The following is a 56,950-nucleotide window of genomic DNA, read 5'->3' as shown; positions in this document are numbered from 1 at the left end:
CGACCATCTGCGCTGGCGGCACCACCAGGCTGCGCACGTCCTGCAGCGGATGAATGCCGTGGGCGGCCAGCCAGTAGTAGAGCCACATCGCGTGCGTGCCGGTGGGGAAGGTGTGGGCGAGGGTGAGTTGCGCACCGTTCTGGCGCACATGGCTTTGCAGTGCTTCAGCAGAGGTCACGCCGTCGCGCATCAAGGGGGCGGAAAGGTTGATCGACTGGCCGTTCTGGCACAGGCCCATGAGCACGGCCATGTCCGTGGCCGGGGCGCCGCCCAGGCCCAGTTGCAGGTCGTAGATCAGGCCGTAGAGGCTTTGCGCCGCATCGAGCGCGCCGCTCAGCAGGCGGTCGCGCAGGCCGGCCCAGGAGCTTTGGCGTTGCAGGTTCAAGGTCAGGCCGTAGGGCTGGCCGAAGCCCTGGGTCGCGGCCACCACCAGGGAGGCGGAATCGGTGAGGGCCATGAAGCCCAGGTTGAGCGCGGCCTTCTCCGGGGCATCGGAGCCGGCCACCCAGGCCAGGTCGCCCGGCAGTGCGCTGGTACTGTCGATCATCTCCACCTCTGAACGCGCGCTCATGCACGCTCAATACAAAAAGGCGCCGCTCCACCGGCCTTCGAGGGGCGGTGGCAGCGACGCCATTGTCAGAGGGCGACCCGCCGTTGGATCACCGTTTATGAAAGCGGAGCAAGGGCTGTGCCAGGGAAGCGGTAGAAAAAAGAAGCCCCGCCATGGAGAGCGGGGCGCAGAGGAAGGGAGCGCACCTCTGGAGGGTTCCACAAGGGCACCTGGGCACGGAAATCGGCAGGAGCCTGCTGTCCACCATAGACTTCGAGGCATGGGGCGCAAGCGGTCAATAAGTATTAGGCCCATTGTTAGGGGCGGGCGGCAGGCGTCTATTTCGGGATATGCAAAAGAAAAGCCCCGCACTCAGGCGGGGCTTTTCGTCACGCAGGGATCACTCAGACCTGAAGGGCCGGGATCTTCGCGTTGGCTGCCGCTTCACGGAACTCAGCGATCTGGTCGAAGCTCAGGTAGCGGTAGATATCGGCAGACATGCTGTCGATGTCCTTCGCGTAGGCCATGTACTCCTCGACGGTCGGCAGCTTGCCGATGATCGAGGAAACGGCGGCCAGCTCGGCGGATGCCAGGAACACGTCGGTGGCGTCGCCCAGGCGGTTCGGGAAGTTACGGGTCGAGGTGGAGACCACGGTCGAACCGGTCTGTACGCGAGCCTGGTTACCCATGCACAGCGAGCAGCCCGGCATTTCCATGCGCGCGCCGGCCTTGCCGTAGATGCCGTAGTAGCCTTCCTCGGTCAGCTGGTGGGCGTCCATCTTGGTCGGCGGAGCCAGCCACAGACGGGTCGGAATGCCACCCTTGACCTTGTCCAGCAGTTTGCCGGCAGCGCGGAAGTGACCGATGTTGGTCATGCAGGAGCCGATGAAGACTTCATCGATCTTGCGGCCTTGCACGCTGGACAGCAGGCGAGCGTCGTCCGGGTCGTTCGGAGCGCAGAGTACCGGCTCCTTGACGTCGGCCAGGTCGATCTCGATGACCGCGGCGTATTCGGCGTCCTTGTCGGCTTCCAGCAGTTGCGGGTTGGCCAGCCAGGCTTCCATCGCTTGCGCGCGGCGCTCCAGGGTGCGGGCGTCGCCGTAGCCTTCGCCGATCATCCAGCGCAGCAGGGTGATGTTGGACTTCAGGTACTCGGCGATGGCCTCTTCCGGCAGCTTGATGGTGCAACCGGCAGCCGAACGCTCGGCGGAGGCGTCGGACAGCTCGAAGGCTTGCTCGACGGTCAGGTCGTTCAGACCTTCGATCTCGAGGATGCGGCCGGAGAAGATGTTCTTCTTGCCCTTCTTCTCGACGGTCAGCAGGCCGGCCTGGATCGCGTAGTAGGGGATCGCATGGACCAGGTCACGCAGGGTGATGCCCGGTTGCAGCTTGCCCTTGAAGCGCACCAGAACCGATTCGGGCATGTCCAGCGGCATGACACCGGTGGCAGCGGCGAAGGCCACCAGGCCGGAGCCGGCCGGGAAGCTGATGCCGATCGGGAAGCGGGTGTGCGAGTCGCCGCCGGTGCCGACGGTGTCAGGCAGCAGCATGCGGTTCAGCCAGCTGTGGATGATGCCGTCGCCCGGACGCAGGGAGACACCGCCGCGGGTCATGATGAAGTCCGGCAGGGTGTGGTGGGTCTTGACGTCGATCGGCTTCGGATAGGCAGCGGTGTGGCAGAAGGACTGCATCACCAGGTCGGCGGAGAAGCCCAGGCAAGCCAGGTCTTTCAGCTCGTCGCGGGTCATCGGGCCGGTGGTGTCCTGGGAACCGACGGTGGTCATCTTCGGTTCGCAGTAGGTGCCCGGACGTACGCCCTGGCCTTCGGCCAGACCGCAGGCGCGGCCAACCATCTTCTGGGCGAGGGTGAAGCCCTTGCCGCTGTCGGCCGGGGCTTCCGGCTTCTTGAACAGGTCGGACGGAGCCAGGCCCAGCTCGGCACGGGCCTTCTCGGTCAGGCCACGGCCAACGATCAGCGGGATACGGCCGCCGGCGCGGACTTCGTCGAGCAGAACCGGGGTCTTCAGCTCGAAGGTGGTGACCACTTCGCCGCTGTCATGACGCACGACCTTGCCTTCGTACGGGTACACGTCGATGACGTCGCCCATGGCCAGGTTGGTGCAGTCGAACTCGATCGGCAGGGCGCCGGCGTCTTCCATGGTGTTGTAGAAGATCGGGGCGATCTTGGTGCCGAAGCAGAAGCCGCCAGCGCGCTTGTTCGGCACGTAGGGGATGTCGTCGCCGAAGAACCACAGCACCGAGTTGGTGGCGGATTTACGGGACGAACCGGTGCCGACCACGTCGCCGACGTAGGCGACCGGGAAGCCCTTGGCCTTCACGGCTTCGATCTGCTTCAGCGGGCCGACGGAGCCCGGCTGGACCGGCTCGATGCCGTCGCGGGCCATCTTCAGCATGGCCAGGGCGTGCAGCGGGATGTCGGGGCGCGACCAGGCGTCCGGAGCGGGGGACAGGTCGTCGGTGTTGGTTTCGCCGGGGACCTTGAACACGGTCAGGGTCAGCTTCTCGGCGACGGCCGGACGGGCCTTGAACCACTCGCCATCGGCCCAGGACTGCAGCACGGCCTTGGCGGCAGCGTTGCCTTTCTTGGCACGCTCGGCGACGTCGTGGAAGGCGTCGAACATCAGCAGGGTGTGCTTCAGTTGCGCGGCGGCGACTTCGGCCAGCTCGGCGTTGTCCAGCAGCTCCACCATGGTGGCGATGTTGTAGCCGCCCTGCATGGTACCCAGCAGCTCGAGGGCGCGGGTCTTGGAGATCAGCGGGGAAGTGGCTTCACCCTTGGCAAGGGCGGACAGGAAGCCGGCCTTGACGTAGGCAGCTTCGTCCACGCCCGGCGGTACGCGGTTGGTGATCAGGTCGAGGAGAAATTCTTCTTCGCCGGCCGGCGGGTTCTTCAGGAGTTCGACCAGACCAGCGGTCTGTTCGGCGTTCAGCGGCTGGGGCACGACGCCCTGGGCGGCACGCTCTTCTACGTGTTTGCGATAGGCTTCAAGCACAGTATTTCCCTCATCAGTGGTCCCGGAGGACGCGTATCCAGGAGACCTCTCCGATCCATTCGTCAGGCATGGTGGACGGTAATCCACTGACCTACGACGGCACCGGCGATCTCCGGGCAGAAGCTGTTTTCAAAGTTTTACGCCGGGGTGGCCAGGGACTGATGGGGCTGGGCGCTTGAGGGAGGCGCCCAGACCGCGCGGCTGCCGGAATCTGTGCTTCGTGACGCTTTGAAAACAGCTTCTTTCGGACAATGACGCCAAAAAGGCGCAGCCATTCTAATGGAATTAATGGGCCTTGGTAAGCCGATTTGCGGCAGCCCGAAGGGTGATCTTGCCTAGACAAAGGGCTAACATGCCCGCTTTGCCGGCTACCCGTTTCCCCATGTCATCTCAGCGCATCAAAACCCCCTGTGTCGGGCTCTGCTCGACGGTCTATGGCGACCTGGTCTGCCGTGGCTGCAAGCGTTTCCACCATGAAGTGGTGAACTGGAACCGCTACAGCGACGAGGAAAAGCGGGCGGTCTGGAGCCGTCTGGAGATTCTGCTGGCGCAGGTAATGATGGCCAAGCTGGAAGTCTTCGACGCGCCGCTCCTGCGCAGCCAGTTGGAGCAGCGGCAGATACGCTTCGTGCCCGAGCAGTCGCCGTATTGCTGGGCCTACCAACTGATCGCCCGCGGTTCACGGATGATCAACCAGGTGGAGGCCTACGGCCTGGTGCTGCTGCCGGAGTTCCGCGGCTGGACACTGCCGGACCTGCGCGACGCCATCGACAAGGAGTTCTTCATTCTCTCCGAGGCGCATTACGAGCGCTACATCGCGCCGAGCTTTCTCGCCGATGGGCTGGAGTCGCGCGTCTGACCGTCGCCTGCCAATAAAAAAGCGCCCCTCGGGGCGCTTTTTCCTTCCTGTAGAGGTGACGGTCGGGTGTCAGGGCTTGGCGGCGATTTCTTCCAGGTGGGCGATGATGTCGTCCGGCTTGAGCACCAGGATGTCGCTTTCCAGGGAGTCGAGCACCACTTCGGCGGTGTTGCCGATCAGTGCGCCGGACAACCCGGTGCGCGCCACGCTGCCGATCACCGTCACCGCCGCATCGAGGTTGTGGGACGCGCGGGGAATCAGCACGTCCGCCGGGCCCTCCTCGATGTGCAGGTGCTGGTCGTCTACGCCGTATTCGGCCTGGAACGCCTTGCACGCCTCGCGGTACTTGGCCTCGATGGTCTCGCTGAGCTGGAAGGTCGGGTCGGCGGCCGAGAGCATGGGTGACGGGTGGGCGCTGATCACGTGCAACTGGCCGTGAGCGAGCCCGGCGATGTCGTAGGCGTGGCTGACTATCCCGGCATGCAACGTGCGGTGCTCGATATCGTTGTTGCCTACGTCCACGGCGGCGAGGATGTTGCGGCCGGCCCAGGGCAGGCTGGTCTTCACCAGGAGTACGGGGGCAGGGCAGAAGCGCAGCAGCTTCCAGTCGTCCGGGGTGAGCAGGGCCTTTTTCAGCGGGTTGTCCGGGCTGTGCTGCTTGATCACCAGCCCGCACCCTTCGGCCTGCTGCTCGGCGATGACGGTCTGGTGCAGATTGTCCTTCCAGGCCTGGCGGCTGGAAGCGCTGAAACCTTCCTTGCGCAGCACCTCGGCCACTTCTTCGAGTTTGGCGCTGTAGTCGGCGCGCCGCTCGCAGGCCAGCAGGTGCAGGTGCGACTGGGTCACGCTGGCGATCAGGCGGGCCCGTTTCAGCGCGAGACCTTCCGGCTGGTCCGGGTCCACGACTACGAGGATGCTACGGATGGCTTGCATGATCGTCTCCCTTCGTGCGCGTTGTTTATGTAGAACCACTGTAGTCGGGATATCCCGTTCATGACGTTGAGGCATATCAACGCCGGAAGCTGGTTCCGCGCGGCGGCCCCCGTATAATGCTCCGCCTTTATTGCACCGGCCAGCCAGGCGCCGGTGCGCTGAGTCGTCTGGAGCAAGAAGATGCTGTCCGAAATCAGGGAATTCCTCGGTTGTGCCACGCCGGATGCGTGGGTGGAAGCCGCGCTGCGGGATCAGGCGGTCATGCTGATCGACCACAAGAACAACGAATTCAAGGCCGCCAGCACGGCCCTGGCCCTGATCGCCAAGTACAGCGCCCACGAGGAGCTGGTGAACTTCATGTCGCGCCTGGCCCGCGAGGAGCTGCGCCACCACGAGCAGGTGCTGGCGATCCTGAAGAAGCGCGGCATCCCGCTGCGGCCGATTTCCGCCGGCCGCTACGCCTCAGGCCTGCGCGCGGTAGTGCGCAACCACGAGCCGCAGAAGCTGGTGGACACCCTGATCGTTGGCGCTTTCATCGAATGCCGTAGCTGCGAGCGTTTCGCTGCGCTGGTGGATCACCTGGATGCCGACCTGGCGAAGTTCTACGGCTCGCTGCTGAAATCCGAGGCGCGGCATTTCCAGGGCTATCTGAGCCTGGCGCGCCGTTATGGCGATGACGCCGATATCGACCGCCGCGTGGCGGAGATTCGCGAGGTAGAGGCTGGCCTGATCCAGTCGCCGGACAGCGAATTCCGTTTTCACAGCGGCGTGCCGGCGGAGCTGGCGGCCTGACTCGCGCCCCGCAACAAAAAAAGCGCCCAGACGGGCGCTTTTTTCTTGGCTCTTCATAGGAGCGAGGAGTGCGCGTAGTTCTTGTTTGCGAACCAGTCCGGCAGCAGGGCTGCCGGGATATCCGTTCGCGAGCAAGCTCGCTACTACAAGTTCCGGCTCAGTCTTTTACCTTCAGGTCCAGCGCCAGGTCGCGCGCCGCTTTGGTGGCGAGCACGCCCATCAGTTGGCCGATCTCGTCCTGCCGGCTGCTGGCGCTGTTCTGTCCGCCCGCCATCATGACGCTAGGCACCGGCGCCTGGGCGGCGGCTTCAGCCCAGACCTTGTTGATGGCGATCAGCGCATCCAGCTTGGGTTGCAGTGCGCCGTCCGCCTTGATCACAGCTTCGCGGGCATAGGCATCGGCGTCAGCGGTGATCTTGGTGGCCTGCGCCGTCACGGCAGCCTTGTCGCGCAGCAATTCAGCAGTCTGCTTCTCGATCTCAGCGCGCTGCTTCTCGCGCTCGGCGTTGATGACTGCCAGCTGTTTCTCGGTTTCCGCCTGGGTAGTGCGCTCGATCTGGTCGCGCAGGGTCTCCTGGCGCTTGGCTTCCACTTCCTTCTCGCCGCGGGCGGTGACCAGCAGTTTCTCTTCCTCTTCCTTCAGGCGGTTCTGGCGGGCCACGGCCAACTCTGCCAGCGCCTGCTGCACCTTGACCATGCGCTGCTTGTACTGCGGGTTCGGGTCGACGTTAGTGATGCGTGCCTCAACCACTTCCACGCCGAACTTGCGGAACTGCTGCTGCTTGCGCACCGGGATGCCCTTGGCGTCGGTGACTTTCTCGGTGACGAACTGGCTGGCGTTGTTGTCGCCGAAGCTGCCTTGTTCGGTACCGGCCTGCAGGATCGCGGTCTGGTGTGGCACGGCGCCACGCGGGCCGCGCACTTCCTTGCGCTTGATCAGGTACAGGCCGTCGTTGAGCTGGTTCTCGAACTCCGCGGCGAACTCGCTGCGGGCGCCGGCGTAGTAGTCATCGGCGGTCATCAGTGAGGCGGTGGCCTGCAGGGTTTCCTTGATTGCCGGGACCAGCGCGGTGCGGATGAAGTTGTCCGGATTGCGGTATTCCTGGGCCATTTTCAGGAACTGATCGCCGCCAGGCAGGCGGAAGCGTGCCGAGGACTCGACCTTGGCGTCGACGTTGCCGAGGAAGACGATGGGGAAGGCTTCGATGGTGGCGCCCAGGGCGTCGTTGTCCGGGTTGTTGTCGTTCTCGTCCATGACCAGCACGGACTGCACGCTGATGGCTTTTTTCCAGGTGGTGGCACGGCCGAACCACTTGGTGGCGTAACCGACGTCGTCGACGATCTTCTCGTCGCCGAAGATGGTCCGCACGTGGGTCATGTAGCCGGCTTCGTTATAGAAGAAGATGCCGTTGAACAGGATGAAGGCGGCGGCGACCAGGGCCAACGGCAGGGCGCCGAACTTGATGAGGTTTCCCTTGCTGAACATGTCTCTTCCTTGAGTGAGCAAACCGCGAATGCTGCGTAAGGTTGCAGTTACCGGTCAAGTGGAAACGTCTGAGAGTGCCGGCGGGTTGGCGTCAAAAGGCCACTTCGGCAGTGGCTTGCCGTGTCAAAGGGGGAAGGGGGCCTGTTGCATGCCGCGGTCATCGGCCTCCAGCGCCCACCCCTGGCGATCCCAGTCGCCGAGGACGATGCGCCGAGCGGGGCGGCCGTCGATCTCCAGTTCGTGGACGGCGGGGCGGTGGGTGTGCCCGTGGATGAGGATGCGCACGCCTTTGTCGTGCATGATCTTCTCCACTTCCGCCGGCGTGACGTCGACGATCTCGCTGGCCTTCATGCGCGTCTGCGCGCGACTTTCCTTGCGCAACTTGCGCGCCAGCTTGTGGCGGGTGGTCAGCGGCAGGTTGCGCAGGATGAACAGCGTCAGCGGGTTGCGCAGCCAGCGGCGCAGCTTCATGTAGGCTACGTCGAGGGTGCACAGGCTGTCGCCGTGCATCAGCAGGATCTTCTCGCCGCCCAGGTCGATCAGGCTCGGGTCGCGCAGCAGGGTGCACCCGGCTTCGCGGCAGAAGGCCTTGCCGATCAGGAAGTCGCGGTTGCCGTGCATCAGGTAGATGCGCGTACCGCTGTCGGACAGTTCGCGCAGGGCACGGGCGATGGCGTGCTGGAACTCGTCCATGCCATCGTCGCCGATCCAGGCTTCGAAGAAGTCGCCGAGGATGTATAGCGCTTCGGCTGCGCGGGCGCGGGTGGAGAGGAAATGCAAGAACGCCCGGGTGATATCCGGGCGTTCCGCTTCGAGATGCAGGTCCGAGATGAACAGGACGCTCATCGACTCACTCGCCGATGATTTCGGCTTTCTCGATGATCACGTCGTCGGCCGGTACGTCCTGGTGGCCGGAGCGCATGGTGGTGGCGACGGTCTTGATCTTGTTGACCACGTCCATGCCGTCCTTCACTTCACCGAACACGCAGTAGCCCCAGCCCTGCACGGTCGGCGCGCTGTGGTTGAGGAAGTCGTTGTCGGCGACGTTGATGAAGAACTGCGCGCTGGCCGAATGGGGCTCCATGGTGCGGGCCATGGCGACGGTGCCGATCTTGTTGCCGACGCCGTTGTTGGCTTCGTTCTTGATCGACTTGCGGGTGCTCTTCTGTTTCATGCCCGGCTCGAAACCGCCGCCCTGGATCATGAAGTTGTTGATCACGCGGTGGAACACGGTGTTGTCGTAGTGGCCGGCCTTAACGTACTCCTTGAAGTTGGCCACGGTTTCCGGCGCCTTGTCGTCGAACAGTTCAAGGGTGATGTCGCCGAAGTTGGTCTGCAATTTGACGGTGGTAGTCATCAGGGAATTCCGCTCTTTGGAAAATTCGAAGGCCTGTCAGGGGGTTGACAGCTTCGGCTATGATAAGCGCTTTGGTTTGGCCGGCCTACCCTGGCTGAACGACGGAATGATCAAGGACACCATGAGCAAGCCTACCGCCGATACGAAAGAAGCCACTGTTGCCGCCAACTTCCTGCGCCCCATCGTCCAGGCCGACCTGGACAGTGGCAAGCACCAGAAGATCGTCACCCGCTTCCCGCCGGAGCCCAACGGCTACCTGCATATCGGTCATGCCAAGTCCATCTGTCTGAACTTCGGCCTGGCCAAGGAGTTCGGCGGTGACTGCCACCTGCGCTTCGACGACACCAACCCGGCGAAGGAAGACCAGGAATACATCGACGCCATCGAGGCCGATGTGAAGTGGCTGGGCTTCGAGTGGGCCGGGCAGGTGCGCTACGCGTCCAACTATTTCGACCAGTTGCACGACTGGGCGGTAGACCTGATCAAGGCCGGCAAGGCCTTCGTCTGCGACCTCAACGCCGAGGAAATGCGCGCCTATCGAGGCTCGCTCACCGAGCCGGGCAAGAACAGCCCGTTCCGTGATCGTTCCGTGGAAGAGAACCTGGACCTCTTTGCCCGCATGAAGGCCGGCGAGTTCCCGGACGGCGCCCGTTCGCTGCGCGCGAAGATCGACATGGCCTCGCCGAACATCAACCTGCGCGATCCGATCCTCTATCGCATCCGTCACGCGCATCACCACCAGACGGGCGACAAGTGGTGCATCTATCCCAGCTACGACTTCACCCATGGTCAGTCGGACGCCATCGAGGGCATCACCCACTCCATCTGCACCCTGGAGTTCGAGGATCACCGCCCGCTGTATGAGTGGTTCCTGGCCAACCTGCCGGTCCCGGCCCAGCCGCGCCAGTACGAATTCGCGCGCCTGAACCTGAACTACACCATCACCAGCAAGCGCAAGCTCAAGCAGCTTGTTGACGAGGGGCATGTGAACGGCTGGGACGACCCGCGCATGTCGACCCTGTCCGGTTATCGCCGTCGCGGCTATACCCCGGCGTCGATCCGTACCTTCTGCGACATGATCGGCGTGAACCGCGCTGGCGGCGTGGTGGACATCGGCATGCTGGAATTCGCCATCCGCGACGACCTGGACGCCAACGCCGGCCGCGCCATGTGCGTGCTCAAGCCGCTGAAGGTGGTCATCACCAACTACCCGCAAGGCCAGGTCGAGAACCTCGAACTGCCGCGCCATCCGAAGCAGGACATGGGCGTGCGCGTGCTGCCGTTCAGCCGCGAGATCTACATCGACGCCAGCGACTTCGAAGAAGTGCCGCCGGCCGGCTACAAGCGCCTGATCCCGGGTGGCGAAGTGCGCCTGCGCGGCAGCTACGTGATCCGCGCCGATGAAGCCATCAAGGACGCCGCCGGCAACATCGTCGAACTGCGCTGCAGCTACGACGAGAACACCCTGGGCAAGAACCCCGAGGGCCGCAAGGTCAAGGGCGTGATCCACTGGGTGCCGGCCGCCGAGAGCGTCGAGTGCGAAGTGCGCCTGTACGACCGCCTGTTCCGCTCCGCCAACCCGGAGAAGTCGGAAGAGGGCGGCAGCTTCCTCGACAACATCAACCCCGAATCCCTGGTGGTGCTCAAGGGTTGCCGCGCCGAGCCGTCGCTGACCAGCGCCACCGCCGAGGACCGCTTCCAGTTCGAGCGCGAAGGCTACTTCTGCGCCGACGCCAAGGATTCCAAGGCTGGCGCCCTGGTCTTCAACCGCACCGTGACCCTGCGCGACTCCTGGGGGCAGTAAGGGATGGCTGACTTGCAGATCTACAGCACGCTGTCCAAGACCAAGGACAGCTTCAAGCCTCTGGTCGGCAACCAGGTACGCATGTACGTGTGCGGCATGACCGTGTACGACTTCTGCCACATCGGCCACGCCCGCGTGATGGTGGCCTTCGACGTCATCGCCCGCTGGTTGCGCCATCGCGGCTATGACCTGACCTATGTGCGCAACATCACCGACATCGACGACAAGATCATCCGTCGCGCCCAGGAGAACGGTGAATCGTTCGAAGAACTGACCGCCCGCATGATCGCCGCGATGCACGAGGACGAGGCGCGCCTGTCGGTCCTGCGTCCGGACATCGAGCCGCGCGCCACCGGTCACATCGCCGGCATGCACGAGATGATCCAGACCCTGATCGACAAGGGCTACGCCTACGCGCCCGGTAATGGCGACGTCTACTACCGGGTCGGCAAGTTCGCCGGCTACGGCAAGCTGTCGCGCAAGAAGATCGAAGACCTGCGCATCGGTGCGCGCATCGAGGTCGACGAATCCAAGGAAGACCCGCTGGACTTCGTGCTCTGGAAAGGCGCCAAGCCGGGCGAGCCGAGCTGGGAGTCGCCCTGGGGTGCCGGTCGTCCGGGCTGGCACATCGAGTGCTCGGTGATGTCCACCTGCTGCCTGGGCGAGACCTTCGACATCCACGGCGGCGGCCCGGACCTGGTGTTCCCGCACCACGAGAACGAAATCGCCCAGAGCGAGGCAGCCACCGGCAAGCTCTATGCCGCTAGCTGGATGCATGCCGGCGCGGTGCGCGTGGACGGCGAGAAGATGTCCAAGTCCCTGGGCAACTTCTTCACCATCCGCGAAGTGCTGGAGAAATATCACCCGGAAGTCGTGCGTTTCCTGTTGGTGTCCAGCCACTACCGCAGCCCGATCAACTATTCCGAAGACAACCTGAAGGAAGCCAAAGGCGCGCTGGAGCGTTTCTACACTGCGCTGCGTGGCTTGCCGCTGGTGGCTGCCGCAGGTGGCGAAGAATTCGTCGAGCGTTTCGGCGCGGCGATGGATGACGACTTCGGTACGCCGGAAGCGGTGGCCGTGCTGTTCGAGATGGTCCGCGAGGTCAATCGTCTGCGCGACAGCGATCCGGCAGCGGCCGCTGCGCTGGCGGCGCGCGTTCGTGAACTGGGCGCTCTGCTGGGCGTGCTGCAGATGGATGCCGACGAGTTCCTCCAGGCTGGCGCGGCCGGCAAGGTCGATGCGGTACAGGTCGAGGCGCTGATCCAGGCGCGCCTGGATGCCCGCGCGGCGAAGAACTGGGCCGAATCCGACCGCATTCGCGACGAGCTGACCGCTCTGGGCGTGGTGCTGGAAGACGGCAAGGGCGGCACTACCTGGCGTCTTGCCGAGTAGTAGCTTCCCTGGAAATGAAAAAGGCCGCTGATCAGCGGCCTTTTTCTTGTTCGTCGAAAACCTGTCAGGTGTGCAGGTGTTCGGCGGCGTACAGGGTGTTTTCCAGCAGGCAGGCGCGGGTCATCGGGCCGACGCCGCCCGGAACCGGGGTGATCCAGCTGGCGCGCTCGGCAGCCACATCGTATTCCACGTCGCCCACCAGCTTGCCGTCTTCCTGGCGGTTGATGCCCACGTCGATGACGATGGCGCCTTCCTTGATCCATTCGCCCTTCACCAGGCCGGGTTTGCCGGCGGCAACCACGACCAGATCGGCACGGCCAACGTGGTCGGCCAGGTCGCGGGTGAAGCGGTGGGTGACGGTGACGGTGCAGCCGGCCAGCAGCAGTTCCAGCGCCATGGGGCGGCCGACGATGTTGGAAGCGCCCACGACGACGGCGTCCAGGCCGTACAGGTCGACACCGGTGCTCTGCAGCAGCGTCATGATGCCCTTCGGCGTGCAGGGGCGCAGCAGTGGGATGCGCTGGGCCAGTCGGCCAACGTTGAAGGGATGGAAGCCGTCCACGTCCTTGTCCGGGTTGATGCGCTCCAGCAACTGGGATGCATCGAGGTGGGCGGGGAGGGGCAGTTGTACCAGAATGCCGTCGATGGCCGGGTCGGCATTCAGGCGGTCGATCAGCGCGAGCAGCTCTTCCTGGGTGGTGCTGGCGGGAAGGTCGTACGCCTGGGAGAGGAAGCCGACCTCTTCACAGTCCTTGCGCTTGTGCGCGACATAGACCTGAGAGGCGGGGTCGCTGCCGACCAGGATCACTGCCAGGCCGGGGATGCGCAGTCCTTGCTGGCGGCGTTCGTTGACGCGTTGGGCAATCTGCTGGCGGAGGCTGGCGGCGATCGCTTTGCCGTCGATCAGTTTTGCAGTCATGTCGGGGGGATAACCATTAAGGCGGGTGAAAAGAAGGCGCGCATTTTCGCACGCTGCCTCCATAAGGCAAAGGCGGATGCCCCTGATTTGCCGTAACTCCTTTATCTCTTTGAATTTTTTTTAAAAAAGTTGTTGACGGGGTAGGGGCTCATCGATAACATGCGCCCCGCTTGCCGAGCACAGCCTGAAACACGAAAGAGGCGGTGCCAACCGATTCAGTGGTTTCACTGAGTCTGCTTAGCAAGGGTTGCCGCCACTTAAAGCGCCCGTAGCTCAGCTGGATAGAGCATCCGCCTTCTAAGCGGATGGTCGCAGGTTCGAGTCCTGCCGGGTGCGCCATGTGGCGTTCGGTACAAGCAAGTGTAATATGGTGGGCGTAGCTCAGTTGGTAGAGCACAGGATTGTGGCTCCTGGTGTCGTGGGTTCGATTCCCATCGTCCACCCCATATTCCGAAGCGCCAGGCCAAGAGCCTGGCGTTTTCGTTTCTGCGGTACCCTGCGGACGTGGTGAAATTGGTAGACACGCTGGATTTAGGTTCCAGTGGCGCAAGCTGTGAGAGTTCGAGTCTCTCCGTCCGCACCATCTTCTTTCCATAAGCTCTCGCATCCGTGAATTTCCGCAGCTTCCACTCAGGGTGACTTCTGCATTTCTAGCTACTAGAATGCTTGCCCTTGATTCTGGGAGCCGGAAGGACCGGCTTACGTCTGTGCCACGAGGAATATCCATGCAAGTTTCCGTTGAAAGCACCTCCGCTCTTGAGCGCCGCATGACCGTTGGCGTGCCGGCCGAGCGTATCGAGACCGAAGTCAACAAGCGTCTGCAGCAGACCGCTCGTCGCGCCAAGGTTCCTGGCTTCCGTCCCGGCAAGGTGCCGATGAGCGTGATCCGTCAGCGCTACGAAGCCGCCGCTCGTCAGGAAGCCCTCGGTGACCTGATCCAGGAAACCTTCTACGAAGCCGTGGTCGAGCAGAAGCTGAACCCGGCTGGCGCTCCGTCCGTCGAGCCGAAAGTGTTCGAGAAGGAGAAGGGCCTCGAGTACATCGCTACCTTCGAAGTCTTCCCCGAATTCCAGGTTGCCGGTTTCGACGGCATCAAGGTTGAGCGTCTGCAGGCCGATGTGGCTGATGCCGATCTCGACAACATGTTGGAAATCCTGCGCAAGCAGAACACCCGCTTCGAAGCCGTTGATCGCGCCGCTCAGAACGACGACCAGGTGAATATCGATTTCGTCGGCAAGATTGACGGTGAAGCCTTCGCTGGCGGTTCCGCCAAGGGCACCCTGCTGGTGCTGGGCTCCGGCCGCATGATCCCGGGCTTCGAAGAAGGCCTGGTCGGCGCCAAGGCCGGTGAAGAGCGCGTGCTGAACGTGACCTTCCCCGAGGACTACCAGAACCTGGACCTGGCCGGCAAAGCCGCCGAGTTCACCGCTACCGTCAACAGCGTTGCCGAGCCGAAACTGCCGGAACTGAACGAAGAGTTCTTCGCTCTGTTCGGCGTGAAGGAAAGCACTCTGGAAGGCTTCCGCACCGAAGTTCGCAAGAACATGGAGCGTGAGCTGCGTCAGGCCATCAAGTCCAAGGTGAAGAACCAGGTGATGGAAGGTCTGGTCGAGACCAACCCGATCGAAGTTCCGAAGGCCCTGATCGGCAACGAAGTCAACCGTCTGCGCGTGCAGGCTGTCCAGCAGTTCGGTGGCAACATCAAGCCTGACCAACTGCCGGCTGAGCTGTTCGAAGAGCAAGCCAAGCGCCGCGTCGTGCTGGGCCTGATCGTCGCCGAGCTGGTCAAGCAGCACGAGCTGAAGGCCGATGAAGCCCGCGTTCGCGAAATGATCGAAGAAATGGCTTCGGCTTACCAGGAGCCGGAACAAGTTGTTGCCTGGTACTACAAGAACGACCAGCAACTGAACGAAGTCCGTTCGGTTGTACTGGAAGAACAAGTTGTAGATACTGTCCTGCAGAAGGCCAATGTGACCGACAAGCAGGTATCCTACGAAGACGCGGTCAAGCCTGCAGAAGCTCCGCAAGCGGCCTGATCCAGCGCTTCGTTCGATTGTCACAAGCCAGCCTTCGGGCTGGCTTGTGCGTCTATAGAGACATGACTTTTTATTAGGGAGTGATCGTCGGACATGCATAATCCTTATATGCCGCAAGTTCCGAACATTCAGGCCGCTGGTGGTCTGGTGCCGATGGTGGTGGAGCAGTCCGCCCGCGGTGAGCGTTCCTACGACATCTATTCGCGCCTGCTGAAGGAGCGGATCATCTTCCTGGTCGGCCAGGTCGAGGACTACATGGCCAACCTCGTGGTGGCCCAGTTGCTGTTCCTCGAGGCCGAGAACCCGGACAAGGACATCCACCTCTACATCAACTCTCCGGGCGGCTCCGTGACTGCTGGCATGTCGATCTACGACACCATGCAGTTCATCAAGCCCGACGTGTCCACCATCTGCGTGGGCCAGGCGTGCAGCATGGGCGCCCTGTTGCTGGCTGGCGGCGCCGCTGGCAAGCGCTACTGCCTGCCGCATTCGCGGATGATGATCCACCAGCCGCTGGGCGGCTTCCAGGGCCAGGCCTCGGACATCGAGATCCATGCCAAGGAAATCCTCTTCATCAAGGAGCGCCTGAACCAGGTGCTGGCGCATCACACCGGCCAGCCGCTGGATGTCATCGCCCGCGACACCGACCGTGACCGCTTCATGAGTGGTGACGATGCTGTCAAGTACGGTCTGATCGATCAGGTCTTCACTCAGCGTCCTTCTGCCGCCTGAGTCTCTCCGCTGTACTGCGGCCGGTAATCCGGCCGCTCGCGGGCTTGAAAATGCCTGCGAATGCCTTCATCTTGTCCTTCACGTATATCCCCGATTGGAACGATCGAATGACTGACACCCGCAACGGCGAGGACAACGGCAAGCTGCTGTATTGCTCCTTCTGCGGCAAGAGCCAGCACGAAGTGCGCAAGTTGATTGCCGGCCCCTCGGTCTTTATCTGCGACGAGTGCGTCGACCTGTGCAATGACATCATCCGCGAGGAGGTGCAGGAAGCACAGGCAGAGAGCAGTGCGCACAAGCTTCCGGCGCCGAAAGAGATCCGCACCATCCTCGATCAGTACGTGATCGGCCAGGAACGTGCCAAGAAAACCCTGGCAGTAGCGGTGTACAACCACTACAAGCGCCTGAATCAGCGCGAGCGCAAGGACGACGTCGAACTGGGCAAGAGCAACATCCTGCTCATCGGTCCGACGGGCTCGGGCAAGACCCTGCTCGCCGAGACCTTGGCGCGTCTGCTCAATGTTCCCTTCACCATCGCCGATGCCACCACCCTCACCGAGGCGGGCTATGTGGGCGAAGATGTCGAGAACATCATCCAGAAGCTGCTGCAGAAGTGCGATTACGATGTCGAGAAGGCCCAGATGGGTATCGTCTACATCGACGAAATCGACAAGATCTCGCGCAAATCCGACAACCCGTCGATCACCCGCGACGTGTCCGGCGAAGGCGTTCAGCAGGCCCTGCTGAAGCTGATCGAAGGCACCGTGGCTTCCGTACCGCCCCAGGGCGGCCGCAAGCACCCGCAGCAGGAGTTCCTGCAGGTCGACACCCGCAACATCCTGTTCATCTGCGGTGGCGCGTTCGCTGGCCTGGAAAAGGTCATCCAGAACCGTTCCACCAAGGGCGGCATCGGCTTCAATGCCGAGGTTCGCAGTCAGGAAGCGGGCAAGAAGGTCGGCGAAGCGCTGCGCGAAGTCGAGCCGGAAGATCTGGTGAAATTCGGTCTGATCCCCGAATTCGTCGGCCGCCTGCCGATCATCGCGACCCTCGACGAGCTGGACGAACCTGCGCTGATGCAGATTCTGACCGAGCCGAAGAACGCGCTGACCAAGCAGTACGCCAAGCTCTTCGAAATGGAAGGCGTGGACCTCGAGTTCCGTCCGGACGCGCTCAAGGCTGTCGCCCGTCGCGCGCTGGAGCGCAAGACCGGTGCCCGTGGCCTGCGTTCGATCCTCGAAGGCATCCTGCTCGACACCATGTACGAGATCCCCTCGCAGAACGACGTCAGCAAGGTGGTGATCGACGAAAGCGTCATCGAGGGCTCCTCCCAGCCGCTGCTGATCTACGAGAACAGCGAGCAGCCGGCCAAGGCTGCACCTGACGCCTGAAATCAGAAGGGGCCCTAGGGCCCCTTTTTTCTTCCCATCTACCGCGCTTGTTTTTTCCTAGTCCTAACCCCATCTTAGGCCGAAGGGTCCAATCCCATCGTTTTGGCCAAGTGCCGCTGTAGAGCCGAATATCATGAAAACACTCGTCGAGTTGCCCCTGCTGCCCCTGCGTGACGTAGTGGTGTATCCGCACATGGTCATCCCGCTGTTCGTCGGGCGTGAGAAATCCATCGAGGCCCTCGAGGCCGCCATGACCGGCGACAAACAGATCCTGTTGCTGGCACAGAAGAACCCGGCTGACGATGATCCGGGTGCAGACGGCCTGTACCGCATGGGCACCGTGGCCACCGTCCTGCAGCTGCTGAAGCTGCCCGATGGCACCGTCAAGGTGCTGGTCGAAGGCGAGCAGCGCGGCCAGGTAGAGCGCTTCATCGATGAGGACGCCTACTGCCGCGCCGAAGTTTCGATCATTGACGAGGTTTCCGTCGGCGAGCGTGAGTCCGAAGTCTTCACCCGCAGCCTGCTCAGTCAGTTCGAACAGTACGTGCAGCTGGGCAAGAAAGTGCCCGCCGAGGTCCTGTCCTCGCTCAACAGCATCGACGAGCCCGGCCGCCTGGTGGACACCATGGCCGCACATATGGCCCTGAAGATCGAGCAGAAGCAGGAAATCCTCGAGATCACCGAGCTGTCCGCCCGCGTCGAACACGTGCTGGCCATGCTGGACGCCGAGATCGACCTGCTGCAGGTCGAGAAGCGCATCCGTGGCCGCGTGAAGAAGCAGATGGAGCGGAGCCAGCGCGAGTACTACCTCAACGAGCAGATGAAGGCCATCCAGAAAGAGCTGGGTGACATCGACGAGGGCCACAACGAAGTCGAGGAGCTGAAGAAGCGCATCGATGCCGCTGGTCTGACCAAGGAAGCCCTGGCCAAGGCCACTGCCGAGCTGAACAAGCTCAAGCAGATGTCGCCGATGTCCGCCGAAGCGACCGTGGTGCGTTCCTACATCGACTGGCTGGTGAATGTGCCTTGGAAGGCCGAGAGCAAGGTGCGCCACGACCTGGACAAGGCCGAGGATATCCTCGATGCGGACCACTACGGCCTCGAAGAGGTCAAGGAGCGCATCCTTGAGTACCTCGCCGTGCAGAAGCGCGTGAAGAAGCTGAAAGGCCCGGTACTCTGCCTGGTCGGCCCACCCGGCGTCGGCAAGACTTCGCTGGCCGAGTCCATCGCCCGTGCGACCAATCGCAAGTTCGTGCGCATGGCCCTGGGGGGCGTGCGTGACGAGGCCGAGATTCGCGGTCACCGCCGTACCTACATCGGTTCCATGCCCGGTCGTCTGATTCAGAAAATGACCAAGGTCGGCGTGCGCAACCCGCTGTTCCTGCTGGACGAGATCGACAAGATGGGCAGCGACATGCGTGGCGACCCCGCGTCTGCGCTGCTGGAAGTGCTCGATCCGGAGCAGAACCACAATTTCAACGACCACTACCTCGAAGTCGACTACGACCTTTCCGACGTGATGTTCCTCTGCACGGCGAACTCCATGAATATTCCGGCGCCGCTGCTGGACCGCATGGAGGTCATCCGCCTGCCGGGTTACACCGAGGACGAGAAGATCAACATCGCCTCGAAATATCTTGTACCGAAACAGACTGCGGCCAATGGTCTCAAGAAGGGCGAGCTGGTCTTCGAGGAGGCGGCTACCCGTGACATCATCCGCTATTACACCCGCGAAGCCGGTGTGCGGAGCCTGGAGCGCCAGATTGCCAAGGTCTGCCGCAAGGCGGTCAAGGATGGCGGCAAGGCCAAGCGTATCGACGCCGTGGTGACGCCGGACTCGCTGGAGAACTACCTGGGTGTGCGCAAGTTCCGCTACGGCCTGGCCGAGCAGCAGGACCAGATCGGCCAGGTGACCGGCCTCGCCTGGACGCAGGTGGGCGGCGAATTGCTGACCATCGAATCGGCCATGGTTCCGGGTAAGGGCGCATTGACCAAGACCGGCTCGCTGGGCGACGTCATGGCGGAGTCCATCACCGCCGCGCTAACCGTGGTTCGCAGCCGTTCGAAGAGCCTGGGCATCGCTCCGGACTTCCACGAGAAGCACGACATCCACATCCACGTGCCCGAAGGCGCGACGCCCAAGGACGGCCCTAGCGCGGGCATCGGCATGTGCACTGCATTGGTGTCGGCGATCACCCAGATTCCCGTTCGCGCCGACGTTGCCATGACCGGCGAAATCACCCTGCGGGGTCAGGTGCTGGCCATTGGTGGCCTGAAGGAAAAACTTCTGGCTGCGCACCGGGGTGGAATCAAGACTGTGATCATTCCCGAGGAAAACGTGCGAGACCTTAGGGAAATTCCGGATAATATTAAGGCCGATCTCGTTATTAAACCGGTTAAATGGATTGACGAGGTCCTGCAAATTGCGCTGCAATACGCCCCGGAGCCCTTGCCCGATGCGGCTCCCGAGATGGTTGCAAAGGATGAGAAGCGCGAGTCTGATTCCAAGGAGCGAATCAGCACGCATTAGTTGGGGGGCTTTCTTGACACTGTTTTTGAGCCCTTGTTATAAAGCGGCACTTGCTTTGTCAGTTGGCAAACCAGCACCTGCTTTTGCTTACACCTAACACATAGAAACATACTCAACAGAAATAAGGGGACTTAGAGTGAACAAGTCGGAACTGATCGATGCTATCGCCGCATCTGCTGATATCCCGAAAGCTGTTGCCGGTCGCGCTCTGGACGCGGTGATCGAGTCCGTAACTGGCGCCCTGAAGGCTGGTGACTCCGTCGTACTGGTCGGCTTCGGCACCTTCGCTGTCAAAGAGCGTGCTGCTCGCACCGGTCGCAACCCGCAAACCGGCAAGCCGATCAAGATCGCTGCTGCTAAGATCCCGGGCTTCAAGGCCGGTAAAGCCCTCAAGGACGCTGTCAACTAAGCGTCTTTTTGGACTTGACCTGGACCGGTTCAACTTCGGTTGGGCCGGTCACGGAGCGATGACCCGGCTGGCGTAGGTCGGTTGGAATCATCAGGGGTCACGGGCTCAACGCCCGCAAGCTCCACCAGTTACGAGAAGGCGCATCCTCGGATGCGCCTTTCTTATATCCGCTTTTTTTTCCACGCCGCGCCGCCATTGACGGTGGGCCGTGGCCGCGTCGGGGGCCGCATGCTGCAAAACATCAGGGACAATTCCCAAGGCTGGATCACCAAGACCATCCTGGGCGTGATCGTTGTCCTCATGGCTTTGACCGGGTTCGATCAGATCATTCGCGCAACCCACCACGAGAACGTCGCTGCTCAGGTCAACGGTGAGGACATCAGTCTGCCGGAACTGCAGCAGGCTGCGGACATGCAGCGTCGCCAGCTGATGCAGCGCCTGGGCAAGGACTTCGATTCGTCCATGCTCGACGACAAGCTGCTCAAGGATTCCGCGCTGAAGTCGCTCATCGAGCGCAAGCTGGTCCTGCAGGCCGCCCAGAATGACAAGTTCGCGTTTTCCCAGCAGGCGCTGGACCAACTGATCCTGTCGACTCCCGAGTTCCAGGTGGACGGCAAGTTCAACGCCGACCGTTTCGACCAGGTCATCCGCCAGATGGGCTATGACCGCATGCAGTTCCGTCGCATGTTCGGTGAGGAAATGCTGATCGGCCAACTGCGCGCCGGCATCGCCGGTACCGGCTTCGTCACCGATGACGAACTGAACGCCTTCGCTCGCCTGGAGAAGCAGACCCGTGACTTCGCTACCCTGACCCTCAAGGCCGACCCGGCCAAGAGCAAGGTCGAGGACAGCGAGATCAAGGCGTACTACGCCGCCCACAGCACCGAGTTCATGACGCCTGAACAGGTCACCATCGACTATGTCGAGCTGAAGAAGTCCGCCTTCTTCGACCAGGTCGAGGTGAAGAAGGAAGACCTCGATGCCCTCTATCAGAAGGAGATCGCCGGCCTGGCCGAGCAGCGCGACGCCGCGCACATCCTGATCGAGGTGAACGACAAGCAGAACGACCAGCAGGCCAAGGCCAAGATCGACGAGATCAAGGCGCGCCTGGACAAGGGCGAGGACTTCGCCAAGCTGGCCAAGGAGCTGTCCAACGACACCGGCTCCGCCGCCAATGGCGGTGACCTCGGCTTCGCCGGCCGTGGCGTGTATGACCCGGCCTTCGAAGAGTCGCTGTACTCGCTGAAGAAGGGCGAAGTTTCCGCTCCGGTGAAGACTTCCTACGGCTGGCACCTGATCAAGCTGCTGGGCGTCGAAGCGCCGGAGGTTCCGACCTTCGACAGCCTGAAGGCCAAGCTGGAGCACGAAGCCAAGACCCAGCTGGTCGAGCAGCGTTTCGTCGATGCCACCAAGCAGCTGGAAAGCTCTGCCTACGAGGCTTCAGATCTGGCCCAGCCGGCCCAGGACATGGGCTTGAAGGTGCAGACCAGCAAGCCGTTCGGCAAGGAAGGCGGCGAAGGTGTCACGGCTAACCGCCAGGTCATCCAGTCCGCTTTCAGCCCTGAAGTGCTGGAAGAGGGGGCCAACAGCGGCGCCATCGAACTGGATCCGGACACCGTGGTCGTGCTGCGCGTGAAGGCGCACCACAAGCCTGAGCAGGAAACCCTGGAGCAGGTCAGTGCCGATATCCTCAAGCGCCTGCAGGTCGAGCACGCTGCAGTCGATGCCAAGTCCCGCGGTGAAACACTGCTGGCTGGCCTGCGCGACGGCAAGATCCCGCTGACCCAGGCCCAGGAAGGCCAGCAGTGGAAGGTCGTGGAAGCGGCCGCCCGTGGTCAGGAAGGCGTCGATCCGGTCGTGCTGCAGAGCGTGTTCCGCATGGTTCGCCCGGAAGGTGCCGACAAGCCCAGCCTGGGCGGTGTCGCGTTGCAGAACGGCGACTTCGTGCTGGTCAAGCTCAGCGGTGTGAGCGAGCCGGAGGCCAAGCCGACCGAGGAGGAAAAGGCGATGTACCGGCGCTTCCTCGCCTCGCGCAGCGGCCAGGATGATTTCTCCGCCTTCCGCCGTTACCTGCAGGATCAGGCGAAAGTCGAGAAATTCGACGAAGCCAAGAAGTAAGAAACTGGGGCCGCGCAAGCGGCCCTCGTTTTATCCGGTAAAGGAAAAAGGCCGCAATCGCGGCCTTTTTCTTTGCCTGGAGCAAAGCCTCAGTCGTCGCTGAGCGGCCCCATCGCCGTGGTGTTGAAGCCGCCATCGACATAGAGGATTTCGCCACTGATGCCACTGGCCAGGTCCGAGCACAGAAATGCACCGGCGTTGCCGACTTCCTCGATGGTCACATTGCGCCGCAGCGGTGTCTGGCGTTCGTTGGCGGCGAGCATCTTGCGGAAGCTCTTGATGCCCGAGGCGGCGAGCGTGCGAATGGGGCCTGCGGAGATGGCGTTGACGCGAATGCCCTCCGGGCCGAGGCTGCCGGCCAGGTAGCGCACGCCGGCTTCCAGGCTGGCCTTGGCCATGCCCATGACATTGTAGTTGGGCATCGTGCGCTCGGCGCCCAGGTAGGAGAGGGTGAGCAGGCTGCCGTTGCGGCCCTGCATCAGCTCGCGGCCGGCCTTGGCCAGGGCGATGAAGCTATAGGCGCTGATGTCGTGGGCGATCCGGAAGCCTTCGCGGGTGGTGACCTCGGTGAAGTCGCCGTCGAGTTGGTCGCCTGGTGCGAAGCCCACCGAGTGGACAATACAGTCAAGCCCATCCCACTGCTTCCCCAGCTCGGCGAACACGGCTGCGATGTCCGCGTCGTTGGCGACGTCACAGGGGAAGCACAGCTCCGCGCTGGAGCCCCAGCCAGCAGCGAACTCTTCCACGCGGCCCTTGAGCTTGTCGTTCTGGTAGGTAAAGGCGAGTTCGGCGCCTTCCCGGTGCATCGCCGCGGCGATGCCGGAGGCGATGGACAGTTTGCTGGCGACTCCGACGATCAGTACGCGCTTGCCTGCGAGAAATCCCATATTCACTCCTTGATCATGTGAGGTCAGGTCGGTGCCGGGACCATGAAGGCTGCTTCCAGCAGTTGCTGTGTGTACGCATGCTGCGGCGCGGCGAAGACATCCTCGGCCATGCCCTGTTCGACCACCTTGCCATGGCGGATCACCATCAACTGGTGGCTGAGGGCTTTCACTACAGCCAGGTCGTGGCTGATGAACAGGTAGGTCAGGTTGTACTTGGCCTGCAGGCCGCGCAGCAGCTCGACAACCTGGCGCTGCACGGTGCGGTCCAGTGCCGAGGTCGGTTCGTCCAGCAGGATCAGCGCTGGCTTGAGCACCAGCGCTCGGGCAATGGCGATGCGCTGCCGCTGGCCTCCGGAGAACTCGTGGGGGTAACGGTGCCGGGTGTCCGGGTCGAGCCCGACTTCCCTGAGCGCTTCGATGATCGCCTGCTCGCGTTCCTCGGCCGTGCCCATGCCATGGATCTCCAGGCCTTCGCCGACGATCTGGCCCACCGACATGCGCGGGCTGAGGCTGCCGAACGGATCCTGGAAGACTACCTGCATCTCGCGACGCAGGGGCCTGACTTCCGCCTGGTTCATGCCTTCGATGGCCTGGCCCTCGAAGCGGATGCCGCCCTGGCTGTTGATCAGGCGCAGGATGGCCAGGCCGAGGGTCGACTTGCCTGAGCCGCTCTCGCCGACGATGCCCAGGGTCTGACCACGCGGCAGGCTGAAGTCGATGCCGTCCACGGCCTTGACGTGATCGACGGTCTTGCGGAACACGCCTTTCTTGATCGGGAACCACACGCGCAGGTCGTCGACCTCCAGCAAGGGCGCTCCTGGCTCGTTCTGTGCGGGGGTGCCACTGGGCTCGGCTCCGAGCAATTCGCGCGTGTAGGGGTGCTGGGGGGCCTCGAAGAGGGCTTCGCAATCCGCTTGCTCGACAATGCAGCCGCGCTGCATCACGCAGACGCGGTGGGCGATGCGCCGCACCAGGTTGAGATCGTGGGTGATCAGCAGCATGGCCATGCCCAGCCGTTGCTGCAGGTCGCGCAGCAGGTCAAGGATCTTCAGCTGCACGGTGACGTCCAGTGCCGTGGTCGGTTCGTCGGCGATCAGCAGTTCTGGCTCGCAGGCCAGGGCCATGGCGATCATCACCCGCTGGCGCTGGCCGCCGGAGAGTTCGTGCGGATAGGCCTTGAGGCGGCTGGCCGGGTTGGGGATGCCCACCAGCTCCAGCAGCTCCAGCGTGCGCGCGCGTGCCTGGACGCCGTTCATGCCCTTGTGCAGGGCCAAGACTTCACCGATCTGCTTCTCGATGCTGTGCAGCGGGTTCAGCGAGGTCATGGGTTCCTGGAACACCATGGCGATGCGGTTGCCGCGGATACCCCGAAGTTTGCGCTCGGGCAGCTTGAGCAGGTCCTTGCCGGCGTAATGGATGCTGCCCGAAGGATGGCTGGCGGTGGGGTAGGGCAGCAGGCGCAGGATCGAGTGCGCGGTCACCGATTTGCCGGAGCCGCTTTCGCCCACCAGTGCCAGGGTTTCGCCCTTGCGGATGTCGAAGCTGATGTGTTCCACCGCGCGCACCTGCTCGTCGCCGCAGAGGAAATCGACGGACAGGTCGCGGACTTCGATGAGGTTCTCGTTCTGGTTCATCTCACTTCCTCGGGTCGAAGGCATCGCGGGCGGCTTCGCCGATGAACACCAGCAGGCTCAGCATCACGGCCAGCACCACGAAGGCGGTGATGCCCAGCCAGGGCGCCTGCAGGTTGGACTTGCCCTGGGCGACCAGCTCGCCCAGCGACGGCGCGCCGGCGGGCAGGCCGAAGCCGAGGAAGTCCAGGGAGGTCAGGGTGCCGATCGCGCCAGTGAGGATGAAGGGCATGAAGGTCAGGGTGGAGATCATCGCGTTGGGCAGGATGTGGCGGAACATGATCGCCCCGTTGCGCATGCCCAGGGCGCGCGCGGCGCGCACGTACTCGAGGTTGCGGCCACGGAGAAACTCGGCGCGGACCACGTCCACCAGGCTCATCCAGGAAAACAGCAGCATGATTCCCAGCAGCCACCAGAACCCAGGCTGCACGAAGCTGGCGAGGATAATCAGCAGATAGAGCACCGGCAGACCCGACCAGATTTCCAGGAAGCGCTGGCCGAGAAGGTCGATCCAGCCGCCATAGAAGCCCTGCAGCGCACCCACGACGACGCCGACGATGGAACTGAGCACGGTGAGAATCAGGGCGAATAGCACCGATACGCGGAAGCCGTAGATTACCCGCGCCATGACATCGCGGGCCTGGTCGTCGGTACCCAGCCAGTTCTCCGCACTGGGAGACGAAGGCGCCGGCACGCGCAGGTCGTAGTTGATGGTGTCGTAGCTGTAGGCGATCGGCGGCCAGAGTATCCAGCCGTCCTTCTGCGCGATCTGCTCGCGCATGTACGGGCTCTTGTAGTTGGCTTCCATGGGGAACTCGCCGCCGAAGGCGGTTTCCGGGTAGCGCTTGACCACCGGGAAGTACCACTGGCCGTCGTAGTGGATCGCCAGGGGCTTGTCGTTGGCGATCAGCTCGGCGCCCAGGCTGAGGATGAACAGCGTGAGGAACAGCCAGAGCGACCACCAGCCACGCTTGTTGGCCTTGAAGCGCGCCCAGCGGCGCAGATTGATGGGAGATAGGCGCATCGGATTACTCCCGGTTCTCGAAGTCGATGCGCGGATCGACCAGCGTGTAGAGGACGTCGCTGACCAGCTTCATGATCAGGCCGAACAGGGTGAAGATGAACAGCGTACCGAACACCACCGGGTAGTCGCGGTTCAGCGCCGCCTCGAAGCTGAGCAGGCCCAGGCCGTCGAGGGAGAAGATCACCTCGATCAGCAGCGAGCCGGTGAAGAAGATGCCCAGCAGGGCCGAGGGCAGGCCGGCGATGATCAGCAGCATGGCGTTGCGGAACACGTGGCCGTAGAGCACGCGGCGCTCGGTCAGGCCCTTGGCGCGGGCGGTGACCACGTACTGCTTGCCGATCTCGTCGAGGAAGCTGTTCTTGGTCAGCAGGGTGATGGTGGCGAAGTTGCCGATCACCAGCGCGGTGATGGGCAGCGCCAGGTGCCAGAAGTAGTCGCGGACCTTGCCGGCCCAGGTCAGCTCGTCGAAGTTGTTGGAGGTCAGCCCTCGCAAGGGGAACCAGTCCCAGTAGCTGCCGCCGGCGAACAGCACTACCAGCAGGATGGCGAAGAGGAAGGCGGGGATCGCGTAGCCGACGATGATCGCCGAGCTGGTCCAGACGTCGAAATGGCTGCCGTGGCGCACCGCCTTGGCGATGCCCAGCGGGATCGACACCAGATACATGATCAGTGTGCTCCAAAGCCCCAGGGAGATGGAGACGGGCAGCTTCTCGACGATCAGGTCGGTGACCTTGGCATCGCGGAAGAAACTCTGGCCGAAGTCCAGGTGCACGTAGTTCTTGAGCATGATCCAGAAGCGTTCGGGTGCCGGCTTGTCAAAGCCGTACATCTTCTCGATTTCCTTCACCAGCTCCGGGTCCAGGCCCTGGGCGCCGCGATAGTGCGTGCCTGCCGCAGCAACTTCCCCGCCGCCACCGGAGATGCGTCCGGTGGCGCCGCCGCTGGCGGCATCGAAACCTTCCAGCTTGGCGATCATCTGCTCCACCGGGCCGCCGGGGGCGGCCTGGATGATGATGAAGTTGATCAACAGGATGCCGAACAGGGTGGGAATGATCAGCAGCAGGCGCCGCAGGATGTAGGCCAGCATCAGTTGGCCCCTTGGGCGACGGCGCCGTCAGCTGGCGCTTCGGCTGCAGCCTTGGCGGCGGTCTTGGTCGGCTCGGCCTTCTCGCGGGCCTGCCACCAGGTTTGCAGCGCATAGCTGTAGGGCGGCAGCTTCTCCGGGTGGGCGATGCGGTTCCAGTAGGCGATGCGCCAGTTGCCCAGGTACCAGTTGGGCACCACGTAGTGGCCCCAGAGCAGCGCGCGATCGAGGGCGCGGGCGTGGCGCACCAGGCTTTCGCGGGAGCCGGCGTTGATCAGGCCTTCCACCAGCGCGTCGATGCCCGGATCGCGCAGGCCGATGAAGTTGCGGCTGCCCGGCTTGTCGGCGCTGCTGGAGTGCCAGAACTCCCGCTGCTCATTGCCCGGCGAGCTGGATTGCGGCCAACTGCTGACGATCATGTCGTAGTCCCGCGAGCGCAGGCGGTTGATGTATTGCGAGACGTCGACCCGGCGCAGTTGCATGTCGATGCCCAGCTCCGCGAGGTTGCGCTTGAAAGGCAGCAGTACGCGCTCGAAGTCGGCCTGGGCGAGCATGAATTCGAAGCTCAGCTGCTTGCCGTCCGGGCCGACCATCTTGTCGTTCTCGATCTTGTAGCCAGCCTCCAGCAGCAACTGGTAGGCCTTGCGCTTCTGCTCGCGGATGATGCCGCTGCCGTCGCTGGTGGGCGGCACGTAGACCTGGGTGAAGACCTGCGGTGGCAGCTTGTCGCGCAGCGGTTCGAGGATTTTCAGCTCTTCCGCGTCAGGCAACTCCTTGGCGGCCATCTCGGAGTTCTCGAAGTAGCTGCCGTCGCGCAGGTAGGAGCCGAAGAACAGCTGCTTGTTGGTCCACTCGAAGTCGAACAGGTTGGTGATCGCTTCGCGCACGCGCGGGTCCTGGAACACCGGGCGGCGGATGTTGAAGGCGTAGGCCTGCATGCCCCACGGATTTCCGTTCACCGGCTCCTCGCGGACGATGCGGCCGTCACGCACGGCGGGCGAATCGTAGGCGGTCGCCCAGTTCTTCGCGATGCGCTCGTCGTTGAAGTCGAATTGCCCGGCCTTGAAGGCTTCCAGGGCGACGGTCAGATCGCGGTAGGACTCCACCACCACGGCGTCGAAGTTGTTGAAGCCGCGGTTCACCGGCAGCTTGTCGCCCCACCAGTCCTTGACCCGCTCGTAGCGGATCGAACGGCCGGCCTCGACCTTGGCGATGCGGTACGGTCCGCTGCCCAGCGGCGGTTCCATGTTGGTCTTGTTGAAGTCGCGGCTGGCCCACCAGTGCTTGGGCAGGATCGACAGCTGGCCAAGGATCAGCGGCAGTTCGCGGTTGTCGCCGTGCTTGAAGTCGAAGCGCACGCGCAGCTTGTCCTCGGCCACCACCTTGTCGACGTCCGCGTAGTAGTTGCGGTACATCGGGTCGCCGTCCTTCATCAGCGTCTCGAAGGTGAACACCACGTCTTCGGCGGTGACCGGCGTGCCATCCTGGAAGCGCGCCTGGGGACGCAGGTAGAAGCGTACGAAGCGATGCTCCGGGTCCTTCTCGATCTTCTCGGCGAGCAGGCCGTACTCGGTGAAGGGCTCGTCGAGTGAGTGGAAGGTGAGGGTGTCGTAGATCAGGTTGATCTGCGGCGCCGAGTTGCCCTTGGCGATGAAGGGGTTGAGGCTGTCGAAGCCGCCGAAGTCGGAGAGACGCAGCGTGCCGCCCTTGGGCGCATCGGCATTGACGAAGTCGAAATGCTTGAAGTTCGCCGGGTATTTCGGTGCCTCGTCATACAGGGTGATGGCGTGCTGCGGCGCTGCCTGCGCGCTGCCCAGCAGTCCCAGCAACAGGCCGGCGCAGAGCGCGGCGCGGCGGGGGCTTTTCATAGGGTGTTCTCCTGGTCTTTTTGCCACCACGCGCGCAAGCCCAAGGTGTAGGACGGCGTGGTGACGAAGGCGAAGCGGTTGCGGTACGCCAGTCGATGCTTGTTCAGGTACCAGTTGGGAATGCTGTAGTGCTGCCACAGCAGTACCCTGTCCAGCGCGCGGGCGGCGGCCTCCTGCTGGTCGCGGTCAGGGGCGCCCAGCAGTTTTTCGAGCATCGCGTCCACCACGGGATCGGCGATGCCCGCATAGTTCTTGCTGCCCTTGACCGCCACCTGGCTGGAGTGGAAGTACTGCCATTGTTCGAGGCCGGGGCTGAGGGTCTGGGGCAGGGTCATCAGAATCATGTCGTAGTCGAACTGGTCCAGACGCTGTTTGTACTGGGCGCGGTCCACGGTGCGCAAGCTCGCATCGATACCGATGCTGGCTAGATTCTCGCGATAGGGCTGGAGTATCCGCTCCAGGCTGGGATTGACCAGCAGGATTTCGAAGCGCAGCTGTTTGCCGTTGGCGTCCAGCAGGCGATCGCCGGAGAGCTTCCAGCCGGCTTCGCCCAATAGACCCAATGCGTGGCGCAGGGTTTCCCGCGGGATGCCGGCGCCCTTGGTCACCGGCACGCTGAAGGGGCGCTTGAATAGAGCTTCAGGCAGTTGCTGGCGATACGGAGAAAGCAGCAGCCACTCCTTGCCTTGGGGCGCCCCGGTGGCGGCGAAGGTGCTGTTGGGGTAGTAGCTGCTGGCGCGTACGTAGGCGTCGTTGAACAGGGCGCGGTTGGTCCACTCGAAGTCGAACATCATCCCCAGCGCTTCGCGCAGGCGGCGGTCGGCGAAGGTCGCCCGGCGGGTGTTGAGGAACAGAGCCTGGGTCTGGGTGGGGATCTGGTGGGGGATTTCCACCTTTACGACCTCGCCCCGGCGCACCGCCGGGAAGCGGTAGTTGCTGCGCCAGTTCTTCGCCTGGTGCTCGATGTAGATGTCGAACTCACCGGCCTTGAAGGCTTCGAAGGCGATACCGGCGTCGCGGTAGAAGTCCACCTCGACGCGGTCGAAATTGTACTTGCCACGGTTCACCGGCAGGTTCGCCCCCCACCAATCCTTGACCCGCTCGAACACCAGGCGACGTCCCGGCACCACCTCGGTGATCCGATACGGGCCGCTGCCCAGCGGTGGCTCGAAGGTGGTGGCCTGGAAGTCGCGACCTTTCCAGTAGTGTTGCGGCAGCACCGGCATCTCGCCCAGGCGCAGGATCAGCAACGGGTTGTTGTGGCGCTTGAAGACGAAGCGGATGCTCCGAGCAGAAAGGATGTCGACCCGCTGCACTTCCTGCAGGTTGGTGCGGTACATCGGGTGGCCGTGTTTGAGCAGGGTGCGGTAGGAAAATGCAACGTCGTAGGCAGTGATCGGCTTGCCGTCGTGGAAGCGTGCTTCCGGGCGCAGGTTGAACACCACCCAGCTGCGGTCCTCGGCGTATTCCACGCTGCGGGCGATCAGGCCGTAGCTGGAGGCGGGCTCGTCACCGGAGGGGTCATACAGGCCGGTACCGACCATCAGCGGCTCGTTCAGCTCGCTGACGCCGTACTGCAGGAAGTCCGCGGTGCTCACCGGCGGGCTGCCCTTGAAGGTATAGGGGTTGAGTGTGTCGAAGGTGCCCAGGCCCATCAGCCGCAGCAGGCCGCCCTTGGGGGCGTTGGGATTGACCCAGGCGAAGTGGTCGAAACTGGCCGGGTATTTGAGGTCGCCGAATTGCGCGTACCCGTGGCTTTCGGTGATCTGGGCGGAGGCGGGGACGCCCAGGAAGAGTCCCAGGAGCAGGAGAGACAAGCGACGCATCAGGCGTAGGATCCGATCCTGGCTGGCTGAGGGGTAATTGCGTCGTACAGTAGCAGCTTGTCCCTGTCGCCAGAAGTCATGCAGCCGGGGCATGCAGGCCCCGGCGCAGAAGTGGGATCAGCGGCTCGCGGTGTCGAGGTACAGCGTGATGGTCTGGCCAGGCTTAAGAGCCTTGCCACTGCGTGGGTTCCAGCGCTTGATGTGCTGCATCTCGACGTTGAAGCGCTTGGCGATCAGGTACATCGAGTCGCCTTGCTTGACCTTGTAGTAGGTCGCGGTGTCCTGCTTGGCCTTGGCCTTGGCTTTGCTGTTAGCCGCCAGTTGGGTGGCGGCGGGGCTCTGCAGCTTGAGGGTCTGGCCGGGTTTTACGCCGTGGCTGTCCAGTCCGTTCCAGCGCTTGAGGTCGGCCACGTCGACGCCGTTTTTCTTGGCGATCTGCCAGAGTGTGTCGCCATTCTTCACGGTGTAGCTGCGGGTGGCGACACGCGCGCTGGCGGTGGTCTTCGAGCTTTCCACCTGAGCCAACTGGCGCGGGCTTTCCGGCTCGATGACCGGGCGGCCCGGCTGGCCGGGGATCACCAGGGTCTGGCCGTTGCGCAGGCGGTTGGCGCTCAGGCGGTTGGCTGCCTTGAGTTCGGCGACGCTCAGGCGGTAGCGCTGGGCGATGCTGTGCAGGCTGTCGCCCTTGCGTACCCGGTAGCGGCTACCGGAGCTGGTTGCCACGGTTGCCGCCAGCGGCTTGAGTTCGACAGGCTGCAAGTTGGCGACGCCAGCCTTGAGCGAGTCGGCCTTGTTCAGCGGCACCAGTAGGTGGTGCGGGCCGTCGAGAGTCACACCGCGCTTGAAGGCTGGGTTGAGCTGCTGCAGTTCGTCCTGGTCCAGGTCGGCGACGGCGGCGACCTGGGAGAGATCCAGGCCCGGCTTGACGCGGATCGAGGTGAAGTAGGGCTGGTTGGCGATGGGGCTGAGGTTGATGCCGTAGATGGTCGGGGCATTCACCAGTTGCGACAGGGCCAGCAGCTTGGGCACGTAGTCCTGGGTTTCCTGCGGCAACGGCAGGTTCCAGTAGTCGGTGGGCAGGCCGAGGCGCTCGTTGCGCTCGATCGCCCGGCTGACGGTACCTTCGCCGGCGTTGTAGGCGGCCAGGGCGAGCAGCCAGTCGCCATTGAACATGTCATGCAGACGGTTCAGGTAGGTGAGCGCGGCGTTGGTCGACGCGGTGATATCGCGGCGGCCGTCGTAGAAGTTGGTCTGGCGCAGGTTGAAGTGCGTGCCGGTACTGGGGATGAACTGCCACAGGCCCACGGCCTGGGCGCGCGACACGGCCATCGGGTTGTACGAGCTCTCGATCATCGGCAGCAGCGCGAGCTCCAGTGGCATGTCGCGCTCTTCCAGGCGCTCGACGACGTAGTGCATATACGGTGCGCCGCGCTCGCTGGCGTTCTCCAGGAACGACTGGTTGCTCATGAACCACAGGCGCTGACGCTCGATACGCGGGTTGGTGTTGAGCTGGTCCTGCAGCTGGAAACCGCCACGCATGCGTTCCCAGATATCGTTCTGGGACGCCGTCCAGGCAGGATTGAACTGCACATCGACGGCGCGGGATGCGTTGCGGATCGGGCCGTTGCTGGCTACTTGGCTGGTCGACTGGCACCCAGCCAGGCCCGCGGCGAGAAGGACAATAGAGACTCGGATGGCTCGTGCCAATGCGTCTAGATCGGAGGTATTTCTGGTCTTGGGCGGCATTGGTTGATGACTTTGTCCGGGGCAAAAATTTCGGCGATTCTAGAAACCGAGCCTGCCCTGGTCAAGATTTCGCCAGGCCTCAGAACTGGTCCTTCCAGCGGCGAATGGTCGCAAAGACCTCTTCCGGCGTGCGGATTTGCTGGCCATTCCGCTCGTCGGCCATTTTCTTAACGGATGTTTCTGACACGCGAAGGAAAGGATTCGTCGCCCTCTCCAGGTCAATGGAAGAAGGCAGGCTGATCTTCCCCTGTTCGCGCCAGCGGCTGACTTCTTCGAAGCGCGCCAGGACGACCGGGTTTTCCGGCTCCACCGCACAAGCGAAGCGCAGGTTACTCAAGGTGTATTCGTGGGCGCAGTACACAGCAGTGTGGCCGGGCAGGGCGGCCAGCCGGCTCAGCGAGGCATGCATCTGGGCCGGCGTGCCTTCGAACAGGCGGCCGCAGCCCGCCGCGAACAGGGTGTCGCCGCAGAACAGCAGCGGCTGCTCTTCTTCCTCGATGCTGTCTGCTGCATGGAAAAAGGCGATGTGGCCCAGGGTATGGCCGGGTACGTGGATGACCTCGAAATCCAGTCCGAGCACCTCCACATGGTCGCCGTCCACCAGCGCCACGTCGCGCCCTGGAATCTTCTCCCCTGCAGGCCCCAGCACGCGGGCGCCGGTCTCGGACTTCAGGCGGGCAACGCCACCGACATGATCGGCATGGTGATGGGTAATCACGATGTCGGTCAGCTTCCAGCCAGGATGGGCCAGCAGCCATTGCTCGACCGGTGCGGCATCACCCGGATCGACCACGGCGCATTCGCGGCGGGTCACATCCTGCAACAGCCAGAGGTAGTTGTCGGAAAAGGCGGGCAGGGCATCTATCTGTATCATGGGTCGAAAGTCGCCAAGTGGTGGGCATTGGCGCATAGTAGTGCGGATACGCACTTTTGTGTCGCGCTGTGCCACAGGGGGACGTGATGATCGAAGAACCCTTCGCCCAGGCCGATGCCGACTGGCTGGAGCTGATCGACCAGGCTCGCCATTGGCTGTCCGGGCCGATTGGCGGAATGATGCTCGCCGAAGAGCAGCAGTTGCTGATCGACGAACTGGAGCGCTATTTCGGCGGTTACCTGGTCCATTACGGGCCGCATGCGGAGTTGCCGGCCAGCGTCGGCAACATCCAGCGCGGCGTGCGCCTCGGGCCGCCGCTGCCCGGCGTGGAGATCGCCTGCGACGAAGCGGCCTGGCCGCTGGGCGAGCACGCCGCGGACGTGGTGCTGCTGCAGCATGGCCTGGATTTCTGCCTGTCGCCGCACCGTTTATTGCGTGAAGCGGCGCGCAGCGTGCGTCCCGGAGGGCACCTGCTGGTGGTCGGGGTGAATCCCCGGAGCGCCTGGGGTATTCGCCACTACTTCGCTCGTGATGCCTTGCGCCGCGCCCGCTGCATCTCGCCCGGTCGGGTCTGCGACTGGCTCAACCTGCTGGGCTTCGCGCTGGAGAAACGCCGCTTCGGGTGTTATCGTCCGCCGCTTGCATCGGCGAAATGGCAGGGCCGTCTGGCCCGCATGGAAACCTGGGGCCCCGTGCTGCAGGGCTCCGGCGCCGGCTTCTATCTATTGGTGGCGCGCAAGCTGGTGGTCGGTCTGCGGCCCCTGCGTCAGCCCCGTCGTGAACCGCGCGGCCAACTGGTGCCGCTGCCGGTGGCCAAGGTCAGTCGTCGCGATTCCGAGTCCTGAAAGCGAGCCAAATGAGCGAAGAGAAAGTCGAGATCTACACCGACGGCGCCTGCAAGGGCAACCCGGGGCCGGGTGGCTGGGGCGCCGTGCTGTTCTACAAGGGTGCCGAGCGCGAGTTGTGGGGCGGCGAGGCCGAAACCACCAACAACCGCATGGAACTGATGGCCGCCATCATGGCCCTCGCCGCGCTCAAGCGGCATTGCGACGTGCGCATCGTCACCGATTCGCAGTACGTCATGCAGGGCATCACCGAGTGGATGGTCAATTGGAAGAAGCGTGGCTGGAAGACTGCCGCCAAGCAGCCGGTGAAGAATGCCGACCTGTGGCAGGCGCTGGACGAGCAGGTGAACCGGCATACTGTCGAATGGCGCTGGGTGCGCGGCCACACCGGCCATCCCGGCAACGAGCGTGCCGACATGCTCGCCAACCGCGGCGTGAGCGAACTGCCGCGCTAAGCGTCCCGCTATCAGCATCAAGCTCGCCCGGATCAGCCCGGGCGAATCAACCGCAAGAAGGTTTCTCACAGAATGCGCAGCGTCGTACTCGATACTGAAACGACCGGTATGCCGGTCACCGACGGCCACCGGATCATCGAGATCGGTTGCGTCGAACTCGAAGGCCGCCGCCTGACTGGCCGGCACTTCCACGTCTACCTGCAGCCCGACCGCGAGATCGACGAGGGCGCCATCGCCGTCCACGGCATCACCAACGAGTACGTCAAGGACATGCCGCGCTTCCGCGAGGTGGCCAATGACTTCTTCGAGTTCATCAATGGCGCGCAGCTGATCATCCACAATGCGGCGTTCGACGTTGGCTTCATCAACAACGAGTTTGCCCTGATCGGTCAGAGCGAGCGCGCCGAAGTCGCCGACTACTGCTCTATCCTCGACACCTTGCTGATGGCCCGCGAGCGCCATCCGGGCCAGCGCAACAACCTCGATGCGCTGTGCAAGCGCTATGGCGTCGACAACTCCGGCCGTGATTTGCACGGCGCGCTGCTCGATGCCGAGATTCTGGCCGACGTCTACCTGGCAATGACCGGTGGCCAGACCAGCCTGTCGCTGGCGGGCAATGGCGCCGAAGGTGACGGCAGCGGGCGCGCCACGGCCACGGCGATTCGCCGCCTGGCGGCCGAACGTGGGTTGACCCGGGTGATCCGCGCCACCGATGCCGAAATCGAGGCGCATGTCGCGCGCCTGGCGGTGATCGAGAAGTCCGCTGGCGGCCCGTCGCTGTGGGCGCAGATGGAAGCACCGAAGGAGTGATCCTCCGCGTTGACCGAGAAAAGGCCCCTGAACAGGGGCCTTTTCATTTCTGTGGGCGCTAGCCAGAGCAAATCGCTCGAGGTGAGCGTTCCTGTCAGCCACGCGACGTTTTCGTACAGCCGTCAGTCCAGCGCATTCCCCTACATTCCGTGAGTCCATACTCTGAAGAGGATCGACGCCAGTCGTACGTCTTTTCAGGGGTTCACAATGTACAAAGACCTGAAGTTCCCCATCCTCATCGTTCACCGCGACATCAAGGCCGATACCGTGGCCGGCGACCGGGTGAGGGATATCGCGCGGGAGCTGGAGCAGGACGGCTTCAGCATCCTCTCCACTGCGAGCTCCGCGGAGGGGCGCATCGTCGCCTCCACCCACCATGGTCTCGCCTGCATCCTGGTTGCCGCCGAGGGGGCGGGGGAGAACCAGCGGTTGCTGCAGGACGTGGTGGAGCTGATCCGCATGGCGCGGGTGCGCGCGCCGCAGCTGCCGATCTTCGCCCTGGGCGAGCAGATGACCATCGAGAATGCGCCGGCCGAGTCCATGGCCGACCTGCACCAGTTGCGCGGCATCCTTTATCTGTTCGAAGACACCGTGCCGTTCCTCGCGCGCCAGGTCAGCCGTGCGGCGCGCAAATACCTGGAAGGCCTGTTGCCGCCGTTCTTCCGCGCGCTGGTGGAGCACACCGCGCAGTCCAACTATTCCTGGCACACGCCCGGCCATGGCGGTGGCGTGGCCTATCGCAAGAGCCCGGTGGGGCAGGCCTTTCACCAGTTCTTCGGCGAGAACACCCTGCGGTCGGACCTCTCGGTCTCAGTGCCCGAACTGGGCTCGCTGCTCGATCACACCGGCCCGCTCGCCGAGGCGGAGGCCCGCGCCGCGCGCAATTTCGGCGCCGACCACACTTTCTTCGTGATCAACGGCACCTCCACGGCGAACAAGATCGTCTGGCATTCCATGGTCTGTCGCGATGACCTGGTGCTGGTCGACCGCAACTGCCACAAGTCGATTCTCCACTCGATCATCATGACCGGCGCCATCCCGCTGTACCTGACGCCGGAGCGCAACGAGCTGGGCATCATCGGGCCGATCCCGTTGTCCGAGTTCAGCCGCGAATCCATCGCCGCGAAGATAGAGGCCAGCCCGCTGGCGCGTGGCCGCGAGCCGAAAGTGCGGTTGGCGGTGGTCACCAATTCCACCTATGACGGCCTCTGCTACAACGCGCAGATGATCAAGCAGGCCCTGGGCGACAGCGTCGAAGTACTGCATTTCGACGAAGCCTGGTACGCCTACGCGGCGTTCCATGAGTTCTACGGCGGCCGCTACGGCATGGGCACCCGCCGCGATGACAGCGGCCCGCTGGTGTTCACCACTCACTCCACGCACAAGATGCTCGCGGCGTTCAGCCAGGCCTCGATGATCCACGTGCAGGACGCAGGCTCCCGGCGCTTCGAACAGGCGCGCTTCAACGAAGCCTTCATGATGCACATCTCCACCTCGCCGCAGTACGGCATCATCGCCTCGCTGGATGTGGCCTCGGCAATGATGGAGGGCCCGGCGGGGCGTTCGCTGATCCAGGAGACTTTCGACGAGGCCCTGAGCTTCCGCCGGGCGCTGGCCAACGTGCAGCAGAACCTCGCCGAGGACGACTGGTGGTTCTGCGTCTGGCAGCCGCCGGGTGTCGAGGGGACCGACGAGGTGAAGACCCGCGACTGGGTGCTGGAGCCCAATGCCGACTGGCACGGTTTCGGCGACGCGGTGGAAGATTACGTCCTGCTCGACCCGATCAAGGTGACCCTGGCCACACCGGGCCTGACCGCTGGCGGCCGGCTGGATTCGCGGGGAATTCCCGCCGCGGTAGTCAGCCGCTTCCTCTGGGAGCGTGGGCTGGTGGTGGAGAAGACCGGGCTGTATTCCTTCCTCGTACTCTTCTCCATGGGCGTGACCAAGGGCAAATGGAGCACCCTGGTCACCGAGCTGCTGGAGTTCAAGCGCAGCTACGATGCCAACCAGCCGCTGGCGGATGCCCTGCCCAGCGTCGCCCAGGCCGGCGGCGCGCGGTATGCAGGTATGGGCCTGCGCGACCTGTGCGATGAACTGCACCGCTGTTATCGCGACCACGCCACGGCGAAGGCGATGAAGCGCATGTACACGGTGCTCCCGGAGATCGCCATACGCCCGGCCGACGCATACGCGCAACTGGTGCGCGGCGAGGTCGAGGCGGTACCTATCGATCGGTTGGAGGGGCGCGTTGCCGCGGTGATGCTGGTGCCTTATCCGCCAGGAATCCCGCTGATCATGCCGGGCGAACGGTTCACCGAATCCACCCGTTCCATACTCGATTACCTGGCCTTCGCCCAGAGTTTCGAGCGCAACTTCCCCGGCTTCGATTCGGACGTCCATGGCCTGCAGGTCCGCGAGGTAGACGGGCAGAAGCGTTACACCGTGGAGTGCTGCAAATGACCGTCCGGCTTCTGATAGAAGTGACATACATCACTGTATGAAAAGTGGAACTATTCTTGTGCGCACCGGTAAAGGGAGAACTTGAGGAAAAAGGGAGGTTTCCCCTATGCGCTGTCCCATGACGTTGCCGAATGAGAGTGAGCGCCTGAGCGCACTCGCCGACTATGGATTCGACGACGAAAGCCTGCTGCCCAGCCTGGACCCGGTGGTGCAGATTGCGGTCCGCATGTTCGGCATGCCCGTTGCGGCGGTGAACATGATCGGCAGTGACCATGTGTTCTTCGCCGCCGCCACAGGCATCGGCGAGGTGGACATGGGGCGCGACGTATCCTTCTGCGCCCATGCCATCGCCCAGGACGGGGTGATGGTGGTGGGCGACGCCAGCCGCGACGAGCGCTTCCAGGACAATCCGCTGGTGACCGCGCCCAATGGCGTGCGCTTCTATGCCGGCGTGCCGCTGCTTTCAGTGGAAGGGCAGGCGCTGGGGGCTCTCTGCATCATCGACAGCAGGCCCCACGAGGACTTTTCCGGTGAGGACCGCGAACGCCTGGTCGAGCTGGCGCGCATGGCGTCGGACCGGCTCGAGTTGCGGCGCATCGAAGTCGCCTCGTCGCGCACCCGGCCATTGTTCGAGGAATACGCCGGTACCTCACCCACGCCCGTGGTGTGGTTCGACTGCTGGGGTGAGATCGGCGCCTGGAACGAGGCGGCGGCCAACCTGTTCGGTTACGACCTGGTCGAAGGCAGCGGGCAGGCTTTCGAGCTGCTGTTACCTGAGCGTGAGCGTCCGTCATTCCGCGCGCTGATCAGCGGGGCCAGCGATGCCACTTCGCTGGATGGCGTGGCCGTGCCGGGGGAAATCACCGGTGTGCGCAAGGACGGTTCCGAGCTGTCCCTGGGCCTGACGCTGTTCAGTTGGTCGGAGAAGGGCAAGCTCAAGTTCGAGGCCGTACTCAAGGATCTCACCGCCCGCCATCAGGAGGAAGAAGCGCTGCGCCAACTGGCCAGCGTCGACGTGCTCACCGGATTGGCCAACCGTGGCCAGTTCTATCGCCGAACCGAGGAACTGCTGGTGCAGTCGCGGCCGGCGACGGTGCTGATGATCGATCTGGATGGTTTCAAGGACGTCAACGACTCCCTTGGCCATGCGGTCGGTGACGGCATCCTGCGGCAAGTGGCCGAACGGCTGGAGCGTCTGGCAACCGACGGCGCCACGGTCGCGCGAATCGGTGGCGACGAGTTCGCCATCCTCGAGCCCAACCTGCTTTCGCCGGAACACGCCATGCGTTTCGCCCAGGCCGTGATCGCCAGCATCGCCGAGCCGATCCTCATCGATGCCCATGAAATCCATGTTGCCGCCAGTTGTGGCGTGGCGCTGGCGCCGCTGCATGCCCAGGAAGCGCTGGAGCTGGTCGGTGACGCCGACCTGGCCTTGTTCAAGGCCAAGATCAGCGGGCGCAGCCATGCCTTCGTGTTCGTCCCGGCGCTGAAGATGGAGGCAGCGGCGCGGCACCTTTACGGCATGGAGCTGCACCGCGCGGTGGCCAATGGGGAGTTCCTGCTGTTCTACCAGCCCCAGGTCAGTCTGCGCGACGGCTCGCTGCGCGGCGCCGAAGCGCTGATCCGCTGGCAGCATCCGCAGCGCGGCCTGCTGTCGCCGGCGGCTTTCCTGCCGTCGCTGGAAGGCGGGCCGCTGGCGGCCATCGTCGGCGCCTGGATCCTGGACGAGGCCTGCGCCCAGGCGGCCTACTGGCGGCGCAACGGTGCGCCGGACCTGCGCATGGGCGTCAACCTGTTCGGCGCACAGTTTCGCATGGGCAACCTGGTCACCCAGGTGCTGGAGGCGCTGGAGCGTCATGGCCTGCCGGCCGAGGCGCTGGAGCTGGAAATTACCGAGAACATCGTGCTCAACCACGACGACAGCGTGCTCAGCACCCTGCAGAGCCTGCGCTCCTATGGGGTCGGCATCGCCTTCGACGATTTCGGCACCGGCTACGCATCGCTCAGCCTGCTCAAGACCTATCCGCTCTCGCGGATCAAGATCGACCGCAGCTTCGTCAACGGCATGCTGGAAACCCAGCAGGACTTTTCGGTGATCCGTGCCATCCTCGACATGGCGCGCAGTTTCGACCTGGAAACCATCGCCGAAGGCATCGAGACCACCGCGCAGCGCGACCGCCTGCGTGCCGAGCGCTGCAATGAAGGGCAGGGCTACCTGTTCGCCAAGCCGATGCCAGCGCTGCAGTTCGAGCAGCTGTACGGCCTTGGCGGGCGCCAGGTCGGCCGGGCCTGAGCGACGGATTTTCTGCAGCGACATTGACCTTACGGGGCGAAACCGTTCGAAACGGGCGGTGTCGCCTCGCAAATCGGTTTCCTCCTTTGCCCGGCGCTGTCTACCCTGTAGGACAGATCGCCGCTCTGCGTCTTCGCAAGGGGCAGGGCAACAAAATGAAAAGTACGGGTCGCGGGCTTCTAAGGAGCGCAGATGGCGGAAGCGAAAAAGGGCAGCATGGGGTTCTGGAGCTGCACTGCGCTGGTGGTCGGCAACATGGTCGGGTCTGGGGTATTCCTGCTGCCGTCGAGCCTGGCGGCGTTCGGCGGGCTCAGTCTGTTCGGCTGGCTGGTATCGAGCACCGGGGCGGTGATCCTGGCGTTTACCTTTGCCCGGCTCGCCCGGCTCAACCCCGGTGCGGGCGGCCCCTATGCCTACACCCGTGACGGCTTCGGCAGCTTTGCCGGCTACCTGTGTGCCTGGACCTACTGGAAAGCCGCATGGATCGGCAACGCCGCCATTGCCGTCACGCTGGTGGGCTACCTGCGGGTGTTCATTCCGGCGCTGGCCGATCCGCTGCTGATGGTCGCCACGGCCATTGGAGCGATCTGGCTGTGCACCCTGATCAACCTGCGCGGCATCACCGCCTTCGCCGTGGTGCAGAACTGCCTGACCGCGCTCAAGCTGATTCCGCTGCTGCTGGTCGGCATTCTTGGCTGGTTCCACTTCAATCCGGATTACCTGACTATCCCGGCGCCGAGCGAACTGCCGAACATGGGGTATGCCCAGGCCATCGCCACCACGGCGGCGCTGACGCTCTGGTCGTTCATCGGCCTGGAGTCGGCAACCGTGCCGGCGGACGATGTGCGGGACCCGAAGAAGACCATCCCCCGCGCCACACTGTTCGGCACCCTGGCGGCCGCCTCGGTGTACATCCTCTCGATCACCGCCGTGCAGGGCCTGATGCCGCCGGAGGTACTGGCCAAGTCCACGTCGCCGTTCGCCGATGCCGCGCGCATCCTGCTGGGCAACTGGGGTTACTACCTGGTCGCGGGCGGTGCGGTGATCGCCTGCCTGGGCGCGCTCAATGGCTGGGTGCTGCTGCAGGGCCAGATTCCGGTGGCGCCGGCCCGTGACGGGCTGTTCCCCGAGTCCCTGGGCAAACTCAACAAGAACGGCGCGCCGGCCAATGGGCTGCTTTCTTCCGGGCTGCTGGTGACGGCACTGGTGATGGTCGATGGTCACGGCGAGCTGGTGGAGGTGTTCAACGTCATCATCCTGCTCGGCACCATGACCGGTGTCGTGCCCTACGCCTTCTGCACCGCGGCGCTGCTGCAGCTGCTGGCGACCAAGCCGGAATCCTTCTCTCCACGCTCGCGCCCGCAGGTGCTGGCCATCGGTTGCCTGGGCTTCCTCTATTCGCTGTGGGCGCTCTATGGCACCGGCGAACAGGCGATCTTCTGGGGCTTCCTGGTGTTCATGGCGGGCATCCCGATGTACACCTGGCGGCAGTACCGCAATCGCGCCCAGGGTTTACCGGTGGCGGCTGGCGACTGATTGTCGCGTACCGGGCCTTGCTGCCAGATCAAGCACTTGCTGGCCGATCTGCGAGCCAGTTCCCGCCCGATGCCGTGGGCTGCGTCACAGACCACGGCATCGACTTTTAGTTTCGCCTTGTTATAGTGACGCGATTTCCAAAATCTGATTCCCAGCACGAATAAGAACTGTTGGCCCGGGCTCCAGCGGCACTGCGCCGCACCCAGACGAGAAGCAGGGCATACCCGAGGACATCCCCGTGAAAGAATACAAAGCCTTCCGCATCGAGCTGGCGGACAAGATCGCCCATGTGCAGATCAACCGTCCGGAAAAACTCAACGCGATGAATGCCGATTTCTGGAAGGAAATCATCGATATCTTCCAGTGGGCCGATGAAACGGATGAAGTCCGGGTAGTCGTCCTCAGCGGCGCCGGCAAGCACTTCTCCGCCGGTATCGACCTGGCGCTGCTGGCCCAGGCTGCCAGCCAGCTGGGCAAGGACGTCGGCCGCAATGCCCGCGCCCTGCGCAAGACCATCCTCCAGCTGCAGGGCTCCTTCAACGCCGTGGACAACTGCAGCAAGCCGGTCCTCGCGGCGATCCAGGGCTACTGCATCGGCGGCGGCATCGACCTGATCTCCGCCTGCGACATGCGCTACTGCAGCGCGGACGCGCAGTTCTCCATCAAGGAAATCGACATGGGCATGGCTGCCGACGTCGGCACCCTGCAGCGCCTGCCGCGCCTGATCGGCGACGGCATCATGCGCGAACTGGCCTACACCGGGCGCAACGTCAATGCCGAGGAAGCCCAGCGCATCGGCCTGGTCAACAACGTCTACCCCGACCACGCCTCGCTGTTCGACGGCGTGATGGAGCTGGCCCGGCAGATCGCCGCGAAGTCGCCGATCGCCATCCGCGGCACCAAGGAAATGATCGGCTACGCCCGCGACCACCGCGTCGAGGACGGCCTGGAATACATCGCCACCTGGAACGCCGCGATGCTGCAGTCCGCTGACCTGCAGGCCGCCATGATGGCGCACATGAGCAAGAAGACCGCCGAGTTCGCCGATTGATGTCCGTCCACTCTTCTTGCGCGCAGGAGGCGCACTAGGCCGATGGTTACTGGAGCCACGTCCCTCAGTCTGGTCCGCGACGAGCTGTTCGCCACGATGGAGGAGGCCGAGCAGAACCTCGAGCACTTCATCGCCGAGCGTCAGAACGGCAGCCTGCTGCAACATTCCGTCGATTGCCTGACACAGATTCGCGGCACGCTGAACCTGATCGAGCTGGCGGGTGCCGAGCTGCTGGCGCAGGAAGCGCTGGACCTGGCCACCGACATTCCCACCGGGGTCAGCGAAGACCGCGACGGCCAACTGGCTGCGCTCGGCAATGCGCTCTATGTGCTGCGCCGCTACCTGGAAAACCTCGAGGCGCACCGCCAGGAAATCCCCGAGCTGCTGCTGCCGGCGATCAACGACGTGCGCCAGGCCGCTGGCCAGCCCGCGCTGCCGGAGAGCTTCTTCTTCAGTGCGCGCCTGGACCTGCCGCGCCCGCTGCGTGCCGTTACCGCGCCGCAAGTGGACGACCCAGCGCGTGAAGTCCGCCGCTTGCGGCAGATGTATCAGGTCGGCCTGGTAGGGCTGATCCGCGAACAGAATCTCTATCCGAGCCTCAAGCTCATGGGCCGCGCGCTGGGCAAGCTCGACGTGCTGCTGGGCAGTGCCGCGCGCACCCGCCTGTGCTGGGTCGGCGCCGGCGCGCTGGAAGCGCTGGTCGACGCGCAGATGCTGCCGCGCAAGACGCGCAAGCTGGTGTTCTCGCGCCTGGATCGCGAGCTCAAGCAACTGATCGCCAACCCGCAGTACGAAGCGCCGCGGCAGTTGCTCAAGGAACTGCTCTATCTCACTACACTGGCGGACACCGGCGGCGTGCGCGCCACCGAGCTGCGCCAGGTGTTCGGCCTGGCACCGCTGCCGTTCACCGATCACCTGCTCGAAGACGAGTCGCAACGCCTGTCCGGCCCCGGCCAGTCGGTGATGCGTTCGCTGTCGGTGGCGATCCGCGAGGAGCTCACGGCGGTGAAGGACCAGCTCGACCTGATCGAGCGCGGCGTTTCCCAGGCCGATGCGCTGGGCATCCTGCACACCCAGTTGGGCAAGCTGGCCAAGACCCTGGGCATGGTGGGCCTGAATTCTGCCGCCACTTCGCTGCAGCACCAGCATGGCGTGGTCGCCGGCTGGGTCGCCAAGGGCGCGGTGGACGATCCGGCTGCGCTCAACGCGCTGGCCGACGCGCTGTTGTACGTCGAAAGCATGGTCGGCAACCTGGAGCGTGGCGAGCGCATGAGCGCGCGCCCGGCGCCGATGGGGGAGGACGATTCCTTCGCCGTTCATCAGCTCGCCGAAGCACGCATCGTGGTCATCGACGAGGCCCAGGCCGGCCTGGCCCTGGCCAAGCGCGCGATCACCGCGTACCTGGAATCCAACGGCGACAAGCTGCACCTGGCCAACGTCCCGATCAGCCTGCAGGCAGTGCGCGGCGGCCTGTGGTTCCTCGGCCAGGAGCGTGCGGCATTGCTCGTGGGTGCCTGTGCCGATTACATTCAGGGGCAGATGATCGAGACGACCCAGATGCCGTCCGAGCAGATGCTGGAAACCCTGGCCGATGCTCTGACCGGCCTGGAGTATTACCTGGAGGGTGGAGCCATGATGCGGCCTGAAGGCCAACCCGACGTCCTGGACGTCGCCAGCGAGAGCGTCAAGGCCCTGGGCCTGACGGTGGCTGCCTGATGCGTACCGGGCGTTGGGAATCCTCGATGTTCGAGGTGGCTCCGAACGGTGGTTGGGCGCTCGCCCATTGCCAGCAGCAGTTCCTTGCCGACAGCAACGGCGTGCTGTTCCCCCGTGACTGGCTCAAGCGCCAGGATCTTTCCGTGCTTTCCGAGCACGCCGTCGGGCAGTTCGATGGCGAGCCGGTGTACCTGCTGGAAGTCGATCGTACCGACCCGCTGGAGGGTGCCAGCTGGATCGGCCTGCGCCAATTCATGATGCAGGCCGAGGAAGACATCTTCGCCATGCTCGGCTTCGCCAGCCAGATCGGCATCTGGTGGCGGCAGAACCGCTTCTGCGGCAGCTGCGGGCAGCCCAATCAGTGCATGCCCCGCGACCGCGCCATGCAGTGTGAAAGCTGCGGCATCCAGCGTTACCCGCTGCTGTCGCCGAGCATGATCGTGCTGGTGACCCGTGGCGATGAGGTGTTGCTGGCCCGTTCGCCGCGCTTTGTGCCGGGGATGTACAGCACCCTGGCGGGTTTCGTCGAGCCGGGCGAGTCGGTGGAGCACTGCGTCGCGCGCGAAGTGCGCGAAGAGGTGGGCGTCGAGATCGGCAATATCCGCTACATGGGCAGCCAACCCTGGCCGTTCCCGCATTCGCTGATGTTTGGCTACCACGCCGAGTACGTCAGCGGCGAGATCGTCATGCAGCCGGACGAGATCGAGGATGCCCGCTGGTTCCACGTCGACGAGCTGCCGCGCCTGCCGGCCGAGCGCTCCATCGCCCGCTACCTGATCGAGGTCTACCTGGCACGCCGCGCCGGTCGTCCCGATCCCGTCCTGCCCGGCGGCGCCTGACTCCAGGCGCCGTATCGGCCGACTTCAGGCCGCGGCAGTGAACCAGTGCTGCCAGGCCAGGCGCACGGTCAGCGCCAATACCACCAGGATGAACACCGGGCGGATGAACTTGGCGCCGCCGCCAATCGCCGTGCGCGCGCCGAAGTAGGCGCCGACCATCAGCGAGCTGCCCATGCACAGCCCCAGCAGCCAGACCACCTGGCCCGAGGCGATGAACACCGCCAGCGCAACGATATTGCTGACGAAGTTCATGCTGCGCGCCACGCCGCTGGCGCGTACCAGGTCCAGCGGGTACATCAGCAGCGTGCTGACGGTCCAGAAGGCGCCGGTGCCGGGCCCGGCCACGCCGTCGTAGAAGCCCAGGCCCAGGCCCTGCGGCCACTGCCGGCCCTGGGCGATCTGCGGGTTGGCGTCCAGCGGCGCTTCGGGCGTCTTGCCGAACAGCAGGTACAGGCCACAGCCGAACACCACCACCGGCAGCATGCGGTTCAGCCATTCCGCCGGCATCAGGTGCGCGGCCCAGGCGCCGAGCGCTGCACCGATGGCGGTGGCGATCAGCCCTTTGCGCCACTGGCGCGGCTGGAACAGTTTGCGGCGGTAGAAGGTATAGCTGGCCACGGCGGCGCCAAAGGTCGAGCTGAGCTTGTTGGTGCCCAGCGCCAGGTGCGGCGGGACGCCGGCGGTGAGCAGGGCAGGGATGGTCAGCAGGCCACCGCCGCCGGCAATGGCGTCGATGAAACCGGCGAGGAAGGCGACGCCGGCGAGGATGATGAGGGTGGTCGGGTCTACGACGAGTTCGAAGGGCATTGGGTTCGCCTTGATCAGGGGCCCGTCCAGCCACTCTTTTGTAAAGAGCGGGTGGCATAGGAAACGTTAACGGACCCGAAAGCTGCGACGGTCTGGCTGGCCGCGCAGGTACGCGGTGCGCATAATGCCGGCAATTCTACGAGGAAGGAAATCATTCGATGCAGTACGACGGTCTGGCCTGGGTCGTTGCCATCCTGGCGCTGTTGGCCCTGGCGGTAGCCGCCCGAATCCTGTTCGACCGTCACTGGTTCCTCGGCTGGTTGCGCGGTACGGCGGGAATGCTGTTCGTGGCCTTGGCCGCGTTGGTGGCGCTGGTGGCCTGGGACCTGCGCAGCTATGACGCGCTGCCGGCAGAGCGGCCGCTGGCGACCCTGAGCTTCCACAAGGTCGGCGAGCAACGCTATGACGTGACGCTGCTGCAGGGCGACGAGGAGCGTCGCGTGGAGCTGGCCGGCGACCTCTGGCAACTGGATGCGCGGGTACTGGAGTGGAAAGGCCTGGCACGGCTGATCGGCATGGCGCCCGGTTATCGCCTGCAGGATCTGTCCGGCCGCTTCCTGGCGGTTGAGCAGCAGTCCCTCGGGCGCAAGGTGTCGCTGGTTTCCGATGCGCCGGGGATCGACCTCTGGCGCTGGCTGCGCGATGGCCAGCACGATCTGCTGACCTTCGTGCCGAAAGCCGGGCGGGTGAATTATCTGCCAATGGCCGACCAGGCGGTATTCGCGGTGCGCTATGGCGCGGGTGGGTTGACCGCCGAGCCGATGAATGCGGCGGCGAACCAAGCGCTCAAGGAGTGGCAGTAGCCGCTTTTCTATAGGAGCGAGCCTGCTCGCTCCTGCAAAAAGCAGAAAAGGGAGCCGGATGGCTCCCTTTCTTGTTTCCGCGATAGCGCTCAGGCGAGGAAGCCGCCGTCCACGTTCAGCGTCACGCCGGTGGTGTAGCTGGAGGCATCGCTGGCGAGGTACAGCACGGCGCCGGCCATTTCGCTCGGGTCGGCTACGCGCTTGAGCGGGATGCGCTGCAGGGCAACGTTGCGGATGGCATCGTTGCTCACCAGGGCCGAAGCGAACTTGGTGTCGGTCAGGCCCGGCAGCAGGGCGTTGCAGCGGATATTGAACTGCGCGCATTCCTTGGCGAAGACCTTGGTCATGCTGATCACGGCGGCCTTGGTCACCGAATAGATGCCCTGGAACTCGCCCGGGGTAACGCCGTTGACCGAGGCAACGTTGATGATGCTGCCGCCACCGTTGGCCTTCATCAGCTTGCCGCCTTCGATGGACATGAAGTAGTAGCCGCGGATGTTCACGTCGACGGTCTTCTGGAAGGCCGACAGGTCGGTGTCCAGCACGTTGCAGAACTGCGGGTTGGTAGCGGCGTTGTTGACCAGGATATCCAGGCGGCCGAACTGCTCGCGGATCTGCGCGAAGACGGCCTGGATCTGCTCCATTTCACCGATGTGGCAGGCAATCGCGGTGGCCTTGCCGCCGGCGGCGACGATCTCGTCAGCCACGGCCTGGCAGCCGTCAATCTTGCGGCTGGAGACGATCACGTGGGCGCCCTGTTGGGCCAGCAGCTTGGCGATGGCCTCGCCGATGCCGCGGCTGGCGCCGGAGACGAAGGCGATCTTGCCATCGAGGTCGAACAGTTGGGTCTTGGACATGGGGAGTTCTCCTTATTCTTTAGCGCCGTTACAGGCGAGACTTGCCGATGACCTGCAGGCTCACCTGTTCCAGCAGCTTGTTGGCGTGGATGAAGGTGGCGAAGCGCTTGTCCTGGGTCTGGCCGTGGAAGAAGCGGTAGTAGATCTGCTGCATGATGCCGGCCAGGCGGAACAGGCCGTAGGTGTAGTAGTAATCGAGGTTGTCGATCTGGATGCCGGCGCGCTCGGCGTAGTAGTCGGCGAATTGCTGGCGCGTGAGCATGCCCGGCTCGTGGCTGGGCTGGCGGCGCAGCATCTGCATCGGCTGCGGGTCGCCCGCTTCGATCCAGTAGGCGAGGGTGTTGCCCAGGTCCATCAGCGGGTCGCCGAGGGTGGTCATCTCCCAGTCGAGCACGCCGATGATCTGCATCGGGTTGTTCGGGTCGAGGATGACGTTGTCGAAGCGGTAGTCGTTGTGGACGATGCCCGGCTTGTGGTGGTCGGCCGGCATCTTCTCGCGCAGCCATACCTTCACCTGTTCCCAGGCCGGCGCATCGGGGGTCAGGGACTTCTCGTAGCGATCGATCCAGCCGCCGATCTGGCGCTGCACGTAGCCCTCGGGCTTGCCCAGGTCACCCAGGCCGCAGGCGTTGTAGTCGACGTTGTGCAGGTCGACGAACTTATCGATGAAGCTCTTGCACAGCGCGGTGGTCTGCGCCGCGTCGAGGTTGAGTTCCTTGGGCAGGTCGCTGCGCAGGATGATGCCGTTGACCCGTTCCATGACGTAGAACTCGGCGCCGATCACCGATTCGTCGGTGCAGTAGGCGTACGCCTTGGGGCAGTAGGGGAAGCCGTCCCTGAGCTGGTTCAGGATGCGGTATTCGCGGCCCATGTCGTGGGCGGACTTGGCCTTCTTGCCGAACGGCGGGCGGCGCAGGACCAGCTCCTGGTTGTCGTACTGGATCAGGTAGGTCAGGTTCGACGCGCCGCCGGGGAACTGGCTGATGCGCGGCTGGCCCTGCAGGCCGGGAATGTGGTCCTTGAGGTAGCCGTCGATCACGGCGGCGTCGAGTTCTTCACCTTCGCGGGAGCGGATGGTCTGGTCGGTCAACGACATGCTGGTCCCTTCTTGTACTGGGCTTGTACGGGTCATCGCACCGCAGCGAGAGCGGCGGGCAAGGGTGGCGCGCAAGGTGGCGTCGTGCTCTTGCCTGATGGGTTGCGGCAGAATCAGGCAAAGCAATGATGGCGCCGGGTGATCATTGGCTAATCTAATGTCGACGTCTGCCGCTCACAAGCACGGCGGGACGTTATTGGCGTCCGTGTTGCACCCCGATCAAGCTGCCTGATTCGCGGGCCGGAGCGGGGCGCGGGCATAAAAAAACCGGAGCCAGGGACTCCGGTTTTTCGTGCTGCGCGGGTAGGTTTGCCTCGGATCAGACCGGGAACAGTTCGCCCAGCTTCATCGCCAGCATCATGTCGCCTTCGGCGCGCAGCTTGCCGGCCATGAAGGCCTGCATGCCGTCGGTTTCGCCGCTGGTGATGCCCTTGAGGGTCTCGCTGTCCATGATCAGGGTGACGTTGGGGGACTCGGCGTCGCCCTGTACCACTTCGCAGGTACCGTCCTTGACGACCAGGTAGTGGTTGTCGCCGTCTTCGATGTTGAACTGGAACACCAGATCCAGGCCGGCGGCCGCGCTGGCGTTGAACTTGCTCTTCATGGTGGAAACGATGTCAGCAACACTCATGGTTCTATTCCTTTTCTAGGTTTTCTCGCGCGGCGCTCGGCGCCGCATTGGGCCGGTACTCAACGATAGGTGATGAGTTCCGGCGCCCTCAACAGTTCCAGATGCACGTGACTGTTGAAGGAAGCCAGGGCCACTTCGCTGCCGCGGAACTTCAGGCGGTTGAGCGAAGTGTTGACGATCTGCCAGTTGAGCTCGAAGGCGTTCAGCGCCGGAATGCCGGTCACCTGCTGGAGCACCGCGGTGATGGTGCCGCCGGAGGTGAACACGCCGATGTTGTCCTTGCCGCTGGCCGACTCCAGCAGGCGCTTGAGGCCGCCGTGCACGGTGTCGAGGAACTCGGCCCAGCTGACCAGGCCGTCCTTGTCGTGATCGCCGGAAACCCAGCGGGCGATCACGGTGGAGAACAGGCGCTGGAACTCGGCGCGGTGGTCGGCGGCGTTGCGCAGGATGTGCAGCGCCTGCGGTTCGATCTCCAGCAGGTCCGGCAGGTGGGCGCGGATCACTGCGTCGGCTTCGAATTCGTTGAAGGCGGAATCGATTTCCAGGGTGGGCGTATCGATCCCGGCCTCGTTCAGCCGGCCCATCACCGCTTCGGCGGTGTGGCGCTGACGGCGCAGGTCGCCGGCGACGCAGCGGTCGAAACGCAGGCCGAGGCTGGCCAGGTGCTCGCCGAGGATTTGCGCCTGGCGCACGCCGGTGTCCGAGAGCACATCGTAGTCGTCGGCACCGAATGAAGCCTGGCCATGTCGAATCAGGTAGATGCTTCCCACGCGCGCGGTCCCGGCAGGGCTGAAAGTTCCGGCGAGGTTATGAGGATCACCTGGGGCTGTCAACGAAAAAACATACGCTTGTTTGAATGCTATTCGCTGGACTGATACAGCGCTTTGCCAGCGCTGGTGGCGGGCCGGCGGCGTGGGTATGCTTGCGGGATTCACAGCGCTTGTCACGCGTGCGCGTACAGAATTGTAAAAGGGGATGTGAGTGGAGTTTCTAGCGGATTACGCGGGTTTCCTGGCCAAGACCTTCACCGTGGTGGTGGCCATCGTCATCGTCCTGGTGGTGATCGCCGCTCTGCGCGGCCGCGGCCGTCGTGGCGGCAGCGGGCACCTGGAGGTGCACAAGCTCAACGACTTCTACAAGGAACTGCGCGAGCGCCTGCAGCACAGCGTGCTGGAGAAGGCCAAGCTCAAGGCCCTGCGCAAGTCCGAGGCGAAAACGCTGAAGGAAGCGAAAAAGAAGAAGGGCGGCGAGAAGAACCGCGTCTACGTGCTCGACTTCGATGGCGACATCAAGGCCTCGGCCACCGAGCAACTGCGCCATGAAGTGACTGCGCTGCTGACCCTGGCTACCCCGCGTGACGAAGTGGTACTGCGCCTGGAGAGCGGCGGTGGCATGGTCCATGGCTACGGCCTGGCTGCTTCCCAGCTGGCACGCATCCGCCAGGCCGGCGTGCCGCTGACCGTCTGCGTCGACAAGGTCGCGGCGAGCGGCGGCTACATGATGGCCTGCATCGGCGAGCGCATCCTCTCCGCACCCTTCGCCATTCTCGGCTCCATTGGCGTAGTGGCGCAGCTGCCCAACATCCATCGTCTGCTGAAGAAGCACGACGTCGATTTCGAAGTGCTCACCGCCGGCGAGTACAAGCGCACCCTGACCGTGTTCGGCGAGAACACCGAGAAGGGCCGGGAGAAGTTCCAGGAAGACCTGGAAACCACCCACGAGCTGTTCAAGCGTTTCGTCGTCCACTACCGCCCCCAGCTGGCCATCGACGAGATCGCCACCGGCGAGGTCTGGCTGGGCCAGGCGGCGCTGGGCAAGAAACTGGTCGACGAGCTGAAGACCAGTGACGAATACCTGGCCGAACGCGCCCGTGAGGCGGATGTCTACCAGCTCAGTTATGTGCAGAAGAAGTCCATCCAGGAGCGCTTCGGCGTCGGTGTCAGCGGCGTGATCGATCGCGTGCTGGTGACCTGGTGGGACCGCCTGGGTCGCAGCCGTTTCTGGCAGTGACTCTTCTGGCAATGATTGGGCGTCGGGCGCCGGGATCGCGCCCGTTTATCGAATTCGAAAGAGGAGGGTCGAGATGAGTGCATTCAAGGCGTTGTGGGTCACGGAGAGCGCGCATGGCGTGCATGACCTGCAGGTGGCCGAGCGGCAGGTTGCCGATCTGCCGGCGGGTGAGGTGCTGGTGCGGGTGAAGTATTCCTCGCTCAACTACAAGGATGCGCTGTCCGCCAGCGGCAACCGTGGCGTCACCCGCAAGTACCCGCACACTCCCGGCATCGACGCCGCCGGCGTGGTGGAAGAGTCCTCGGTGGGCGAATTCGCCGCCGGCGATGAAGTCATCGTCACCGGCTATGACCTGGGCATGAACACCCCGGGCGGCTTTGGCCAGTACATCCGCGTGCCTGCCGCCTGGCTGATCAAGCGCCCGCAGGGCCTGTCGCTGCGCGAATCGATGATCCTCGGCACCGCCGGCCTGACTGCCGCGCTGTGCGTCGACAAGCTCGAGCGCGCCGGCCTGACGCCGTCCGCCGGCCCCATCCTGGTCACTGGCGCCACCGGCGGCGTGGGCAGCATCGCGGTGATGCTGCTGGCGCAACTGGGCTACACCGTGGCTGCCGCCACCGGCAAGCTGGAACAGGCCGAGCTGCTGAACCGCCTTGGCGCGCGGCAGATTCTCGACCGTGCCACTGTCTCCGACGGAGTCGACAAGCCGCTGCTGCGCGAGCAGTGGGCCGGCGCGGTGGACACCGTGGGCGGCGACATCCTGTTCAACGTGGTCAAGTCGCTGCAGTATGGCGGCAGCGTCGCCTGCTGCGGCCTGACCGCCGGCGCCGCGTTCAAGGCCACCGTGCTGCCGTTCATTCTACGCGGCGTGAACCTGCTGGGCGTGGACTCGGTAGAGCTGCCGCTGGTGGTCAAGGCTTCCATGTGGGACAAGCTGTCCCTGCAATGGAAGCTCGACAACCTCGAAGCAGCCGTCCGCGAGGTCAAGCTCGATGACCTGCCGGCCGCCATCCACCAGATCCTGGCCGGCAAGCTGGTGGGCCGGGTGCTGGTCAACCTGGATTGATGCCCGTGCCGGGCCTGGGTGTCAGCCCAGGTCCGGCAACAGGTAATCCGCCCACAGCGAATCGGCGAACTGGCTTCTGAAAAAGCCGAAGTGGCCAATGCGCTTCACGCCGATATCCTCCGGCGCGATTCTCTTCAGCGTCTTCGGCGAGCCACGGTAGAAACCGTGCAGCGACTCGGTATTGCGCCCGGACATCATCTCGTCGTCGGTGAAAGAGATGGAGGTAATCGGTGTGCTCACCGAGGAATACGCCTCGCGCACCGCGCCGCCTTCCGCGCCCACCGAGTACTCCGGGTCCAGGCACCAGCGCCGCCATTGCTCGATCACCCCGCGTGGCAGGTCGCCGACCACGCCCAGGCGCTTGCCGGGGAAGTAGCCCAGCAGCGGCGTGATCGTCGGTGCCAGCAGGTACCAGAGCAGCCAGGCCTTGTGCCGCAAGCCCTTGGTGTTCTCGCGCCAGTAGCCGCTGCCGGTGGCAATGGTGAAGGCGCGGTGGATGCGCTCGGTACCCCGCACGAAGGGCAGTATCTGCCCGCCGAGGCTGTGGCCGATCCAGTACACCGGCAGCTCGCCGGCCGCGGCGACTACGGCATCGAGCATGGCGCTGCAGTCGTGGTTGCCCCAGGCGAGGATGTCGACGTCCAGATCACGCAGGGAGCCGGCGCGGGATTTACCCATGCCGGCATAGTCGAAGGTGACTGTCAGGTAGCCGCGCTCGGCCAGCCAGTTGGCGAAGGCCGTGTAGAAGCGCTGCTCGACGCCCATGGCAGGAACGATCAGCACCGCTCCGCGGGCTTCGCCGGGTGGGTAGTACCAGTGGCTGGAGAGGCTTTGGCCATTGCCGTTGTCCAGCGGGCGGGGAAGCGGTGTGATCATGGCGCGGTCCCTCAGGCCTGACTGATGTACATGGTGATGTCGGCGCGGAAGACCTTCTTGTCACCGACGTAGGCGAGCACCGGGACGATGACGTCGCCTTCCTGATTCCAGTCCACGGCACGGCCATCGGCCACGGCGCGTACGTCGCCGTCGGCCTTGGCCAGGTATTCCACGGTCATGCCGCGGGGAATCCAGCGGCGGCCCTTGGGGATCGACACGTCGGTCATGGTCCCGGCGGCCAGTTCGGCAGCGTTGCACAGGGCGATGGCGTGCACGGTGCCGATGTGGTTGAGCACTTCGCGGCGCTTGGGGAAGGTCACTTCCGCGTAGCCTGGGCGCAGTTCGACGAACTGCGGGGCGATGCTGGCGAAGTAGGGGGCGACCTGGCCGATCATGGCGCTGAACTGCGCGGGGCCGGCCTGCTGGTACATTTGCATCATCTGACTCATGGCAACTCCGGGGCAAAGCGGATTGAAGATGGATGCGCGCCCAGGCAGTATACGAAGACTAGAAATTAATTCTAGAAAAATATTCTAGAATTATGTTCGAGCGGTTTTTCCAACAGGAACCCCATGGCCCGACCTTCCCGCAAAGACGACATCCTCCAGGCCGCGCTGGCCTGCTTCAGCGAATCCGGCGTGGATGCCACCACCATCGAGATGATCCGCGACCGCTCCGGCGCCAGCATCGGCAGCCTCTATCACCATTACGGCAACAAGGAACGCATCATCGGCGCGCTCTACCTCACAGGCGTTGGCCAGTACGCGGCGCTGCTGGACGCCGGAATCGAGGAGGGCATGAGCGCGGAGGCCTGCGTGAAGCTGTTCGTCACCTGCTACGTCGATTGGGTGGCGGCCAACCCGGAGTGGGCGCGTTTCATCCTGCACAGCCGAGGCCGCGTCGAAGCGGGAGAGGTGGGTGAGGCGTTGCGCGAGGCCAACCGCGAACAGGGTCGCCGCATTGCCGGGCTGCTCTCCGAGCACCGCAAGGCCGGGGCGTTCAAGGAACTCGCACCGGAGCTGTTCAATTCGGTGGTGATCGGCCCGAGCCAGGACTACGCGCGCAACTGGCTGGCCGGGCGCACGCGGGTGGACCTGATCGATTGTCGCGATCAGTTGGCGCAGATTGCCTGGGAGAGCGTTCGCGCTTGAGTGTGGCCTCCCTGTAGGAGCGAGCTTGCTCGCGAACGGATTTGCCGGCGGCACTGAAGCTGGGGGTTCGCGAGCAAGCTCGTTCCTACGAAGAGCCAAAGAAAAAACCCCGCGATGCGGGGCTTTTTCATATCGGCCAGATCAGGCCAGCTGGCGGCGACGGAACAGCGGTTGCGGCTGGGTCACCGAGGTCTGGTAGACCTCGCTGAAGTCGTCCAGGCCCGCCAGCGCTGCTTGCGGATCGCGGTCGGCGCGGATGGCGTAGGCGTCGAAGCCACAGCTCTGCATGAAGAACAGCTGGTCACGCAGGACATCGCCGATGGCGCGCACTTCGCCCTTGTAGCCGAAGCGCTCGCGCAGCAGGCGCGCGGTGCTGAAGCCGCGGCCGTCGGTGAAGGCCGGGAAGTTCACGGCGATCACCTGGAAGTTGTCCAGGTCGCCGGCGATGGCTTCGGGCTCTTCGTCCGCATCCAGCCAGACGCCCAGGCCGCCGTCGCGACCGCGCAGGGCAGGGCCGTGTTCCAGCCACAGGTTCAGCGGGATGATCACGTCGTCGCAGTTGGGCACGGTTTCCAGGGTCGCGTCCTTGGGCAGCAGGTGCCAGCGGTCGTCGACGACCTCGCGGTGTTTAATGATTCGCTGCATATACGCGCTCCTTGAAGGGGTCGATGCCGATGCGACGGTAGGTATCGAGGAAACGTTCCTCTTCGGTGCGCTGTTCCACGTAGACCTTGATGATCTTCTCGATCACGTCGGCCATCTGCTCCTGGGCGAAGGACGGGCCGAGGATCTGCGCCAGGCTGGCGTCGCGGCTGGCGCTGCCGCCGAGGGAGACCTGGTAGAACTCCTCGCCCTTCTTGTCCACGCCGAGGATGCCGATGTGGCCGACGTGGTGGTGGCCGCAGGCGTTCATGCAGCCGGAGATGTTCAGGTCGATGGCGCCGATGTCGAACAGGTAGTCCAGGTCGTCGAAGCGACGCTGGATGGCTTCGGCCACCGGGATCGACTTGGCGTTGGCCAGGGAGCAGAAGTCGCCGCCCGGGCAGCAGATGAGGTCGGTCAGCAGGCCCACGTTCGGGGTGGCGAAACCGTTCTCGCGCAGTTCGCCCCAGAGGGTGAACAGCTGAGCCTGCTCGACGTCGGCGAGGATGATGTTCTGGTTATGGCTGTTGCGCACTTCGCCGAAGCTGTAGCGGTCGGCCAGGTCGGCGACCACGTCCAGCTGCTTGTCGGTGATGTCGCCGGGCGCCACGCCGGTGGGCTTGAGCGACAGGGTCACGGCGACATAGCCGGGCTTCTTGTGGGCGAAGGTGTTGCGGCTACGCCAGCGGGCGAAGCCGGGGTTCTCGGCGTCGAGCTGGGCGAGGGCGGCGTCCTGGTTTTCCAGGGCCTGGTAGGCCGGGTCGACGAAGTGCGCGGCCACGCGCTGCAGCTCGGCGTCGGTCAGGGTGCTCGGGCCGTCCTTCAGGTTCGCCCATTCGGCGTCGACCTTCTGGGCGAAGACTTCCGGCGTCAGCGCCTTGACCAGGATCTTGATGCGCGCCTTGTACTTGTTGTCCCGACGGCCATAGCGGTTGTACACGCGCAGGATGGCGTCCAGGTAGGACAGCAGGTGCTTCCACGGCAGGAATTCATTGATGAAATTGCCGACGATCGGGGTACGACCCAGGCCGCCACCGACAGAGACGCGGAAGCCCAGCTCGCCGGCTTCGTTCTGCACCGCTTCCAGGCCGATGTCGTGCACCTCGATGGCGGCACGGTCGCTCACGGCGCCGTTGACGGCGATCTTGAACTTGCGCGGCAGGTGGGCGAATTCGGGGTGGAAGGTCGACCACTGGCGGATGATCTCGCACCAGGGGCGCGGATCGACCAGCTCGTCATGGGCGACGCCGGCGAACTGGTCGGTGGTGGTGTTGCGGATGCAGTTGCCGCTGGTCTGGATCGCGTGCATCTGCACGGTGGCCAGCTCGGCGAGGATTTCCGGCACGTCTTCCAGTTCCGGCCAGTTGTACTGGACGTTCTGGCGGGTACTGATGTGCGCGTAGCCCTTGTCATAGTCGCGGGCGATCTGCGCCAGCTTGCGCACCTGCCGGGAGGACAGCAGGCCGTAAGGCACGGCCACGCGCAGCATGGGCGCATAGCGCTGGATGTACAGGCCATTCTGCAGACGCAGCGGGCGGAATTCCTCGCCGGTCAGTTCGCCCGCCAGGTAGCGGCGGGTCTGATCGCGGAACTGCTTGACGCGATCCTCTACGATCCTTTGATCGTATTCGTCATATACGTACATGAATCATCCTGCTGTCAGGCTATAGCGCTCAGGGCGTACTGCGTTTCCCAGCGCGCACGGCAACGCGCTCCACGCGGAGTGGGGCGCACGATACCAGTTCGG

Annotated in this window: 47 protein-coding genes and 3 tRNA genes (1 of these 50 only partly in view); 26 read left to right on the top strand and 24 right to left on the bottom strand. The window is 64.0% G+C overall.

The features are described 5' to 3' along the window. Both PNI01S_RS21870 and acnB read right to left on the bottom strand, forming a co-directional pair. Nucleotides 1–547: the beginning of a CmpA/NrtA family ABC transporter substrate-binding protein gene (locus PNI01S_RS21870; protein ID WP_084359176.1), read on the bottom strand. It extends 656 nt beyond the left edge of the window; the window shows 547 of its 1,203 coding nt (coding positions 1–547); the start codon lies at nt 545–547; the stop codon falls past the left edge of the window. A gap of 407 nt (nt 548–954) precedes the next feature. Next, nucleotides 955–3,564 (bottom strand): bifunctional aconitate hydratase 2/2-methylisocitrate dehydratase, encoded by a 2,610-nt coding sequence (acnB, locus tag PNI01S_RS21865; RefSeq protein WP_084359102.1) that lies wholly within the window; start codon nt 3,562–3,564, stop codon nt 955–957. 382 nt (nt 3,565–3,946) lie between these two features. On the opposite strand from acnB, the gene PNI01S_RS21855 reads away from it, so the two are divergent. Then, nucleotides 3,947–4,423, top strand: coding sequence for a DUF1289 domain-containing protein (locus PNI01S_RS21855; RefSeq protein ID WP_065084156.1), 477 nt, complete (start codon nt 3,947–3,949; stop codon nt 4,421–4,423). A gap of 69 nt (nt 4,424–4,492) precedes the next feature. On the opposite strand, the gene uspL is transcribed toward PNI01S_RS21855, so the two are convergent. Then, nucleotides 4,493–5,356 (bottom strand): universal stress protein UspL, encoded by an 864-nt coding sequence (uspL, locus tag PNI01S_RS21850; protein WP_084359100.1) that lies wholly within the window; start codon nt 5,354–5,356, stop codon nt 4,493–4,495. A gap of 180 nt (nt 5,357–5,536) precedes the next feature. On the opposite strand from uspL, the gene PNI01S_RS21845 reads away from it, so the two are divergent. Next, nucleotides 5,537–6,148 carry a MiaE family protein gene (locus PNI01S_RS21845; protein WP_065084157.1) on the top strand — a complete coding sequence of 204 codons (612 nt, stop codon included), beginning with the start codon at nt 5,537–5,539 and terminating at the stop codon, nt 6,146–6,148. A gap of 157 nt (nt 6,149–6,305) precedes the next feature. Here the strand turns inward: PNI01S_RS21845 and PNI01S_RS21840 are convergent, their stop codons facing one another. The 3 genes from PNI01S_RS21840 to PNI01S_RS21830 form a co-directional block, all read right to left on the bottom strand. Then, nucleotides 6,306–7,634, bottom strand: coding sequence for an SPFH domain-containing protein (locus PNI01S_RS21840; protein WP_024765726.1), 1,329 nt, complete (start codon nt 7,632–7,634; stop codon nt 6,306–6,308). Between the two features lie 123 nt (nt 7,635–7,757). Further along, nucleotides 7,758–8,480, bottom strand: coding sequence for a UDP-2,3-diacylglucosamine diphosphatase (lpxH, locus tag PNI01S_RS21835; RefSeq protein WP_084359098.1), 723 nt, complete (start codon nt 8,478–8,480; stop codon nt 7,758–7,760). 4 nt (nt 8,481–8,484) lie between these two features. Next, entirely contained in the window at nt 8,485–8,991 is a 507-nt protein-coding gene (locus PNI01S_RS21830; RefSeq protein WP_024765728.1) for a peptidylprolyl isomerase, read from the bottom strand. Nucleotides 8,992–9,112: 121 nt separating this feature from the next. On the opposite strand from PNI01S_RS21830, the gene PNI01S_RS21825 reads away from it, so the two are divergent. Both PNI01S_RS21825 and cysS read left to right on the top strand, forming a co-directional pair. Further along, the gene (locus tag PNI01S_RS21825; RefSeq protein ID WP_084359174.1) at nt 9,113–10,795 is read left to right on the top strand and encodes a glutamine--tRNA ligase/YqeY domain fusion protein; all 1,683 of its coding nucleotides are present in this window, start codon (nt 9,113–9,115) and stop codon (nt 10,793–10,795) included. Between the two features lie 3 nt (nt 10,796–10,798). Beyond that, a complete protein-coding gene (gene cysS / locus PNI01S_RS21820; RefSeq protein WP_084359096.1) occupies nt 10,799–12,187 on the top strand; it encodes a cysteine--tRNA ligase in 1,389 nt (462 codons plus the stop codon). A gap of 64 nt (nt 12,188–12,251) precedes the next feature. On the opposite strand, the gene folD is transcribed toward cysS, so the two are convergent. Then, nucleotides 12,252–13,106, bottom strand: coding sequence for a bifunctional methylenetetrahydrofolate dehydrogenase/methenyltetrahydrofolate cyclohydrolase FolD (gene folD, locus PNI01S_RS21815; RefSeq protein WP_038803695.1), 855 nt, complete (start codon nt 13,104–13,106; stop codon nt 12,252–12,254). Nucleotides 13,107–13,368: 262 nt separating this feature from the next. Between folD and PNI01S_RS21810 the strand changes: the two genes are divergently transcribed. The 9 genes from PNI01S_RS21810 to PNI01S_RS21770 all read left to right on the top strand — a co-directional run bounded on the left by PNI01S_RS21810 (nt 13,369) and on the right by PNI01S_RS21770 (nt 22,319). Then, nucleotides 13,369–13,445 (top strand) — tRNA-Arg (locus tag PNI01S_RS21810). Nucleotides 13,446–13,476: 31 nt separating this feature from the next. Next, nucleotides 13,477–13,552: transfer RNA gene (locus PNI01S_RS21805), tRNA-His, on the top strand. 52 nt (nt 13,553–13,604) lie between these two features. After that, nucleotides 13,605–13,689 (top strand) — tRNA-Leu (locus PNI01S_RS21800). Nucleotides 13,690–13,831: 142 nt separating this feature from the next. Next, the gene (tig, locus tag PNI01S_RS21795; RefSeq protein ID WP_037010414.1) at nt 13,832–15,142 is read left to right on the top strand and encodes a trigger factor; all 1,311 of its coding nucleotides are present in this window, start codon (nt 13,832–13,834) and stop codon (nt 15,140–15,142) included. A gap of 93 nt (nt 15,143–15,235) precedes the next feature. Next, nucleotides 15,236–15,874: an ATP-dependent Clp endopeptidase proteolytic subunit ClpP gene (clpP, locus tag PNI01S_RS21790; protein ID WP_024763281.1), complete on the top strand. Its 639-nt coding sequence runs from the start codon at nt 15,236–15,238 to the stop codon at nt 15,872–15,874. A gap of 107 nt (nt 15,875–15,981) precedes the next feature. Further along, nucleotides 15,982–17,262, top strand: coding sequence for an ATP-dependent Clp protease ATP-binding subunit ClpX (gene clpX / locus PNI01S_RS21785; protein ID WP_017519553.1), 1,281 nt, complete (start codon nt 15,982–15,984; stop codon nt 17,260–17,262). A gap of 133 nt (nt 17,263–17,395) precedes the next feature. Next, nucleotides 17,396–19,792, top strand: coding sequence for an endopeptidase La (gene lon, locus PNI01S_RS21780; RefSeq protein ID WP_024763282.1), 2,397 nt, complete (start codon nt 17,396–17,398; stop codon nt 19,790–19,792). 136 nt (nt 19,793–19,928) lie between these two features. After that, nucleotides 19,929–20,201 (top strand): nucleoid-associated protein HU-beta, encoded by a 273-nt coding sequence (hupB, locus tag PNI01S_RS21775; RefSeq protein WP_003087931.1) that lies wholly within the window; start codon nt 19,929–19,931, stop codon nt 20,199–20,201. 228 nt (nt 20,202–20,429) lie between these two features. After that, entirely contained in the window at nt 20,430–22,319 is a 1,890-nt protein-coding gene (locus PNI01S_RS21770) for a SurA N-terminal domain-containing protein (protein WP_084359094.1), read from the top strand. An 89-nt stretch (nt 22,320–22,408) separates the two neighbouring features. Here the strand turns inward: PNI01S_RS21770 and fabI are convergent, their stop codons facing one another. The 8 genes from fabI to gloB form a co-directional block, all read right to left on the bottom strand. Then, nucleotides 22,409–23,206: an enoyl-ACP reductase FabI gene (gene fabI, locus PNI01S_RS21765; protein WP_038803140.1), complete on the bottom strand. Its 798-nt coding sequence runs from the start codon at nt 23,204–23,206 to the stop codon at nt 22,409–22,411. A 23-nt stretch (nt 23,207–23,229) separates the two neighbouring features. Next, nucleotides 23,230–24,840, bottom strand: a complete 1,611-nt coding sequence (locus tag PNI01S_RS21760; protein ID WP_065084159.1) for an ABC transporter ATP-binding protein — start codon at nt 24,838–24,840, stop codon at nt 23,230–23,232. A 1-nt stretch (nt 24,841) separates the two neighbouring features. Further along, nucleotides 24,842–25,861, bottom strand: coding sequence for an ABC transporter permease (locus PNI01S_RS21755; RefSeq protein ID WP_038803141.1), 1,020 nt, complete (start codon nt 25,859–25,861; stop codon nt 24,842–24,844). 4 nt (nt 25,862–25,865) lie between these two features. Then, the gene (locus PNI01S_RS21750; protein WP_024763285.1) at nt 25,866–26,948 is read right to left on the bottom strand and encodes a microcin C ABC transporter permease YejB; all 1,083 of its coding nucleotides are present in this window, start codon (nt 26,946–26,948) and stop codon (nt 25,866–25,868) included. Further along, nucleotides 26,948–28,813 carry an extracellular solute-binding protein gene (locus PNI01S_RS21745; RefSeq protein WP_065084161.1) on the bottom strand — a complete coding sequence of 622 codons (1,866 nt, stop codon included), beginning with the start codon at nt 28,811–28,813 and terminating at the stop codon, nt 26,948–26,950. The genes PNI01S_RS21750 and PNI01S_RS21745 overlap by 1 nt, the downstream gene beginning before the upstream one ends. Continuing rightward, a complete protein-coding gene (locus tag PNI01S_RS21740; RefSeq protein ID WP_084359092.1) occupies nt 28,810–30,639 on the bottom strand; it encodes an extracellular solute-binding protein in 1,830 nt (609 codons plus the stop codon). Before PNI01S_RS21740 ends, PNI01S_RS21745 begins: the two co-directional genes overlap by 4 nt. A 117-nt stretch (nt 30,640–30,756) precedes the next feature. Then, nucleotides 30,757–32,385, bottom strand: a complete 1,629-nt coding sequence (locus tag PNI01S_RS21735; protein ID WP_084359090.1) for a LysM peptidoglycan-binding domain-containing protein — start codon at nt 32,383–32,385, stop codon at nt 30,757–30,759. 79 nt (nt 32,386–32,464) lie between these two features. Next, nucleotides 32,465–33,259: a hydroxyacylglutathione hydrolase gene (gene gloB / locus PNI01S_RS21730; protein WP_084359088.1), complete on the bottom strand. Its 795-nt coding sequence runs from the start codon at nt 33,257–33,259 to the stop codon at nt 32,465–32,467. A gap of 89 nt (nt 33,260–33,348) precedes the next feature. Here gloB and PNI01S_RS21725 point away from each other — a divergent pair, with 89 nt between their 5' ends. The 9 genes from PNI01S_RS21725 (at nt 33,349) to nudC (ending at nt 45,264) form a co-directional block, all read left to right on the top strand. Beyond that, entirely contained in the window at nt 33,349–34,104 is a 756-nt protein-coding gene (locus PNI01S_RS21725) for a class I SAM-dependent methyltransferase (protein ID WP_024763290.1), read from the top strand. 11 nt (nt 34,105–34,115) lie between these two features. Then, nucleotides 34,116–34,559 carry a ribonuclease HI gene (gene rnhA, locus PNI01S_RS21720; RefSeq protein WP_024763291.1) on the top strand — a complete coding sequence of 148 codons (444 nt, stop codon included), beginning with the start codon at nt 34,116–34,118 and terminating at the stop codon, nt 34,557–34,559. Between the two features lie 72 nt (nt 34,560–34,631). After that, complete coding sequence (gene dnaQ, locus PNI01S_RS21715; RefSeq protein ID WP_037011876.1) at nt 34,632–35,369, top strand: DNA polymerase III subunit epsilon; 738 nt, start codon at nt 34,632–34,634, stop codon at nt 35,367–35,369. Between the two features lie 207 nt (nt 35,370–35,576). Then, on the top strand, nt 35,577–37,829 hold the full coding sequence (locus tag PNI01S_RS21710) for an Orn/Lys/Arg family decarboxylase (RefSeq protein WP_084359086.1): 2,253 nt from the start codon (nt 35,577–35,579) through the stop codon (nt 37,827–37,829). A 118-nt stretch (nt 37,830–37,947) separates the two neighbouring features. Continuing rightward, nucleotides 37,948–40,122, top strand: a complete 2,175-nt coding sequence (locus PNI01S_RS21705; protein ID WP_240157937.1) for a putative bifunctional diguanylate cyclase/phosphodiesterase — start codon at nt 37,948–37,950, stop codon at nt 40,120–40,122. A gap of 192 nt (nt 40,123–40,314) precedes the next feature. Next, on the top strand, nt 40,315–41,658 hold the full coding sequence (locus PNI01S_RS21700) for an amino acid permease (protein WP_024763294.1): 1,344 nt from the start codon (nt 40,315–40,317) through the stop codon (nt 41,656–41,658). Nucleotides 41,659–41,896: 238 nt separating this feature from the next. Continuing rightward, nucleotides 41,897–42,709: a crotonase/enoyl-CoA hydratase family protein gene (locus tag PNI01S_RS21695; protein WP_084359082.1), complete on the top strand. Its 813-nt coding sequence runs from the start codon at nt 41,897–41,899 to the stop codon at nt 42,707–42,709. Nucleotides 42,710–42,751: 42 nt separating this feature from the next. Continuing rightward, nucleotides 42,752–44,425 carry a FimL-related protein gene (locus PNI01S_RS21690; protein WP_084359080.1) on the top strand — a complete coding sequence of 558 codons (1,674 nt, stop codon included), beginning with the start codon at nt 42,752–42,754 and terminating at the stop codon, nt 44,423–44,425. After that, nucleotides 44,425–45,264, top strand: a complete 840-nt coding sequence (nudC, locus tag PNI01S_RS21685) for an NAD(+) diphosphatase (RefSeq protein WP_084359078.1) — start codon at nt 44,425–44,427, stop codon at nt 45,262–45,264. The genes PNI01S_RS21690 and nudC overlap by 1 nt, the downstream gene beginning before the upstream one ends. A 24-nt stretch (nt 45,265–45,288) precedes the next feature. Here nudC and PNI01S_RS21680 read toward each other — a convergent pair whose 3' ends face one another. Continuing rightward, the gene (locus PNI01S_RS21680) at nt 45,289–46,071 is read right to left on the bottom strand and encodes a TSUP family transporter (protein WP_084359076.1); all 783 of its coding nucleotides are present in this window, start codon (nt 46,069–46,071) and stop codon (nt 45,289–45,291) included. A 158-nt stretch (nt 46,072–46,229) separates the two neighbouring features. Between PNI01S_RS21680 and PNI01S_RS21675 the strand changes: the two genes are divergently transcribed. Further along, nucleotides 46,230–46,874, top strand: a complete 645-nt coding sequence (locus PNI01S_RS21675; RefSeq protein ID WP_037011890.1) for a hypothetical protein — start codon at nt 46,230–46,232, stop codon at nt 46,872–46,874. Nucleotides 46,875–46,963: 89 nt separating this feature from the next. Here the strand turns inward: PNI01S_RS21675 and PNI01S_RS21670 are convergent, their stop codons facing one another. The 4 genes from PNI01S_RS21670 to PNI01S_RS21655 all read right to left on the bottom strand — a co-directional run bounded on the left by PNI01S_RS21670 (nt 46,964) and on the right by PNI01S_RS21655 (nt 50,228). Continuing rightward, nucleotides 46,964–47,731: an SDR family oxidoreductase gene (locus PNI01S_RS21670; RefSeq protein ID WP_024763300.1), complete on the bottom strand. Its 768-nt coding sequence runs from the start codon at nt 47,729–47,731 to the stop codon at nt 46,964–46,966. 28 nt (nt 47,732–47,759) lie between these two features. Continuing rightward, a complete protein-coding gene (locus tag PNI01S_RS21665) occupies nt 47,760–48,827 on the bottom strand; it encodes a phosphotransferase family protein (RefSeq protein ID WP_024763301.1) in 1,068 nt (355 codons plus the stop codon). A gap of 319 nt (nt 48,828–49,146) precedes the next feature. Then, nucleotides 49,147–49,458, bottom strand: coding sequence for an SCP2 sterol-binding domain-containing protein (locus tag PNI01S_RS21660; protein ID WP_017519529.1), 312 nt, complete (start codon nt 49,456–49,458; stop codon nt 49,147–49,149). Nucleotides 49,459–49,517: 59 nt separating this feature from the next. Further along, entirely contained in the window at nt 49,518–50,228 is a 711-nt protein-coding gene (locus PNI01S_RS21655; protein ID WP_024763302.1) for a histidine phosphatase family protein, read from the bottom strand. 211 nt (nt 50,229–50,439) lie between these two features. Here PNI01S_RS21655 and sohB point away from each other — a divergent pair, with 211 nt between their 5' ends. Further along, nucleotides 50,440–51,468: a protease SohB gene (gene sohB, locus PNI01S_RS21650; RefSeq protein WP_024763303.1), complete on the top strand. Its 1,029-nt coding sequence runs from the start codon at nt 50,440–50,442 to the stop codon at nt 51,466–51,468. Nucleotides 51,469–51,541: 73 nt separating this feature from the next. After that, a complete protein-coding gene (locus tag PNI01S_RS21645) occupies nt 51,542–52,534 on the top strand; it encodes a YhdH/YhfP family quinone oxidoreductase (RefSeq protein ID WP_054907709.1) in 993 nt (330 codons plus the stop codon). Between the two features lie 21 nt (nt 52,535–52,555). Here PNI01S_RS21645 and PNI01S_RS21640 read toward each other — a convergent pair whose 3' ends face one another. Further along, on the bottom strand, nt 52,556–53,410 hold the full coding sequence (locus PNI01S_RS21640; protein ID WP_037011894.1) for an alpha/beta hydrolase family protein: 855 nt from the start codon (nt 53,408–53,410) through the stop codon (nt 52,556–52,558). 11 nt (nt 53,411–53,421) lie between these two features. Next, nucleotides 53,422–53,859 (bottom strand): hotdog fold domain-containing protein, encoded by a 438-nt coding sequence (locus PNI01S_RS21635; protein WP_024763305.1) that lies wholly within the window; start codon nt 53,857–53,859, stop codon nt 53,422–53,424. Between the two features lie 123 nt (nt 53,860–53,982). Between PNI01S_RS21635 and PNI01S_RS21630 the strand changes: the two genes are divergently transcribed. Continuing rightward, nucleotides 53,983–54,561: a TetR/AcrR family transcriptional regulator gene (locus PNI01S_RS21630; RefSeq protein ID WP_024763306.1), complete on the top strand. Its 579-nt coding sequence runs from the start codon at nt 53,983–53,985 to the stop codon at nt 54,559–54,561. A 141-nt stretch (nt 54,562–54,702) separates the two neighbouring features. Here the strand turns inward: PNI01S_RS21630 and PNI01S_RS21625 are convergent, their stop codons facing one another. Continuing rightward, nucleotides 54,703–55,206 (bottom strand): DUF934 domain-containing protein, encoded by a 504-nt coding sequence (locus tag PNI01S_RS21625; RefSeq protein WP_054907707.1) that lies wholly within the window; start codon nt 55,204–55,206, stop codon nt 54,703–54,705. Then, on the bottom strand, nt 55,190–56,848 hold the full coding sequence (locus PNI01S_RS21620; protein ID WP_024763308.1) for a nitrite/sulfite reductase: 1,659 nt from the start codon (nt 56,846–56,848) through the stop codon (nt 55,190–55,192). The genes PNI01S_RS21625 and PNI01S_RS21620 overlap by 17 nt, the downstream gene beginning before the upstream one ends. Nucleotides 56,849–56,950 lie beyond the last annotated feature (102 nt).

Origin of the sequence: Pseudomonas nitroreducens NBRC 12694 (assembly GCF_002091755.1) — a bacterium.
GTDB lineage: Bacteria > Pseudomonadota > Gammaproteobacteria > Pseudomonadales > Pseudomonadaceae > Pseudomonas > Pseudomonas nitroreducens.
This window is presented reverse-complemented; position numbering and strand designations above follow the sequence as displayed.

What these genes read in the sequence shown, in the direction of transcription:
- PNI01S_RS21675 (WP_037011890.1), top strand. Translation starts at nt 46,230, where the DNA reads ATGCAGTACGACGGTCTGGCCTGGGTCGTTGCCATCCTGGCGCTGTTG.
- gloB (WP_084359088.1), bottom strand. Translation starts at nt 33,259, where the DNA reads ATGATACAGATAGATGCCCTGCCCGCCTTTTCCGACAACTACCTCTGG.
- PNI01S_RS21770 (WP_084359094.1), top strand. Translation starts at nt 20,430, where the DNA reads ATGCTGCAAAACATCAGGGACAATTCCCAAGGCTGGATCACCAAGACC.
- fabI (WP_038803140.1), bottom strand. Translation starts at nt 23,206, where the DNA reads ATGGGATTTCTCGCAGGCAAGCGCGTACTGATCGTCGGAGTCGCCAGC.
- PNI01S_RS21670 (WP_024763300.1), bottom strand. Translation starts at nt 47,731, where the DNA reads ATGTCCAAGACCCAACTGTTCGACCTCGATGGCAAGATCGCCTTCGTC.
- folD (WP_038803695.1), bottom strand. Translation starts at nt 13,106, where the DNA reads ATGACTGCAAAACTGATCGACGGCAAAGCGATCGCCGCCAGCCTCCGC.
- PNI01S_RS21620 (WP_024763308.1), bottom strand. Translation starts at nt 56,848, where the DNA reads ATGTACGTATATGACGAATACGATCAAAGGATCGTAGAGGATCGCGTC.
- nudC (WP_084359078.1), top strand. Translation starts at nt 44,425, where the DNA reads ATGCGTACCGGGCGTTGGGAATCCTCGATGTTCGAGGTGGCTCCGAAC.
- PNI01S_RS21855 (WP_065084156.1), top strand. Translation starts at nt 3,947, where the DNA reads ATGTCATCTCAGCGCATCAAAACCCCCTGTGTCGGGCTCTGCTCGACG.
- PNI01S_RS21635 (WP_024763305.1), bottom strand. Translation starts at nt 53,859, where the DNA reads ATGAGTCAGATGATGCAAATGTACCAGCAGGCCGGCCCCGCGCAGTTC.
- clpP (WP_024763281.1), top strand. Translation starts at nt 15,236, where the DNA reads ATGCATAATCCTTATATGCCGCAAGTTCCGAACATTCAGGCCGCTGGT.
- PNI01S_RS21745 (WP_065084161.1), bottom strand. Translation starts at nt 28,813, where the DNA reads ATGAAAAGCCCCCGCCGCGCCGCGCTCTGCGCCGGCCTGTTGCTGGGA.
- uspL (WP_084359100.1), bottom strand. Translation starts at nt 5,356, where the DNA reads ATGCAAGCCATCCGTAGCATCCTCGTAGTCGTGGACCCGGACCAGCCG.
- PNI01S_RS21735 (WP_084359090.1), bottom strand. Translation starts at nt 32,385, where the DNA reads ATGCCGCCCAAGACCAGAAATACCTCCGATCTAGACGCATTGGCACGA.
- lon (WP_024763282.1), top strand. Translation starts at nt 17,396, where the DNA reads ATGAAAACACTCGTCGAGTTGCCCCTGCTGCCCCTGCGTGACGTAGTG.
- PNI01S_RS21840 (WP_024765726.1), bottom strand. Translation starts at nt 7,634, where the DNA reads ATGTTCAGCAAGGGAAACCTCATCAAGTTCGGCGCCCTGCCGTTGGCC.
- PNI01S_RS21640 (WP_037011894.1), bottom strand. Translation starts at nt 53,410, where the DNA reads ATGATCACACCGCTTCCCCGCCCGCTGGACAACGGCAATGGCCAAAGC.
- PNI01S_RS21690 (WP_084359080.1), top strand. Translation starts at nt 42,752, where the DNA reads ATGGTTACTGGAGCCACGTCCCTCAGTCTGGTCCGCGACGAGCTGTTC.
- dnaQ (WP_037011876.1), top strand. Translation starts at nt 34,632, where the DNA reads ATGCGCAGCGTCGTACTCGATACTGAAACGACCGGTATGCCGGTCACC.
- cysS (WP_084359096.1), top strand. Translation starts at nt 10,799, where the DNA reads ATGGCTGACTTGCAGATCTACAGCACGCTGTCCAAGACCAAGGACAGC.
- PNI01S_RS21710 (WP_084359086.1), top strand. Translation starts at nt 35,577, where the DNA reads ATGTACAAAGACCTGAAGTTCCCCATCCTCATCGTTCACCGCGACATC.
- PNI01S_RS21680 (WP_084359076.1), bottom strand. Translation starts at nt 46,071, where the DNA reads ATGCCCTTCGAACTCGTCGTAGACCCGACCACCCTCATCATCCTCGCC.
- PNI01S_RS21755 (WP_038803141.1), bottom strand. Translation starts at nt 25,861, where the DNA reads ATGCGCCTATCTCCCATCAATCTGCGCCGCTGGGCGCGCTTCAAGGCC.
- PNI01S_RS21750 (WP_024763285.1), bottom strand. Translation starts at nt 26,948, where the DNA reads ATGCTGGCCTACATCCTGCGGCGCCTGCTGCTGATCATTCCCACCCTG.
- PNI01S_RS21665 (WP_024763301.1), bottom strand. Translation starts at nt 48,827, where the DNA reads ATGTCGTTGACCGACCAGACCATCCGCTCCCGCGAAGGTGAAGAACTC.
- PNI01S_RS21630 (WP_024763306.1), top strand. Translation starts at nt 53,983, where the DNA reads ATGGCCCGACCTTCCCGCAAAGACGACATCCTCCAGGCCGCGCTGGCC.
- PNI01S_RS21740 (WP_084359092.1), bottom strand. Translation starts at nt 30,639, where the DNA reads ATGCGTCGCTTGTCTCTCCTGCTCCTGGGACTCTTCCTGGGCGTCCCC.
- PNI01S_RS21625 (WP_054907707.1), bottom strand. Translation starts at nt 55,206, where the DNA reads ATGCAGCGAATCATTAAACACCGCGAGGTCGTCGACGACCGCTGGCAC.
- tig (WP_037010414.1), top strand. Translation starts at nt 13,832, where the DNA reads ATGCAAGTTTCCGTTGAAAGCACCTCCGCTCTTGAGCGCCGCATGACC.
- PNI01S_RS21660 (WP_017519529.1), bottom strand. Translation starts at nt 49,458, where the DNA reads ATGAGTGTTGCTGACATCGTTTCCACCATGAAGAGCAAGTTCAACGCC.
- lpxH (WP_084359098.1), bottom strand. Translation starts at nt 8,480, where the DNA reads ATGAGCGTCCTGTTCATCTCGGACCTGCATCTCGAAGCGGAACGCCCG.
- PNI01S_RS21700 (WP_024763294.1), top strand. Translation starts at nt 40,315, where the DNA reads ATGGCGGAAGCGAAAAAGGGCAGCATGGGGTTCTGGAGCTGCACTGCG.
- PNI01S_RS21645 (WP_054907709.1), top strand. Translation starts at nt 51,542, where the DNA reads ATGAGTGCATTCAAGGCGTTGTGGGTCACGGAGAGCGCGCATGGCGTG.
- PNI01S_RS21760 (WP_065084159.1), bottom strand. Translation starts at nt 24,840, where the DNA reads ATGAACCAGAACGAGAACCTCATCGAAGTCCGCGACCTGTCCGTCGAT.
- PNI01S_RS21830 (WP_024765728.1), bottom strand. Translation starts at nt 8,991, where the DNA reads ATGACTACCACCGTCAAATTGCAGACCAACTTCGGCGACATCACCCTT.
- PNI01S_RS21705 (WP_240157937.1), top strand. Translation starts at nt 37,948, where the DNA reads ATGACGTTGCCGAATGAGAGTGAGCGCCTGAGCGCACTCGCCGACTAT.
- PNI01S_RS21845 (WP_065084157.1), top strand. Translation starts at nt 5,537, where the DNA reads ATGCTGTCCGAAATCAGGGAATTCCTCGGTTGTGCCACGCCGGATGCG.
- clpX (WP_017519553.1), top strand. Translation starts at nt 15,982, where the DNA reads ATGACTGACACCCGCAACGGCGAGGACAACGGCAAGCTGCTGTATTGC.
- PNI01S_RS21825 (WP_084359174.1), top strand. Translation starts at nt 9,113, where the DNA reads ATGAGCAAGCCTACCGCCGATACGAAAGAAGCCACTGTTGCCGCCAAC.
- rnhA (WP_024763291.1), top strand. Translation starts at nt 34,116, where the DNA reads ATGAGCGAAGAGAAAGTCGAGATCTACACCGACGGCGCCTGCAAGGGC.